The following is a 55,651-nucleotide window of genomic DNA, read 5'->3' on the forward strand; positions in this document are numbered from 1 at the left end:
CGGTCCTCCCGGCAAACGAGAAAACTGTCACCCATCTAATCAGTCCATTCTGTTACCTATCTATCCGGTTCGGACACCGGGCATTTCTCCCCGTATAGGGACGGGGAGAAAGGGCTGGTTCGCAGCTTTCGCCAAACAAAAAGGCGGCGCCGAAGCGCCGCCTTTTTCATTTTCTGCCTTGAGCTTGTTAAGCCGCCGGCTGCGCCTCGATGGTGCGCAGCGCCTGCATCTGGCGCTTGGCGGCGGCCTTGACCGCGTCCTGCACCTTCTCGAAGGCGCGCACCTCGATCTGGCGCACGCGCTCGCGGCTGATGTCAAACTCGGCCGACAGCTCTTCCAGCGTCAGCGGCTCGTCGGCCAGGCGGCGCGCCTCGAAGATGCGGCGCTCGCGGTCGTTGAGCACGGACAGAGCGCCCGACAGCATGGAGCGCCGGTTTTCCAGCTCGTCCTGCTCGATCAGCATCTCTTCCTGGCTCTCGTGGTCGTCGACCAGCCAGTCCTGCCATTCGCCGGACTCGCCTTCGCTCGCCCGGATCGGGGCGTTGAGTGAAGCGTCGCCCGACAGGCGGCGGTTCATCGACACCACTTCCGCCTCGGAAACGTTGAGGCGGGTGGCGATCTCGGCGATCTGGTCAGGCTTCAAGTCGCCATCGTCAAGCGCCTGGATTTTGCCCTTCACCTTGCGCAGGTTGAAGAACAGACGCTTCTGGTTGGCGGTGGTGCCCATCTTGACCAGGCTCCACGAGCGCAGGATGTATTCCTGGATCGAGGCCTTGATCCACCACATGGCATAGGTGGCAAGCCGGAAACCACGTTCCGGTTCGAATTTCTTCACGGCCTGCATGAGGCCGACATTGCCTTCCGAGATCACCTCGCCGATCGGCAGGCCGTAGCCGCGATAGCCCATGGCGATCTTGGCGACGAGCCGCAAATGGCTGGTGACGAGCTTGTGCGCAGCCGAAGTGTCCTCATGCTCGGCATAACGCTTGGCGAGCATGTACTCTTCCTGCGGCTGAAGCATCGGAAAGCGGCGGATTTCTTCCAGGTAACGGGCGAGACCGCCTTCACCGGAAACGATACTGGGTAATGATTGGGCCATGATAGCGCCCCCTCTCTCTTTGGAGTGGATGCCCCCGAAACGCGGCGGGCATACGCCGCAGATGCCAAAGGCTCATCCGCGACAACTTGTGTATATAGGAACAAAACCAGAAAAGACAGGCATTTGTTCAACGCTAAACAGTCTGTCACGCTAAAGTGAACAACGACGGTCAGGTTTTTTGATGGCTGGTTTGCAGCTTGTTCGTGGCGGGTCGGTTCAGAGTTTCCGGAAGCCGCCGACGAGTTCCTCCATGTCTTCCGGTATCGGCGCTTCGAACCTCATCGTTAGATGGGTGGCCGGGTGCCGGAATTCAAGGAGCCAGGCATGCAGGGCCTGCCGGGGAAAGGCGTTGACCACGGCTTTCAAGGGTTCGGGCAGCCGGTTGGCCTTGGTGCGAAAGGCCTGCCCGTAATCCGGGTCGCCGATCACGGGGTGGCCGATATGGGCCATGTGGACGCGGATCTGGTGGGTGCGGCCGGTCTCCAGCCGGCATTCGACAAGGCTTGCGGTGGCGAAAGCCTGCTGTGCTTCGCCGAAGCGCTCGACGACGCTGAAATGGGTGACGGCGTGGCGGGCGTCGTCGCGGCCCTGTGGAACGACGGCGCGGCGGACGCGGTCGGCGGCGCGGCCCAAGGCAGCATCGACGGTGCCGGTCGGCCGCTGCGGAATGCCCCAGACCAGCGCCAGGTAGGCGCGCTTCAGATCGCCGGTGCGGCCGTGGTCGGCAAAGGCTTCCGACAGCGCCTTGTGGGCGCGGTCGGTCTTGGCCACGACCATGACGCCGCTGGTTTCCTTGTCGAGCCGGTGCACGATGCCAGGCCGCCTGACGCCGCCGATGCCCGACAGGCTGTCGCCGCAATGATGGATCAGCGCGTTGACCAGCGTGCCGGTCCAGTTGCCGGCGCCGGGGTGGACGACCAGTCCCGCCGGCTTGTTGATGACGATCAGCTCGTCGTCCTCGTAAAGGACGTCGAGGGCAATGTCCTCGCCCTGCGGTTCGGCCGGCTCCGGTTCGGGCATGACGACCGAGACACGCTCGCCGGCCGCCATCTTGCGCTTGGCTTCCTCGACCGGCCTGCCGGCGATCGAGACCGCGCCCTGTTTGATCAGAGCCTTGACCCGGCTGCGCGACATGTCCGGGCCGAGTTGGGCCGCCAGCCACTGGTCAAGGCGCTGGCCGGCGGCGTCGGCGCTGGCTTGCAGCTCCACCGCTCCATCCCCGGTCGATTCATCCTCTATCAATATCGGGGTCTCTTCGTTATGAGCGCTCATCGAAACCCGCTGCGGATTGTTTAGCCATGGCCCGGCCGATCGCCGAAGAAGATGAGGAAAAGCCGCTCGACCCAGCGGCCGAAAACGTGCGCCGGAAGCTCGTTCGCTTCATGATCGTCAATCTCGGCCTTCTGTTCCTCGCCCTTATGGTGGTGATCGGGGCGCTTGTCTACAAAGCCCGCAACGCGCCGGTGGCCGGCTCGGCGCCTGCCGGTGATGTCCAGGCGCCCGCCGGCGCGCCGCTGTCGGGCGATATCGTGCTCCCCGTGGGCGCCAAGGTGGTCAGCCAGTCCTTGTCCGGCAACCGCCTGTCGATCGACGCCGAGCTTGCCGACGGCAATCGCTCGATCTTCGTTTACGACATCGCCGAGCGCCGCATCATCGGCCAGTTCCCAATCCGTAACAAATGAGACCGCACCAAATGGGCGGTTTGGCCGGACATCGCAGCATTGCCACCGTCGCGCTCGTCGTTGGCAATTATGACGAGGCGATTGCCTGGTATGTCGATCGGCTGGGTTTCGTCCTCACCGACGATGTCGATCTCGGCGGTGGCAAGCGCTGGGTAACTGTCGCGCCGCCAGACGGCAATGGCGCGCGGCTGCTGCTGGCGGAGGCATCGGGCGAAGAGCAGGCAAGCCGCATCGGCAACCAGACCGGCGGCCGGGTCTTTCTCTTCCTTGAGACCGACGATTTTTCCCGCGACCATCAGGCCATGCTCAGCAGGGGCGTCGAATTCCGCGAGACGCCGCGCCATGAGGCCTATGGCACGGTGGCCGTCTTCGCCGATCTCTACGGCAATCTTTGGGACCTGATCGAGCCGAAGCGGCAGGGCTGACCGGGGCGGTTCGGCAAAGCGTGCGAAGCGGCCGAAAGCCCAGTTGCTTTTTCGCAGCCGCCAGCCTATGTAGCCGGTTCTTGAGCGCGCCCATCGTCTAGCGGTCAGGACACCGCCCTCTCACGGCGGGAACAGGGGTTCGATTCCCCTTGGGCGTACCAAGCAATCTCAGGCGCTTCGCCTAAGCTCCCCGCCTCATCAAACAAATGTTCATACAGACACCTGTGCCGGTCGCGTTTGGCCGGCTTGATTGACGACACCGGCGAAAACCCGTGGGTTCGTATGCCACGAATGCCCCCAATTTAAGTCATCTCACGGCGCTTGAAAGCGCAACAATCTCTGTTACTTGCGGTGTGGGAGCCGCATCTGCGGCGGGCAGAGTTGGGATGACTTCAGTGAAGATTATTTGCCTGCGCTGCCATGGCGGCGGCAAGGTTTTCGATTGCTCCAGATGGAGTTCGTCGAAAGGGTATTGCTGCCCGCACGGGACGCATCAGACCGGCTGCCCGGGGAAGACCCATACGTGCACCGACTGTGGCGGCATGGGGATGCTTGGGGAAACGGAGATCAAGGCCGTCGCGTAGTCGTGGCTTCGGCCAGGACGCGATCAGGGTGGCTTTCGTGTCGCGATCGTGCCCGCACCGCTTGAAAAAGTCCTGCAATCTGTCGCGGCCAAGAGCCGATCACTGTCGTGCGCCGATGAGGCTCACCGCTTCTGGCGTAACATCCCGGATTGAATTAGCATCCTCTCATCAGCGCTCCGGCCGCAAACCAACACGATGTCGAGCGCGGGGAAGCGAAGCGGGTGGCGGTCGCGTGTCAAGCGCTGATCCAAGGGCGGCTGGGCATCTAAAACGCGCCAGCCGGCAAGGCGCAAATGCAGGCAGGAGGAACCGATGCGGAAGCTGCAGTCGCAAGGCGTTCATCACATCACGCTGGTCGGTGCCGGGCGCCAGACCTCGATCGACTTCTGGGAGGGCGTGCTCGGCATGCCTTTCATCTTCGAGCAGCCCAATCTCGACAAGGCGAGCGAAAGCCATCTCTATTTCGATCCGGGCGACGGGCGGCTGATCACGGTCTTCACCGACGAAAGCCGGAGCCCGGTCAAGCGGCGGACACCGACCGATATCGGCTGCGTCCACCACATCGCGTTCTCGGTGTCGCGGGTCACCTTCCTGCAGGCGGTCGCGCGGCTCGACGAGCGCGGCATCAAGCACAGCGGCGTCAAGGATCGCGGCTTCATGGACTCGATCTATTTCGAGGATCCGCTGGGACTGTTGATAGAGCTCGCTTCCTACCGCTTCGAGCCGCCGGCCGGCTTCACCCATGCCGACGTGCTGATGGAAGCGCACAAGATCCGCGTGGCGCGTAGCGACTACAATATCGCCGAAGCGCACCTTGCCGACGCCATCCAGGCGCTGGTGGAGCGGTCGCGCGAAACCCTGTCGGAAAACAGGGCGGCAAAAAATCCATACTAACCAGGTCGGAGGGAGGACCAAGATGGCAAAGACAGCAACGAAGAGCATGAAGAAACCCGCGGCCAAGGCCGCGGCAAAGCCCGCGGCGAAAGCGGCCGCGAAGGCGAAAGCCGCACCCAAAGTGACGGCAAAAGCCGCACCCAAAGCTACGGCAAAAGCCGCACCCAAGGCCAAAGCGAAGCCGGCCAAGAAGCCTGGCGTAAAACTCAGCATGCTGAGGCCAAGCGTCAACAACATGACGGTGCGGGTGTTCGCGCGCGCGGCCGGGCTCGATCCCGCGGAGACCGATGCCTGGGGCCATACGCGCTCGCCCGAGTTCCTCGCGCGCAATCCGGCGCATCTGACGCCGATGATCGAGGACAAGGGCCTGCCGCGCGGCGTGCTGTGGGAAAGCTGCGCCATCATGCAGTATCTCGCCAACAAGCATGGGCTGGAGAAGTTCTATCCGAAGGCGCCGGCCAAGCGGGCTATGGTGGACAGCGCCATGTTCTACCTCGTCGGCACGCTTTATCCCTATGTCGCCAGAGCCACCTACCCGGCGCTCGGCTTCCCGCAATATGCGGGCGAGGTCGGCCACAGCGATGCCCACCCGGAGAAGAAATCGGAAGCGCAGAAGGCCGCGATGGCCGCGATCGCCGAACCGCTCGAGGTGTTCCACTCTTTCTTCCGCGACGGCAAACCGTTCATCGGCGGCAACAACCCGTCGATCGCCGATATAAGGCTGGCGGCAACGCTCGAATTCCTGGCGGTCATCGACTACACGCTGCCCAGCTGGGCGAAGGAGTACATGGCGGCGCTGGAGAAGAAGCTCGGCAAGGCCTATGCGGAGCCGGCCGGCGACGTGCGCGGCTACATCGCGCATGTGAAATCGCAGGCCAGGGCGTAGCAGTTCCTTGGGGTTAAGGTTTCGTTAACCCAAGGCCTGTCTACTGGTCACAGTCCTCGCCGCGACCACGGATGTACTGGCGCCATGACGAGGCAAGGGGAAGGTCGGCTCCGTGCCGGCCTTTTGCTTTTTTGCGCCATCGCGCGGCAATCACGACAGTATGATTCCGCCGGCGCCGACCCCGGCGAATTCCTATTGTCATCCTCGAAAGCAGTCCTACCATTGTCTCTTAGGGGGTGCATGAACGCGACGAGGATCGCGATGACGAAGGCAATGAGATTTTCGGTGATCGCGGCTGCCTTGCTTTTGGCATCTTCTCCTGTCGGCGCGGCACAGCTCAACAGCATGAACGAGGTTGGCGCCGCCATACTGGCCTGCTGGACGCCGCCGGCCGATTCCGGGAACGCCTCGGTCACGCTCAGCTTCAGCTTCAAGCGCGACGGCACGCTGATCGGTCCGCCCAAACCAACTGCCATCAAGATCGGCGGCGATGACAAGGCGCGTCAGGTCTATGTCGACGCGGCGACGGCCGCCTTGCGCAATTGCCTGCCGCTCAGTTTCTCGCCGACGCTCGCGCAAGGAATGCCGGGAAAGGTCTTTACGCTTCAGTTCAATTCGCCAAAAGATAACGCAAAGCCAATTCAGCAATAAAGCGCGTCAGCGCTGAAACGGATTCAGGCGACGCGCTTTAAAGTCTTTGCTTTGATGCATGTCGTTGTCCCAGAACCGCTGCACACTTCTGGGCGACATGCATTAGAACTGGGCTGCTCGAATTGCCTTTGCGCAGTTCCAATCCAAAGGTCACCAAGCCCGGATCGCACTACGCCGCATTGCGCCGGCGCCGGGCGTTTGCGTGCTTTTCCAGTTCCGGCATCTCAAAGACATAGTCATTCCAGGCCGATTCCGGAATTTGTCCGGCCAGATAGCATTCCAGCAACAGATTTTGCTCAGCTGTCAAATGCCTCGGCGCCCGTTCGTGATCCAGCCCGAGCGAATGGATCAGGTTCCTGGTCAGGCCAGAGACGGTGAAGTGAATGGACATCTTCAGTCTCCTCTGCACTGCGCGGATCACATCAGAGTCAACAACATCCATGACGGCCAAAGGTTTCATCAGCGATCCGTGATCGCGCCGCGGGCCCGGTCAAGGCGGCCCTGAAAATGGTTTTTTCGACTACTGTCTCGATCTTGAGATGAAATGGTAATATTCGTTTCACCAGATTGAGCGTAACACTTAAATCGTATAGGAGAATTTGCGGTTAATCTTCCGGTTCATGAGTACTAACTCAATTAGCCGGCGTTGATTAAGTCAATCTCTTGTTTCGAGCAGGGGTGGCGCCCGATGGTGGCTTTACAGCTTCTTAAGATCACCCTCCTGGTGACCATGGTGACTTTGACGCTGACGCAGGTTTCTTATGCCGATCCTTGCTCGGCGTTGAGAAGCCAGATGCAGTCCGGCGGTCGTGGCGCGGTGAGCCCAGAGCTCGCGCAACTGCGGCGCCAGCTTGCCGCGATCCAGGGGGTGGAGAGGCAGCGCCGCTGCACCGCCGGCAGCGCCGTCGGCGGTTTCTTCAATGCCTGCGCGGATCTTGCCCGCAACCGCGCCGAAGTGATGCGCAAGATCGCCAGCATCGGCAATTCCCGCCGCGACTCCTCCGGATTGCAGGCGAGATACGTCGCCCTAGGCTGTCAAGCGGCAGCCAAGCGGCAGAAGACGCAACAGACGCCCCAGACCGAAGCTTCCGGTCCGGCCTATGGCGGGAACGCGATGCTGTTTTGCGTTCGCCTTTCGGACGGTTATTTCTTCCCTGCGCCGAACTCGCAATTCGCGCGGTCCGGCGACCTCAAGGATACGGCCGACCAGTGCCGCTACATCTGCGACGATCCCGGCGTTGATCTCTACACGCTCAGCGACCCGAGCCTCGAGACCGACCAGATGGTCGCCGTCGATACGCGCAAGCCCTATACCGAGCTCCCAACCGCCTTCCGCTATCGCGATGCGGCCGCGTTCAAGGCCTGCGACCTCAAGCGCTATTCCCAGCGTGTGGCCGAACTCAGGGCCCGCACGGTGACGCCGCGCAATATGGAAAACGCCATCATCCCCCTGCCGACAACAAGGCCCGACCTCGGCGCGGTCTCGGCCATTCCTTCGAGCGGCGCCGATGGTGGCGGAGCGAGCGAGGCCAGCGCGACAGCGCAGTCCGAAGCCGCCGTCGCGGTAAGCGCAAAGCCGGTACGTGTTGTTGGGCCTACCTTTTTCCCCGCGAATTAACCAGGCCACGTGCGGCCACTGCTTTCAAACGAACGCGTCCCTCCGGCACTGCCAGAGGGGCGACGCGAGATCATTCGCAGACGACGCGATAGCGCTTGCCGGTTTCACCGACGTTCCTGCATGTGAGGGGGCTCTGCCCGCTGGAAGACGTATCGGGCAGATCCTGGCCCAGGGATGGCGTCGTCGAAGAGGGCCTGGAATAGCGCCGGACAGCGGGGCTTGCCGGCGCGCTCGGCGGCAGAGGAAACAGGTCCGACGCGATCTGCCTCGACGCCGTCGTTCCCGGCGGCGCCCTATCCCAGACACGCCTGACGTCCATCCGGCTTGGAACGATCACCGTGCCGTCGTCGCTGCGCGCGCAACCGCTCGCTGCAAGCAGCGCCGGGCACAGGACGAAAGCCGCGATTCGACCAAACATTAGCAACACCTCAGGCATCTTATAATCCGTCATTGCCTTGTTCGCCAACCGGCGGATTACCGCAACCGCATTTGAGAATCCGCCTCCTCTCAACGAGACCCGCTTTGCCTGGTTGCAAATCATCATGGTTAGCGGATCGTTAATGCTTGTCGGGCACATTTCCGCCGGCGAACCGGCGCGGTTCGGCCCTGGGGGTGGCAATGGCGGATATGGACGGGACTGTCGGGTCGGACAGCGCGCGCGATTTCGACAAGGCGGATATGCGCGGCAACGGGGTCTCCCCCGGGGAGGGCCAGCATGTGGCCGGGGCTTCGGAGGCGCTCGCCAATCTCAGCCTGATGGTCGATTCGATGCCGATCGGCGTCATCGTTCTCGACGCGGAATTGCGGGCCGAGGTGATCAACCGGGCATTCTACGACTTCTGGAAGATCGATCCGCGGCGCGCTCCGGCCGGCAGTCGTTTTCGCGACCTCATGGAAGCCAGCCGCGACGCCGATCCCTATGGTACCGATGACACCGTCTGGCAGGGCCACATGGCGGAACGCGAGGCCGAGATCCGGTCCGGCGCCGCAGGCTCCAGGCAGTTGCCGCGCAATGACGGCCGCACGCTGATCGCCTCGCTGGCGCCGCTTCCCGGCGGCAAACGGCTGATCTCCTATGTCGACATCACCGACATGAAACAGCGCGAGACCGAAGCCGAGGATGCGCGCAGGAACCTCGCCACAGTGCTGGAGTCGCTGCCGGCCGGCGTCATCATCTACGACCGCGACGACCGCTTCGTCTTCGCCAACCGCAAGCTGCAGGATACGCTGCCCGCGCTGAAGCCAGCCTGGCAGCCGGGCCGCACGTTCCGCGAGGCGTTGGCGCTTGGCCATTCCGTCGGCTATTTCCGCTCGAGCGGCGACGCCGAGATCGACAGCCTTCATGGCGTCGACACCGAGCGCTGGCTTGACGCCATGCTCAGACGGTACCGTTTGCCGAACTCTTCCTACGAACGCCTCAACTCCGACGGGCGCTGGTACCAAGTCTATGACATGCGCACCGACGATGGCACGTTCATCGGCGTGCGCGTCGATATCACCGACATCAAGGTCCGCGAGAAGGCGTTGCGCGACTCCATGCGCCAGATCGACCTCTACCGGCACGTGATGGACGAGCTGCCTGTAGCCGCTTTCATCAAGGCCGACGATCTCAGCATAGAATTCGTCAACAAGGCCTGGTGCGCGCTGACCGGCCTGCCCAAGGAAGAGGTGATCGGGAAGACGGACCGGGTGCTTTTCGCCACGGACGAAGCTGACGGCTTCAGCAGCTACGACGCCGAAGTCGTGAGGACCGGCGCGGGACGCGAGGTAGAGGAAGCCGTCACCCATCGCGACGGCACGGTGCGGCAGCTGATGACGCGCAAGAGCCGGCTGGTGGCGACCGACGGCTCGGTGCATCTGGTCGGCTCCAGCACCGACATCACCGACGTCAAGGCGCGCGAGCAGGCGCTCCGGCAAAGCATGAGCGAGAACGAGGTGTTCCGCAGCCTCATCGACAATGTGCCGGTGTCGATCTACGCCAAGCGTTCGGACCTCAGGCAATTCTACGTCAACAAGGGCTGGTGCGATCTCACCGGCTTCAGCAAGGAAGAAGCGGTCGGCAAGACCGACGTCGAGATTTTCGGCCCGGACGGCGAAGCCTTCGTCGCCAGCGACCTTGCCGTGCTGCGCACCGGCGAGACGCAGGAGATCGAAGAGACGGTGACGATGCCGGACGGCAGCGTCAGGCACCAGTTCGCGCGCAAGGGCGCGATGATCGCCTCGGACGGCTCACTCTATCTCATCGGCTCCACCACCGACATCACCGAGCTCAAGCAGCGCGAGGCCGAGCTCAGCGAGGCGCGCCGGCGCGCCGTGCTCGCCGACCGGGCCAAATCGGAATTCCTCGCCAATATGAGCCACGAGATCCGTACGCCGATGAACGGGGTCCTTGGAATGGCGGAACTGCTGGCAAAGTCGGAGCTCGATCCGAAGCAGAAGACCTTCACCGACATCATCGTCAAATCCGGCAACGCGCTGCTCACCATCATCAACGACATCCTCGACTTCTCCAAGATCGATGCCGGCCAGCTGGTGCTCGACCCGGCGCCGTTCAATCTCGCCGAGGCGATCGAGGATGTGGCGACGCTGGTGTCGACACGCGCCAAGGAGAAGGACCTCGAGCTCATCGTGCGCGTCCAGCCGGGGCTCGACGGACAGTTCGTCGGCGATGTCGGCCGCGTCAGGCAGATCGTCACCAACCTGCTCGGCAACGCGGTGAAGTTCACCGACGAGGGCCATGTGCTGGTCGACGTAACGGGCGAGCGGGTTCCGGCGGGAACGAGGCTCACCATCTCCGTCACCGACACCGGCATCGGCATCCCGGAAGACAAGCTGAAGCTGGTGTTCGAGAAATTCAGCCAGGTCGACACCTCCTCGACCAGGCGGCACGAGGGCACCGGGCTTGGCCTTGCCATCACCTCGCGGCTGGTCGAAATGATGGGCGGCGAGATCGGCGTCGACAGCGCCGAGGGCAAGGGTTCGACATTCTGGTTCAGCGTCACGCTGGCCAGGGCCGAGCAGGGCGGGCAGCGCATCACGCCGGTCGACGTCACCGGCGCACGCGTGCTCATCGTCGACGACAATGCCGTCAACCGCTCGATCCTGAGCGAGCAGATGGCGTCGTGGACGTTCGATTCCTGCGCGGCCGAAAGCGGCGCCGAAGGGTTGAAGGTGCTGATTGCCGCCGCCGCCTATGGCGTGCCGGTCGATTGCGTCGTGCTCGACTATCAGATGCCCGGCATGACCGGCGCCGAGATGGCGCGCATCGTGCGCAACACGGCGGGTCTGGCGCACACGCCGATCATCATGCTGACCTCGGTCGACCAGTCGCTTGCCAACACCGCCTATCGCGACCTCGGCATCGATGCGCAACTGATCAAGCCGGCGCGCTCCTCGATCCTGCTGGAAACGCTCGTAGCGACCATCCAGCGCCATCGCCACAGCAGCACCGCCGCGCAGCCGCAACCGGCCGTCGGCACCGGCGCACAGCAAGCCGTGGCGGCACAGACGGCGGCGTCCGACCGCGCCATGCTGCAGCCACCGTCCGTGCGCGCGCGCCCACGCCCGGCCGATGCCGGGCGCGGGCTCGACATCCTCGTCGCCGAGGACAATGAGGTGAACCAGATGGTATTCACCCAGATCCTTGGCGAAACCAGCTATCGCTTCGAGATCGTCGGCAACGGCCGCAAGGCGCTCGATGCCTTCGGCAGGCTCAATCCGCGCATGATCCTGATGGACGTGTCGATGCCGGAAATGAACGGACTGGAGGCGACCGGCGCCATTCGCCGGCTTGAGGAGGACATGGGCACCCATGTGCCGATCGTCGGCGTCACCGCGCATGCGCTGAAGGGCGATCGCGAACGCTGCCTGGAGGCCGGCATGGACGACTACCTGCCGAAGCCGATCAGTCCGCGCGCGCTGCTCGAGAAGCTCGAACGCTGGCTGGGCACGGACGCCGACACCCGGCGCAACGCCGGGTAGCCGCGCCAAAGTCGCGGGCCAACGGGATGGGACGCTTACGCATGCGTATGGTGCGATCGCACCATACCAAAGCAAACGCCAAGCTCTGACAATCATGGCATCGATTCTGCCCTTCGGTTACGGGCGGGAGCGGCGACCGCCAACAAGAAACAGTGTCGACTCTACCCCAACGGACCCTGTTTTCGGCGATGAGCTAGGCCATGATCCGCTCTGGCATTCAGGCAACGCGCTCTCGTCCGGTTTTTATTTCCCGGCGGCCGTGATCCGGCTGCCGGGATATTTTTTGTTTCAAAAGCCAGACAAGTCGCTGATTCCGGCGGCAAACTGTGGCCGGTCCACCGAGGCCGCCGCGGACCCCTCCAAGCGTCCCCGTTCAGCCGTTACCGGGCTGACATGAAACTGTCATGCGACTGTAATAATCGAGGGCTATTGCCCTCACCGGGCGCCAATACAACGGGTGCCGAAAGACCATCTTCCGAACAGGAGCAGGCCACATGAGACATTTCATCCGCTCGGCGGCCGTTGCGATTGCAATGGCTGCGGCATCAACCCTTAGCATCTCCGCCGCGATGGCAGCCGACATTTCCGGCGCCGGCGCAACCTTCCCCTACCCGATCTACGCGAAGTGGGCCGACACCTACAAGAAGGAGACCGGCATCGGTCTCAACTATCAGTCGATCGGCTCCGGCGGCGGCATCAAGCAGATCAAGGCCAAGACCGTGACCTTCGGCGCTTCCGATGCGCCGCTGAAGGGCGAAGAGCTCGACTCCACCGGGCTCGCGCAGTTCCCGATGGTGATGGGTGGTATCGTTCCGGTCGTCAATCTCGAAGGTGTCAAGCCGGGCGAGCTGGTTCTCGACGGCCCGACGCTGGCCGATATCTTCCTCGGCAAGATCACGAGCTGGGATGACGCAGCGATCAAGAAGCTCAACCCCGACGTCAAGCTGCCTTCGCAGGCGATCGCGGTCGTTCACCGTTCCGACGGTTCGGGCACTACCTTCAACTTCACATACTATCTCGGCGATGTCAGCGCGGACTGGAAGGAAAAGGTCGGCGTCGACAAGGCAGTGGAATGGCCTGTCGGCATCGGTGCCAAGGGCAATGAGGGCGTTGCAAACAACGTTGCCCAGACCGGCGGTGCGATTGGGTATGTCGAGTATGCCTATGCCAAGCAGAACAAGCTGACCCACACCGATCTGGTGAACAAGGACGGGAAGAAGGTCGAGCCGACGGCGGCAGCGTTTTCGGCTGCGGCGGCCAACGCCGACTGGAACTCGCAGCCGGGCTACGGCGTGATCCTTGCCAACCAGCCGGGCGCCGAATCGTGGCCGATGACGGCGGCTACCTGGATTCTTGTCTACAAGAAGCCCGACGACGCGGCGGCCACGACCGAAGCGCTCAAGTTCTTCGCCTGGTCCTACGCCAAGGGCGACGAGCAGGCCGCTGGCCTGGACTACGTACCGATGCCCGACGCGGTCGTGAAGAGCGTCGAGGAAATGTGGGGCAAGGACATCGTCGATGCGAGCGGCAAGCCGCTCTACTCCGGCATGTAATTCCACGGAATAAGGGGGCGCCTCCCGGCGCCCTCTTGTCTGTTTCGAAATGCGAGGGGCCAGATGAGTGCCGTTTCCGAAGCCGTGACATCGTCCGCCATGCGGAGCAGGGAAGCGACAGTGCGCCGCTTCGCCCTCACAGACACGATCTTCCGGACGGCCACGCGCCTTTCCGCCATCCTCGTTCTGGTTATTCTCGGCGGTGTCGCCATCTCGCTGTTCGCCGGCTCGTGGGAGGCGCTGTCGAAGTTCGGCTTCTCCTTCCTGACCACCGAATCCTGGAACCCCGTCACCGAGAATTTCGGCGCTTTGGCGCCCATCTACGGCACTGTCGTCACCTCGGCCATCGCCATCATCATCGCCGTGCCGATCGGCATCGGCATCGCCATCTTCCTGACCGAGCTTTGCCCGCGACCGCTCCGGCGCCCTATCGGCATCGCCGTCGAGCTGCTGGCCGGCATCCCCTCGATCATCTACGGCATCTGGGGCCTGTTCGTCTTCGCGCCATTCCTGCAGACGACGATCCAGCCCTTCGTCATCTGGCTCTTCAAAGGCATCCCCGGCCTCAACAGCCTGTTTGCCGGCCCGCCCTACGGCATCGGCCTGCTGACCTCGTCGCTGATCCTCGCCATCATGGTGCTGCCGTTCATCACCTCGATCACCAAGGACGTGTTCGACACCGTGCCGGCGGTGCTGAAGGAATCGGCATATGGCATCGGCTGCACGACCTGGGAGGTGACCCGGCGCGTGACGATCCCCTATACCCGCATCGGCATCATGGGCGGCGTCATGCTCGGCCTCGGCCGTGCGCTCGGCGAGACGATGGCCGTCACCTTCGTCATCGGCAATGCGCACCGCATCAGCGCCTCGCTGTTCGCGCCGGGCACGACGATCTCGGCAACGATCGCCAATGAATTCACCGAGGCCGACGGCGACCTCTACACATCCTCGCTGGTGTCGCTTGGTCTGATCCTCTTCATCATCACCTTCATCATCCTTGCCATCGCGCGCTACATGCTGATGCGCATCGACGCCCGCACGGGAGCCTGACCGATGTCGACGTCCCTTGCACTCCACAACAGCCGCAAGCGAAAGAACGGCGTGATGATGACGCTTTGCGTCATCGCCGCCGGCATCGGCCTCGCCTGGCTGGCGCTGATCCTCGGCGCCCTGCTCTACAAAGGACTCTCGGGGTTGTCGCTGTCGGTGTTCACGCAAATGACACCGCCGCCCGGCGATGCCGGCGGCCTGCTCAACGCCATCTACGGCAGCATCGTGATGACCATCATCGGCATCGTCGTCGGCACGCCGATCGGCGTGCTGGCCGGCACCTACATGGCCGAGTATGGTCGCTTCTCGAAGCTCACCACGGTGGTGCGCTTCATCAACGACATCCTGTTGTCGGCCCCCTCGATCATCATCGGCCTGTTCGTCTATGAGCTGCTGGTGCGGCCGATGGGGCACTTCTCGGCGATTGCCGGCGCCGTAGCGCTGTCCATCCTGGTGATCCCCGTCGTGGTGCGCACCACCGAGGACATGCTCAACCTTGTGCCCAACGCACTGCGCGAAGCGGGCGCCGCCATCGGCGCGCCGCGCTGGGTGGTGATCCGCTCCGTCGCCTATCGCGCGGCCCTGTCCGGTATCGTCACCGGCATCCTTTTGGCGATCGCCCGTATTTCCGGCGAGACGGCGCCGCTTCTCTTCACCGCGCTCAACAACCAGTTCTGGTCGAGCAATCTCAATGCCCCGATGGCCAGCCTGCCGGTGACCATCTTCCAGTTCGCTCTCAGCCCCTACGAGGAATGGCAGCAGCTGGCCTGGACGGGCGCACTCATAATCACCCTGACGGTTCTCGGCCTGAGCGTCATCGCCCGCAGCCTGACCGGACGCAGAGAGGACAGATGAAACCGATGTTGTCCACCGACCTGAACGCACCCGACACGACCGTCGAGAAGGCCAAGATCGAGGTCAAGAACCTCAACTTCTACTATGGTCAGTCGAAGGCGCTGAAGGACATCAACCTGTCCCTGCCCGAGCGCAGCGTGACCGCCTTCATCGGGCCGTCGGGCTGCGGGAAGTCGACGCTGCTGCGCGTGCTCAACCGCATCTACGAACTCTACCCGAAGCAGAGCGCGGAAGGGCAGGTGCTGCTTGACGGCAAGAACATCCTCGACCGCTCGCAGGACCTCAACCTGCTGCGCACCAAGATCGGCATGGTGTTCCAGAAACCGACGCCGTTCCCGATGTCGATCTACGAGAACATCGCCTTCGGCGTCAGGCTCTACGAGAAGATCGGCAAGGCCGAGATGGACAGCCGCGTCGAGCAGGCGCTGAAGCGCGCGGCGTTGTGGAACGAGGTCAAGGACAAGCTGAACGCCAGCGGCCTCAGCCTCTCCGGCGGCCAGCAGCAGCGTCTGTGCATCGCCCGCACCGTGGCGGTGAAGCCCGAGGTCATCCTGCTCGACGAGCCGGCCTCGGCGCTCGATCCGCTGTCGACCGCCAAGATCGAGGAACTGATCGACGAGCTGCAGGCCGACTACACGATCGTCATCGTCACCCACAACATGCAGCAGGCGGCACGTGTGTCGCGGCAGACGGCGTTCATGTATCTCGGCGAGCTGGTGGAGTTCGACCGGACCGAGAAGATCTTCACCTCGCCCCGCGAGAAGCGCACGCAGGACTACATCACCGGCCGCTTCGGCTGAGTTCATACGAGGACATCATCATGGCCGAACATACCGTCGCTTCCTTCGACGAGGATCTGAGGCAGATCAGCCGGCTTATCAACGACATGGGCGACCTTGCGGCCTCCATGGTCGGCGCATCGGCCAGGGCCCTGCTCGAGACCGACAATGCGCTGGCGCAGCGCGTCGTCTCCGACGACGCCATCATGGACGCGCGCCAGCGCGAACTTGACGACCGCGCCATCACGCTGATCGCCAAGCGCCAGCCGATGGCGGACGATCTTCGCCATGTGGTCGGCTCGATCCGCATGGCGGGCGACCTCGAACGCATCGGCGATCTCGCCAAGAACATCGCCAAGCGCGTCGGTTCGGTGGGCGTCAGCGCCGCGCCACGCGATCTCACGCATTCGATCGATTCCATGGCGCAGCTGGTGCTGATCCAGGTCCAGGCCGTGATCCAGGAATACACGGTGGGCGACGCCACGGCGCTGGCCAAGCTTCGCAACGACGACGAACGCATCGACGTCAAATACACGTCCGTCTTCCGCGAGCTCCTGACCTACATGATGGAAGACCCGCGCAACATCACCGCTTGCACGCATCTTCTGTTCTGCGCCAAGAACCTCGAGCGCATCGGCGATCATGTGACCAACATCGCCGAGAACGCCTATTATGTGCTGACCGGCACGCAATTGCCCGCGAATCGTCCGAAGCAGGACGAGATGTCGGCGCCGGCGGCCTGAAGGGTAACTGGCAATGATCGCGCCACGCATCATGGTGGTGGAGGACGAGGAGCCGCTAGGAGTGCTGCTCCGCTACAACCTCGAATCCGAGGGTTACCAGGTCGAAGTGGTGACCCGCGGCGACGAGGCCGAAATCCGCCTTCAGGAAAACGTTCCCGACCTGCTCGTGCTCGACTGGATGGTGCCGGCGGTTTCCGGCATCGAGCTTTGCCGACGCCTCAGGATGCGGCCCGAGACCGAGCGGCTGCCGATCATCATGCTGACCGCGCGAGGCGAAGAAAGCGATCGGGTTCGAGGTTTGTCCACCGGCGCCGACGATTATCTGGTCAAGCCGTTCTCGACGCCGGAGTTCATGGCGCGCGTCAAGGCGCTGCTGCGCCGCGCCAAGCCAGAGGTGCTGTCCAGTGTGCTCAAGGTCGGCGACATCGTGCTCGACCGGGAATCGCATCGCGTCTACCGCAAGAAGAGCGAGATCAGGCTCGGCCCGACCGAGTTCCGCCTGCTCGAATTCATGATGCGTCACCCCGGCCGGGTGTTCTCGCGCAGCCAGTTGCTCGACAATGTCTGGGGCGAGACGATCTACATCGACGAGCGCACCGTGGACGTCCATGTCGGCCGCCTACGCAAGGCGGTCAACAACGGCCGCATGCCGGACGTCATCCGCACCATCCGCGGGGCGGGCTACGCGATCCGCGAGGATTAATGCATGTCGCGCAAAAGTGTGCAGCGGTGTTTTGCCAAAACGACATGCATAAAAACAAAGACTTAAAGCGCGCGCCTGAATCCGTTTCAGCGACGCGCTTTAGAGCCCTTCGATCCGATTAATAGCCTGAATCTCGCGAGAGGAAGAAGCCGCCTCCGGATGATATTCGCTTCGAGTCGGCATCACTGAATCGGGACGTCAGAGGCAGCTGCTAAACGACGCTGGATATCTTCGACCAACCGGCCTGCTTCCTCCGCGATTGCCAATATTGTGCCCGACCGTCGCGAGATCGCGAAAGGCAGGCCGGCAAAATACACGCCGGGAGCGCCTGCGAACCCGTTCTCGTGCAACGGTTGGCCGTGTGCATCGAGCACCTCGGGAACGCGCACCCACCCGAAATCCCCCCTGAACCCAGTGCACCAGATCACCGTTGTGATCCCCCTGGCGTCGAGATCGATTGATCGGACCGGTGGATTGGGCAGCAGCGCGGCAATCACCTCGGCCGGGTCCGGCTCAGCCCGCGGGGCATCGATACCGTTGCGCTCGATATACTCGTCGATCTGGCTTCGAATTCTTGCGGAGCCCTCGTCTGCATGGCGGACATGCGCTTCTGCCTCGTCGCTGAACGAGAGGTGTCCGGCGTCGACGCCCGTGAGCCGGCCCAGAAGGACAACGCCTTGCGCGCTGAGGGACTGCAGGCTGATCGTATGGAGCGCTCCTGTCAGCGGCCTTCCGGGAATGGGTCCCTGCTGAAGCATTTCCCTGCGCGTCACATCTATCAATCCGGAAAGAACCATCCAGACACTGATGTGGCGACCCCGATACATGCGGGGCAGTCGGCCGACCCGGCTGCTTGCAAGAAATACGGTTCGCCCCGCCTGGACCAAGTCCTCGGCGATTTGGCCGCCCGACTGGGCGCTGCCGATCACCAGGACGGCCCCATGGTCGAGACCGGATGCGTTGCGGTAGGCCGATGCATCGATCTGTCGGATGTTGAGCGGCAGCAAAGCAGAGAAAGGTGGGCGCGCCGGACAATTCTGGTTGCTGCTGGCGATCACCACGTTCCTCGCCCACAGGGAGCCGTTCGGAAGGGTCAGCCGGTAGAGGCCGCCGCTGGCAACAAGGTCGGTCACCGGCGTACCGGTTTCCACCGGAAGGCCATACCGCCCGGCATAGTCCTCCAACAGCGCGACAAACTCGCCGCTTGTCATCGCACCGTCGGGATCTGGGCCGACATAGGTATCCCCGGGCATGACTGTTTGGCTGTTGGGTGTGTTAATCCGAAAGGAGTCCCAGCGCTGGGTTCGCCAGGTCTCGCCGATGCGACCTCGCTCAAATACTCTATGGCGCAAGCCGCGCTGCTTCAGCGCATGACTGACGCCTAGCCCCGCCCAACCGGCACCGATGACGGCGGCATCAAGAACGTCCGTTCCGCTCGTCATTACGCTCCCCTCTGATTGTCAACCTATTGTATTTTGCGCAATCAGCAATGGCGGGCCTTCTGGTACCGCGGCGTCTGCTTCACAACCCGTCGGACTTCTTCAACTCTTTCGACCCGTTGCGGACATTCTCAGCGAACGTTTGCCGCCTGGAGCGCTTCAGCTTTTGACGGAATCGCCGACCCCGATGGTGCTCGCGCGTATCCACAGCAATCCGGCCAGCCAGGCGATGGCTGTCGCAAGAACCACTAAGCCCAGGTCAAGAGCCCACTCCGGCACGAACGCACGGAGCGCGATCGGCACCGCGCCGATGACGTAGAGAGCCAGTGGAATGCGCGGCATATCTCGTCCAACGGCAAGAGAGATCGCAAATGCCAGCGTTCCAAGCAGGAAAAGCAACGAACTGGCGACTAGAGCCAGTCCGAGCGGCCCGGCTCGCAGGTCCATGATGATCGTCGGCGGAAGTTTCGAAAATACGAGATTGATCACCACCTCCACACCTTCCAAACTTGCCAGCGCAATGAAGTTGATGACAAACGCGATGGTGCCGAATAGGCCCGTGCGCCTGCCAAACGCGAGAAACAAGCCCACGACGAGACCGAGCGCCAAAATCTCGGCGAGCGGCGCGAGGAGTTGCGTTAGATCGGTGGTCGAGATCAGCGAACTGCGTTTAGCCGCGTTGACCAAAAGAATGAGCGCACTTCCCACCCCGGCGACGGCGGCAAGCCGATAAAGCGTGGCGCCGGACACGGCCGCACTCGGCTGAGCAGTCCGGAGATTCTGCTTGTGCTGCGGTTCTTCGGCTGGGTCCTGGGATGATGTGAACGATTGCGAACGGCGAGTTTCGGCGTCTCTGGCGAGCATGTTCGGGTCCTCCGTCTGGGCATTTGGCAGCCGCGAAGACCGCAGGCCTGTTCCGATCCCATCGGTAATCATTGCTTACATTCGCAAACGCGAATTGTAAACAGTGATTACATTTTGGAGGTTTCTTGATATAGAGGCGAGATGCAGCTCGATGGAACGAGGGACGAAATGCCAAAAGCCAAGACGCCTCATCGCACCAGTTACCACCATGGCAATTTGCGGGAGGTCCTGATCGATGCCGCGGTTCAACTTGTCGAGGAGGGCGGTCCCGACAATGTGAGCGTGCGCGAAGTCGCAAAGCGGGCGGGCGTTTCTCCTGGCGCGCCCTTCCGTCATTTCACTAATAAGACCGCATTGATGACGGCTGTCGCAGAGCAGGCAATGAGCCGATTCCGCTCGGAGATAACGAATGCTATCGAGAACTTACCTACGGACGACCCGGTTGAGCGCTTCGCCGCTGTTGGGATCGCCTATTTGCGCTGGGCTATTCGAAACCCCACTCATTTCCAGATCATCTCGACGCGGAGTCTTATCGATTGGGACAGTTCGGAGTCGTTGCGTCGCGATAACGAAGCGGTGCGTGTGTTGGTAGAAGGGTCGATGGTGGAGGCGCAGCGACGAAACATGCTCCGGTCAAACGATATCTCGGAGACCCAAATAGCCGCGAGGGCCCTCGTCTACGGGCTCGCACGCATGTGCATTGATGGGCACTTTGCGCAATGGGCAGTGGCTGGACATACTGCGGAGCAAACTGCGCAGAGCGTATTAAAACACTTCGTGACACTCATTGGAAACGACGGGCCTAAAGGGGATTAAACGCCGCTGGCCAATGTCCGGAAATGGCGCAGGGCTGTCGGAGGCCGGGGTCCTCATTGGGTCGGAATTCGGTCGTCAAGAATGAAGTTAGTTTCAACCCTGATCCTCAGGCCACGTTCTTCCCCGCACTCGTCCTTGCCTGCACGCCCGGCGCGAAAATCTCCTGGTCGACGAAGGTCAGCGCGCGCATGGCGCAGCCTTCGCGGATCAGCGGCAGTTCGTTCGGCTCGGTGTCGAAGGAAATCGATTTCGAGTGCTGGCCGCCGGCGGTCTGGGCGATCGCCTCGCGCAGCGCCGGCTCGATCAGGTCGAAAGCCGCCGCGCTGACGCCCACCATGGCCACCGGCGCCGGGTCGATCAGCGCGAACAGGCTGCCAAGGCCGAAGCCCAGCGCCTCGCCGGCGCGGCGATAGGCCTCGCGCTCAGGACCGTCCGTCTCGCGCGCCTTTGCGGCAAGCGCCCGCATGTCGGCGTCGCCGACGTCGACCGGCTCGGCGTCCTCGCTCATCTTCTTGGCGCTGCGCCAGATGGCATAGTTGCCGGCATAGGCCTCGACGCAGCCGCGCCGGCCGCAGCGGCAGAGCGCCCCGCCCGGACGATGGATCATGTGGCCGAACTCGCCTCCGGAAGAATGCGTGCCGGTGAACAGCTCGCCCTTCAGCACCAGGCCCATGCCGATGCCGTGCGAGAGCAGGATGGCGATGAAATTGTCGCGATAGCGGTCCGGGTCGCGCCATTGCAGCGCCACCGCCATCATGTTGCAGTCGTTCTCCATGGTGGCGGGAATGCCGAACTCCGCCTCGAGCATGTCGGCGAAAGGAATGTCGGTCAGCGGCGTGATCGGCGACCACAGCATGGCGCGCGCCTGGGAATCGGTGATGCCCTGGATGCCCATGGCGATGCGGGCGACGCTGCCCAGGTCGAGGTCGGGATCCTGCAGCCGGCGCCGGACGATTGCCATGCATTCGCCAATCAGCTCGTCGCGCGGCATGCCAAGCGTGTCCAGGCGCTGCTGTTCCTCGGCGATCACCTGGCCGGCATAATCGATCACGGCGACCGACAGGAAGTTCAGCGACAGCACCACGGTCAGGACCGCGGCGGCTTCAGGGTTCAGCGCCAGGCCGATCTGCGGCCGACCGCGTTTCAACGCCGTCGGCTCGTTGGCTTTGCTCTCGGTGAGAATCCCCTCCTGGATCAGATCGGCGGAAATCGCCGAAATGGTCGAGTGGCTGAGCCCGGTGGTCGCGGCAATCTCCGTGCGCGATGGCTGGCCGGCGCGGCGCACGGCCGAAATCACCATGGCGCGATTGCGCCGGCGCAAATCGTCGTGGCGGATTCCGACCGACATCGTCTCGCACGTCCTCCCGGGTCATCGCGGCCCGGTGATGATGCCCTGGCCTGTCGCTGACACGCCAGGGATAGTGGCAGAAGCCAAAGCGCATGTCATTATTTATTGCGGACGTCGAAAAAAATGCCGAGACCCCTCAAAAGCCATCAGAATCGCAGTTGACAGCGTCGTTTCGCTGGATCACTATTTTTTTGAGGCTCGAAAAAAAGCCTCTGTACCGGCCTTCGGGCCAGTCTGGGTCGCGCCGCACAGGGCGCAGGGAGGATATCATGAAGAAATTCGCAGCCGCCATTCTGGCGGGTGTTGCCATGTCACTGACGCTGGCGTCGGTCGCCGAGGCAAAGGACAAGGTGATCGGCGTCTCGTGGTCGAATTTCCAGGAAGAGCGCTGGAAGACGGACGAAGCGGCGATGAAGGCGGCCATCGAAGCCGCCGGCGACAAGTATATTTCGGCCGACGCGCAGTCCAATCCGGGCAAGCAGCTGACCGACGTCGAAAGCCTGATCTCGCAAGGCGCGAACGCGCTGATCATCTTGGCGCAGGACGCGTCGGCCATCGGCCCGGCGGTGCAGAAGGCGCTCGACGAAGGCATCCCGGTCGTCGGCTACGACCGCCTGATCGAGAACAAGGACGTGTTCTACCTGACCTTCGACAACAAGGAAGTCGGCCGCATGCAGGCCCGCGGGGTGTTCAAGGCCAAGCCGGAAGGCAACTACGTCTTCATCAAGGGCTCGGGCGCCGATCCGAATGCCGACTTCCTGTTCTCGGGCTCGATGGAAGTGCTCAAGGAGGCGATCGACAGCGGCAAGATCAAGAATGTCGGCGAGGCCTATACCGACGGCTGGCTGCCCGCCAACGCGCAGAAGAACATGGAGCAGTTCCTGACCGCCAACGACAACAAGGTCGATGCGGTCGTGGCGGCCAATGACGGCACCGCCGGCGGCGTCGTCGCGGCGCTGACGGCGCAAGGTCTTGCCGGCACCGTTCCGGTTTCCGGCCAGGACGGCGACCATGCGGCGCTCAACCGCATCGCGCTCGGCACGCAGACCGTGTCGGTGTGGAAGGACGCGCGCGAGCTCGGCAAGAACGCCGCCGAGATCGCCTCGCAGTTGGCCGAAGGTAAGAAGATGGGCGACATCGCCGGCGCCAAGGATTTCACGACGCCCGGCGGCAACACCGTCAAGTCGCTGTTCCTGACGCCGATCGCGATCACCAAGGACAATCTCAACGTCGTCATCGACGCCGGCTGGATCAAGAAGGACGAAGTCTGCGCGGGCGTTGCCGCCGGCAGCGTCGCGGTCTGCAACTGATCTCGAAGACGTCAGACAATGAAGCGCCGCGGCTGTCAGGCCGCGGCGTTTTTTCAAGAAGATTTGTGTTTCCGCCCCTGGCGGCTAACTTCTAGGCTGCATTCCGGCATCCGCGTCAGACGGCAGCCCGGCGGGAGGATTTCATGACCGACACGACCTCAAATGCACCGGCCGACACCGCGCGCGCGTCGGAGCTTGGCGCTGTCGCCCGGTTCCTGAAGGCAACCGAGCTCGACACCCGCATGCTCGGCATGATCGGCGCGCTGCTGGTCATCTGGATCGGCATTCACATCCTGTCGGGCGGACTTTTCCTGACGCCGCGCAATCTCTGGAACCTGTCGGTGCAGACTTCCTCGGTCGCGATCATGGCGACCGGCATGGTGCTGGTCATCGTCATGCGTAACATCGACCTTTCGGTTGGTTCCGTCGAAGGTGTGATCGGCATGATCATGGGTGTGGCGCAAGCCGAATTCCTCATTCGCGTCATCGGCTTCCAGCTTGGGAATCCTTGGCTCTGGATCATTGCGCTGGCCGCCGGCGTGGTGCTCGGTCTCCTGATCGGTGCATTCCAGGGCTTCATCATCGCCTACCTCGAAGTTCCGGCCTTCATCGTGACACTGGGCGGCCTGCTGGTCTGGCGCGGCATGGCATGGCTCATCACCAACGGGCGCACGGTCGCGCCGCTCGACGCTACATTCCAGCTGATGGGGGGCGGACCTAGGGGCTCGATCGGCGCCACCGCCAGCTGGATCATCGGCGCAGTCGCGTGCGCGGCTGTCGCTTTCGCGCTGCTCAACGGTCGATCGCAGCGCAAACGGTTCAACTTTCCGCTGCGTCCCGTCTGGGCGGAAACCTTTCTCGGCGTCGTCGCCTGCGCTGCCATCCTTTGCGCGGTGTGGATCGCCAATTCCTATCCGTGGCCAATCGGCATCGTGCGCCAATACGCACAGCAGAACGGCATCGCCATTCCCGAAAATGGACTGTTCATCGCCCACGGCATTGCCATACCGGTGCTGATGGCAGTCGCGGTCGGCATCGTCATGACGTTCATCACCAAACGAACCCGTTTCGGCCGCTACGTCTTTGCCATCGGCGGCAATCCGGAGGCTGCCAATCTTGCCGGCATCAACACGCGCTGGGTGACCATGAAGGTGTTCATGATCATGGGTGTGCTGGCCGCGATCAGCGCGGCGATCTCGTCGGCCCGCCTCAACGCGTCGACCAATGCGCTGGGCACGCTGGACGAGCTTTTGGTGATTGCCGCCGCCGTTATCGGCGGCACCTCGCTTGCCGGCGGCTCCGGGACGGTGCTCGGCGCCATGCTCGGCGCGCTGCTGATGCAGTCGTTACAGTCCGGCATGGTGCTGCTCGGCATCGACTCACCGCTGCAGAGCATCGTCGTCGGCGCCGTACTCGTCGTCGCGGTCTGGCTCGATACCGTCTACCGCAAGCGGGTCTAGGGAAGGAGAACCATCATGGCTGACAACACCGCTCCCGCACCTGCTCCCGCCGGCGTTCCGCTGGTCGACATGCGCAACGTCTCGATCGCCTTCGGCGGCATCCGCGCCGTCGACGACGCGTCGGTCGATCTTTTTCCCGGTGAAGTGATGGCGCTGCTCGGCCACAACGGCGCCGGCAAGTCGACGCTGATCAAGATCCTGTCCGGCGCCTACAAGCGCGACAGCGGACAGATATTCATCAACGGGGAGGAGGCTTCGATCTCCAATCCGCGCGATGCCAAGAAATACGGCGTCGAGACGATCTACCAGACGCTGGCGCTGGCCGACAATGTCGATGCCGCGGCCAATCTCTTCCTCGGCCGCGAGCTGATGACGGGCTGGGGCACGCTCGACGACGCCGCCATGGAGGCCAAGGCGCGCAAGGTGATGGGCCGGCTCAATCCGCGCTTCCAGCGCTTCAAGGAGCCGGTCATCAAGCTGTCGGGCGGACAGCGGCAGTCAGTGGCGATCGCCCGCGCCATCCTGTTCAACGCCCGCATCCTGATCATGGACGAGCCGACGGCGGCGCTCGGTCCGCAGGAGACGGCCCAGGTCGGCGAACTGGTCAGGCAGCTCAAGGCCGACGGCATCGGCATCTTCCTGATCAGCCACGACATCCATGACGTGTTCGAGCTTGCCGACCGGGTCTGCGTGATGAAGAACGGCCAGGTCGTCGGCACCGCCCGCACGACCGATGTCACCCAGGACGAGGTGCTCGGCATGATCATCCTGGGCAAGTGCCCACCGGGCGCCATTCCGGGTCCCGGAGCGCTGAAAATCGCGGCCTAAAGCGCGTCGCGCTGAAACGGATTCAGGCGACGCGCTTTAGGGTCATTGTCTTGATGCATGTCGTTGTCCCAGAACCGCTGCACACTTCTGGGCGACATGCATTAAGGCCGTAATTTAGCTGGCTAATTCACGATCGGCTAATTTGACGACCGACGCGAGATTCGGCGTCGCCATTGTCTTGGAACGCAGACTTGCCCATAAAGGCGGTCAACCACCATGGGCCGCACCCTGCGTTGAAGAAGCTCTTTCCGATCGTCGCATTCATTGCCGTCGCGCTGATCAGCCTGACGATGGCGGGGTTCGCCTATTTCGCGACCCAGGAGGCAGCACGCATCAAGTTCGAAGGCACCGCCGACGATGCGCTCAGCCGCATCGAAAGCCGCATCGACCTGCATCTGTCGCTGCTGCGCTCGACGCAGGCCCTGTTCGATGCGCGCAACGGCGACATCACGCGCGGCGAATTCAATGCCTTCTTCACCGCGTTGAACATCGACGACAACTTTGCCGGCCTGCGCGGTATCGGCTTCCTCAGGCTCGCCAAGACCGGCGACGAGCCCGCGGTCGAGCGCGACATCCTGCACGACTACGGTTCGACGCATCCGATCTACCCGGCCACCACGCAGCAAGAGTGGCGCACGCCCATAGTGCTTTTCGAGCCGCTCGATACATCCAGTCAGTCGGCCATCGGTTTTGATATGTTCAGCGACCCCGCGCGGCGGCTGGCGATCGAGAAGGCCATGGCCGACGACCAGCAGCATGCCAGCGGCCTTATCCAGCTCGGCCAGGCCACCGGCGCGGCGCAGACCTTCCCCGGATTCCTGGTGTTCGTGCGGCTGAACGTGGAGACGGCCCAGGATGTCATCAATGCCAGCCGTTCCTCGACCTCCGGCTTTCTCTACGCCGCCTTCCGCGCGCGCGATCTGTTCCAGGTGGCGCTCAGCAAAGCTCCGCTGCTGCCGGTCAATGTCGAGGTCTATGACGGCAAGCCGGAGGCCGGCAAACTGCTTTTCCGCTCGGAAGCGCCGCCGGCGGAGCGTATCGGCGCGAAGCTTTTGGCGCGTCGCGATATTGTCGTCGCGGGCCGGCCCTGGACCATGCTGTTCAGGCCGACAAGTGCCTTCGAGCCACCGTCCTCACGCGCCATTCCGGTGATGCTCGGGCTGTTCGGCCTGCTGCTTGCCGGGGCTATCGCCCTGGTGGCGCGCTATCAGGAGCGTGCCTATGACGCGAAATCGGCGCTGCACGAGGCGACCGAAAAGAGCCTGCTGGAGAAGGACCTGATCCTGCAGGAGATGAAGCATCGCATCAAGAATTCGATCACCCGCGTGCTGGCGATCGCGCGGCAGACGGCCTCGCAAGCCACCGACGTCAAGGAGTTTTCGGCATCGTTCTCGGCACGCCTCCAGGCCATGGCCGCATCGCAGGACATGCTTACGCGTTCGCGCTGGCAAAAGGCGGATCTTGGTGACCTCCTGCGCATCGAGCTCGGGCAGGTTTTCGGCAAGGACCTGCCCGACGGCGTGCTGTCCGGGCCGCAAGTGCTGCTCGACGAGACGACGACGCAGGCCCTCGGGCTGACCTTCCACGAACTCGCCACCAATGCGCTGAAATATGGCGAAGCCGGCAACTCGGCCAATTCCGTCAAGGGAAGCTGGGCCCTCAAGGTCGATTGGAGCGTCGAAGGGCGCGGCCGCGAGCGGGAGCTGGTCCTGAACTGGCGCGAAGCGGGTCAGAAGAACCTGGAAGCGCCGGAAAAGACCGGCTTCGGCACCAAGCTGATAGATCTCAACGTCACGCGCGAGTTGGGCGGCACGATCGCGCGCGACTACCACGCAGACGGATTAACGGTGGAAATCAAAATCCCGTTGGCCGTGTGAGCGGCGCAAGACTCGCTGATGGCGGGGAACAGCGATCCAACTCAAGAGAAACCGGAGGCCGGCAGCCGGCCTCCGGTTCTTTTCCGCTATTAGTTGCAGCGAGCCGTGTAGATCCGGCCGCGATGATCGCGATACTGGCAGTAGCCGTTGCGCAGGTTGCGGACCAGGAGGCCCGACCCGGCTCCGACAGCCGCGCCGATCAGGGCACCCTTGCCGCCACCGACCAGGCCGCCCACACCGGCGCCGATCAGGCCGCCGCCGACGACATCCTGCTCGGTCGTGGTGCAGCCGCTGACTGCGACCACGGCAACCATGGCAATGATCATCTTCCGCATAGAATTGCTCCTCACTTTTGTCCTCACTTTTGGCAGCGCCAACAGCCATTTAGCATGAAAAAACCTGTTTTGCCTGCCCGATCTTACTGTTGTTTAAGATAGTCTTTTTGGAGCGCTTGCCGCTCGACGCGACAAGCATGCCCGAAACCTCCAAAGATGCGACCAAAGGGCCGTGGGGCCGCGCGTTCCAGGCGATCTGGGCCAGACGATCCGGGGCTGGAGCTGAAGCGCGTCGAAATGGATTCGTGCGGCGCGCTTCAAGTCTCGTTTTGACGTCGTTCTTCTGTGCACTTTTGGCCAAAGCCGCATGCAGGGGATCAGAACAATTGCCAGACCGCGGTCAGGGCAACGGCGGCAAGAAGCGCGATCGCGCCGAGGCGTAGCACAAGATCGGATGATCGCGGCGCGGGCGGCGGCTCGGCATCCTGGAAGCCGCTCATCGAGACGCGGGCGGCCTGCTCCAGCCGGTTCATGTCGGCAACCATCATTTCAATCTCCCAGGTCGCGCGGCGGGCGCGGATGGGTTTCCAGCGCATCCGTTGGCCGGGAGCATAGGATCGGACTTTATGGTGAACAGCCGGTTAAGCCTTCGCCGGCAAAGCGCCGCGCCAACGGCGGCGCAATCAATCCGTCTCGAAATTCCCGTGCGGGACGGTGAGGCGGTATTCCATCCGGTCCTTGCCGATTTCGAGCGTCGCGGAGCCATTCAGCGACATCGGCACCACGCGCTCCAGCGCGACGCTGCCGAAGCGCTTCTCATTGCGCGGCGCGTCGCCGACCGCCTCCGTCCAGGTCAGCAAAAGGTTGGGCGAGGTTCCGTCTTCAGCCTCGAGCCTGGCGCGCACCTCGACGTGGCCGTCCGGCCGCGACAGCGCGCCGTAGCTCACGGAGTTCACGGCCAATTCGTGCATCGCCAAGCCGATGTGCAGGGCGGCGTTGGGATTGAGATAAGGATTTTCGCCCGCGAACCGCAGGCTTTGCGCCAAATCGCTGCTGTAGCGGCCGACCTGGCCGGATATGAGTTCCTGCAGTGCCGCCCCTCGCCAGTTGGAGGATGTGACCAGGTCCTGCGAGGAAGCGAGCGATTGCAGCCGGCCGCGAAACCGCGCCAGGAACTCACCCAGCGTCTCGGTATAGCGCCCGGTCTGGGTGGCGATGCTCTGGATGATGGCCAGGAGATTCTTCGATCGATGGCTGACTTCGCGCAACAATGTCTTCAGCGTCTGCTCACGGCGTTTCTGCTCCGTCGTCTCCACCATGGTGGTGACGACGCCGAGGACTTCGTTGCCGTCGCCGCGGTCGGCGTCGATCCAAAGCTGGAACCAGCGGACGCCCTGGCTTCCCGGAATGCCGAGCTCAAACTGGTCCGCGTTGCCGGATTCGATGACCTTGAGTTTGGCGGCTCTTATGCGTTCGGCCTGCGCCGGCGAAAGCATATCCTTGCCGTCGGCGGTTTCGGACGCCCACGGCGCGCTCATATTGCGCGCCCAGACCGTTTTCATCTGCCGATCCTGGTAGAGAACCGAAATTCCCGCATTGTGCAGGGCATGGAGCAATGCGCGCCCCAGCTGCATCCCGCTTTCGGCTGGATGGATCGCGATCACTTCGCCGTCCTGTTTTTCAACCCTGTCCTTCGTGGGATCCTCGGAAGACATTGGAACATCCCGCGCTCGGTCCTTGAACGGCTCAATCCGCAACTGGTTCCGCACGGTATCGAGGCCTAGAAATTGCGGGCTCTCCAAAAACGGTCCGCCGGACGGTGCTCTTTCGAGGCGCCGTCCGGCGGTGGCTGGAAACCGTTTGAGGGGTGCGGCTTCCAGTGTTGCGGTCAGGCTCTCCTGAAGAGACCTGCGATGAGCGAAATCACCAGGAAGGCGAGGAAGATGAAGAACAGGATCTGCGCAATGCCTGCCGATGTGCCGGCGATGCCGCCGAACCCAAGCGCGCCGGCGATAATCGCAACTACGAGGAACACGAGCGCCCAATACAGCATAATGCGTCTCCTTCTTATGTCGGGAAAAGAACGTGGCTCGGTGTCGTTTGTTCCACCATTTGCTGAAAAAGACGATCCCCTTGAAAGGGCTTTTCAGGCCGCAAACAGACAAGCGTCACACGGAGCGCGAAGGCCTCGCGTGACGCCCAAGGTCTGGGCTGCGGAAGGGATCAGGCGGCGGCTTTGGCCTGCCGGTCGAAGAACAGGGCCTGGCTGATCAACGCCTTGACCATGTCGGGATTGAAGGGCTTGGTGACCAGGAAGGCCGGCTCGGGGCGCTCGCCGGTCAGCAGACGCTCGGGGAAGGCAGTGATGAAAATCACTGGCACCGGCGTCGAGGACAAAATCTCGTTGACGGCTTCGATGCCCGAGCTGCCGTCGGCGAGCTGGATGTCGGCCAGAACCATTTTCGGCCGTGTCTTGCCGAACATAGCCACCGCTTCGGCATGCGTGCGCGCCGTGCCAACGACGCGGTGGCCGAGGCTTTCGACCATCTCCTCAATGTCCATGGCAATCAGCGGCTCGTCCTCGATGATCAGCACGTCGGTCGCGATCTGCCGGGAAATCTCGTTGCTTGCCTGGGCAAGCAACTGCGAGAACTCATCCTCGTCGACATCGAGAATTTCCGCCGCCTCGTCCTCGCTGAAGCCCTCGACGGCAACGAGAAGGAAAGCCTGCCTCGGCAGGGGCGCGATCGCGTTCAGGTTGGCCGCGGCCCGCTGTTCCCAAGCGGTCTGTGCCTGTTCCTGCGGCACGCGGATGGCCACGGACGTGAACAGCCTGGCGAAAACCTTGTATAGCGCTATACGGTCGCTGGAGGCTTCGGGGAAGATGTTGGTATCGGCTATGATGGCTTCCAGCATCGCGGCGACCAGCGCATCACCGCTCTCCTGCGATCCCGATACAGCGCGCGAGAAGCGGCGCAGGAACGGAAGATGCGGGGCGATGGTTGCGGACAAACTCATTGTTACGTCTCCCTCAGATGACGTTGAACATTCAAGGCCACACTGATTGCCAGCCCCAAAAAATCAAACGCCGGCTTTCAGAAAAAGTTCCGCAGGCTCTGGAACTAAATTAGCACGCCGGCGTTTGGGGGTCTCGGGATGGGCAACCAGACGAGGGTTCCGCTTGCGTTGGGGTTTGCAGTCGAAGAGCGGTTTCGGGTGCTGGAAACTAGGGCTAGTATGAAAGAAATGTCAAAGAAACGGATGGCTGATGCCGCAAGCAGGCATCGGAACGGGGATGGCAACCCGCTTGGAGCAAACTCCGAAATCGCCCGCAAGCTCAAGCAATATTATGACGAGTTGGTCTCGGACCGTGTGCCGGACCGCTTCGCTCAGTTGCTCAGCCAACTGGAACAAACCGAACCTGCCCAGAAAAAGGACTGAGGCATGGCGGCGGTATCCCAAAGCTTCAAGACCGAGCTGCTCGGTGCGATCCCGAGCCTGCGTGCTTTCGCCGTGTCGCTGACGCAGAATGCCGACCGGGCCGACGACCTCGTCCAGGAAACGCTGGTCAAGGCTTGGGACAAGCATGAGAGTTTCCAGCCGGGCACCAACCTCAAGGCCTGGCTGTTCACCATACTGCGCAACGAATTCTATTCGCAGATGCGCAAGCGCGGCCGCGAAGTGCAAGACAGCGACGGCATCATGACAGCCAGGCTCGCCGTTCACCCGGCCCAGCACGGCCAGCTCGACCTCAAGGATTTCCGCGGCGCGCTCGAGCAACTGCCCGAGGACCAGCGCGAAGCCATCATCCTGATCGGCGCTTCTGGCTTTTCCTACGAGGAAGCCGCCGAAATCTGCGGCTGCGCGGTCGGCACGATCAAGAGCCGTGTCAGTCGGGCACGCACAAGGCTGCAGGAGATCCTCAAGATTTCCGGCGAGGACGAATTCGGGCCCGACGCGATCTCGGCGCAGGTGACGGGTTCCAACGCGGCGTGAGCCGAATCATCACCCTTGGTGCTTGCTGGGGCGATTGTCGTCAGGTTGGGGCAACCCGGCCGCATGCCGCCGCGACGGCCTCGATCAGATCCTCGCCTGAATATGGCTTGGTCAACAGCCGAATGTCCGGGAACGAACTCCTCAATTCGTCTGGATCCGAATAGCCGGAGGCGAATACGAACGGCACACCCTCGTTGCGCAACCCCGCGGCGAAATCCAGGGTCGAGACTGCGCCGAGCATCAGATCGACAATAGCTGCGTCGAAGCGGGAAGGCAGCGCCTGCTCGTCGATCTCCGCCAGCTCGCGCGCGATCGTCACATCCGCGGCGCCGTGGTCCCGGCAAAGCTGCTCGAGATCCATCGCGATCAGGATCTCGTCTTCCAGGACGAGGATACGGAGTCCGTCAAGCAATGCTGGCACTTATGGGTGTCTCCTCGGCAGGGCCGCACTCATGCGCGGAATCTGCCAACGTGTCATTTAAAAAAGACATGGGCGTGACGCCCGGTAAAAAGACATGGGCGTGACGCCCGGCGGAACCCGTACCGGTCTCAAGCGTTCCTATGCGCCCATCAGGGCAGGGATTTCGAAGAGGGGTCGAAATGTCCGGCCAAAGCACACATTCCGTCGCCAGTCGTCAATACTCTTGCGAAAAGTGCCCACTGCGACCGTTGCCCGCCTTTCGCGAATTCGACAAGCAGGAATTGTCATTTATAAGCACCTTCAAGCGTGGTGAATTGGCAGTCGACAAGGGGGCGACCGCGCCGCTCGAACGTGCCGCCTATCTCGTCGCCTTCTTCGCCAGCCGGGCTCGCCGCGCCGGCGCAGGCCGCTGAACCAGGGCATTTGACCGAGCCCGGAACCTTGGCCCCGGACGCACGTTGAAACCGAAGCAAACCCAAGGAGTTAGAGAATGGCAACCGCTGCCGGCAAATCCGCGACGAACGAAGCAACCACCGCCGAACTCGAGGCCGATATCGAGCAGCTGAAAGCGGATATCCAGAAACTCACCGAGCAACTCGCCAAGACGGGTCAACACGGCTATGGAGCGGCTCGTCGCGCCGCTGCGGATGGCGTCGAACAATTGCGCGCGCAGGGCGAAGCTGCATTCGAGAGCGTGCGGGGAAGCGCCGAGGATATAGAAGCGCAGCTGATCGCCAAGGTGCGCGAGAAGCCGGTGACGTCGCTGGCGATCGCGGCAGGCGTCGGCTTCCTCTTCGCCCTTCTTTCCCGCCGCTAGCCTCAGATGGGGGCGCTTGTCTCGTTGATCTCGGCCCTTGCCTCGGGCGAGGCCATGGCGGCTCTGCAAAGAGCGCGGATGGCGGCAATCCTTTACGGGCTTGCCGCCATTTTTGCCCTGTGCGGCGTCGGCTTCCTCATCGGCGCAGCCTATATCTGGCTGGCGGCGCGCTACGGGCCGCTGGCGACCAGTCTCGGCTTCGGCATCGGGTTCCTGGTGGTTGCCGGGCTCATTCTTGTCGTTCACAAGCTGACGGCCAGTATGCGCAGCAGGCGGCGGGCCAGACGGCGCCAGGCCGACATGACGGCGGTGGGCATCGCCGCGGCGCTTGCCCTGCTTCCGGCGCTTGCCAAGAGCAAGGGCGGATTGGGAGCCGTTGTCGCGCCCGCCCTGGCGGTCGTCGCCTATGCCATCTATCGGGAGAACGCCAAACCCACGCCACCCAGGCCGGACCCGGAAGAGATGTCTTAGGCTCAAATTTTCGGGATCGCTGATCCCCTCCACCGGGTTCGGAACCTTCCGAAACAGAACCCGTTACCCGCCTGAGGCGCCCGCCGCAGCGCGATATGGAGGCCGATGGTGACCAAGATCGTACCAGAAGACAAAGCGCGCCAAGGACATTGGGGCTGGCATGCCCTCAGAATCCTCGTCGCCGGGCTGCTGCTCGCCTTCATCGCGTGGGGGGCAGTCGAGATTTATGGAGAGCTGATCAAGTCGCCGGCGACGCAGCAGGCGGTGCCCGAAGCGCCGCCCGCGGCTCAGAAACCCGTCCAGGGCGGCTGACCTCATCATGCCGCTTGCGCCTGCGCATTGCTTGCCGGAACGAGCACCTTTAGCGCACCGGGGTGAATTTCAATCGTCGTTTCGCGCTCGAGCCTGATCAATTCGCCATCCAGGACAGCGCTGAACTTCCTGATCGGCGAGTGGATTTTCAGCACAGCCTTGCCAGCCTGATGAACTTCGACATGCGCGCTCTGGCGCAGCCTGCCGCGCAGCATGTCCAGCAGCAGCTTGGCGAGGTGGTGACGCCGGCGCGCGACGCTGACATAGATGCCGAGCACGCCGCCGGCCGGGTTGTCTGCATAGGGCAGATGGCCTTCGCCGAACAGATTGTTGGAGATGCCGATGCCGGACGTGCGGGTGACGATCTCGGCCTTGCCGACAGTCAGGCTCACCTTGAGCGCGGGCGGGTTCTTGATCGTTGCCCATGCGGCACGAATGGAAGCCCGCATTTTTCCAAGGCGCGAACCGAAATCCATGGCCTCGCGAAGCTGAACCATCTTGGCATGCATGCCGACCGAGAACTGATGCACGAAAGGCCGGCCGTTGGCGCTCGCCATATCGACGGCGATCACCTCGCCATCGGCGAAAGACTTCAACGCAGCCTCCAGGGTTTGCGGAATGCCGAGGCCGCGCGCGAAGAGGTTCATCGTACCGGCCGGCAGAATGGCCAAGGCTTTTTTCTTGTTCATGAGAAGAGAGGCGGCCGTGGAAATCGTGCCGTCGCCGCCGCCGGCGAGGATGACGTCGACGCGCCGCTTCGCAATGGCCTTTTCCAACGCCGCGGCGATGTCACGACCGGCGACGATTTCGATCTGAACGGAATGTCCGGCAGCTTCGAGTATCTGACGCAGCTGATCGGAAAAAGCCTGGATGTCGATGGTGCGGAGCATGCCGCTGTCCTGGTTCAGCACCGCAGCAAACCGCATACACGCTCCGTGTCGTTTTCGGCACCTAGGGCTGAATGACGCCTCAGCCGAAGGCTGAAACGAAAGTGCCGGCGCAAAGGTTCCCCGGGAGCCGGGATCAGAGCGGCGGGGCCGGCGGGGCGTTTGGGAACAACGTCAACGGTCACAACGTTGTGAAGCTGTCGACAATGGCGCTTCCGACCGGCCGATCCGAGGCCTGGGCGGCAGGCGTCATGCACGAAATCAGGCACGAGGAGAGACCGTCATGATCCGCACTCTTTTTGCGACAACAGCGCTTGCAACGCTGCTTGCAACCGGCGCTTTTGCGCAGACGACAACGCCCGCCCCCGCGCAGGCCCCCGCAGCCGAAAACCCGGCCCCGGTCATGCGCGCCGATGGCGCGCTGATGACCAACATTATCGGCGAGTCCGTCTATAACGGCACCGGCGACGATGCCCAGGACATCGGCAAGGTCGACGATGTCGTCTTCGATTCCGCCGGCAAGGCGAAGTCCGCCATTATCGGGGTCGGAGGCTTTCTTGGCGTCGGCACGAAGGACGTCGCCTTCGACTACAGCAAGCTGGAGTGGGCCGAGAAGAACGGCGACCGCTGGCTGGTGGCGAAGACCACCAAGGATGAGCTGAACGCTTCGCCGGCGTTCGATCGCAGGCCTTACGATCCGCCGCCGGCGCAGTCGGCCGACGCTACACAGCCCGCCGGCAACACGACTGCAACTCAGGCCCCGGCGGCCGCACCGGCCGAACCGGTGAAGAAGGCGGAAGGCAACCTCGCCACCAACATCATGGGCGAGTCGGTCTATAACGGCACCGCGGACGATGCCCAGAAGATCGGCGACGTGAAGGACATCGTGCTTGCCAAGGACGGCAAGGCCGACTCGCTGGTGATCGGCGTCGGCGGTTTCCTCGGCATCGGCACGAAGAATGTCACTTACGACTTCGCCAAAGCACAATGGGCGGAGAAGAACGGTGACCGCTGGCTGGTGGCCGAGACGACGAAGGAGGCGCTGCAGGCGCAGCCCGACTTCAACCGCAAGGCCTATGATCCGGCTCCCGGGTCGACGGCGGCCGCGAACAATGCGCCGGTCAAGACCACGCCCGCGGTGGCCTCTTCGGACACGACCTCCGACAAGGGCGCCAAGCCGGCTCAGCCAGCCCAATCGACGGCTGAGAACAAGCCTGCGACGCCGCCCGCTTCGAGCACGGCTGAGAACAAGCCTGCCGACAACGGCACCGCCGCCACCGACCAGACCAAGACCGCGTCCATCGACAAGTCGACGCTGACCGAAATGCCGATGGGCAACATCCGCGGCGACGATCTCAAGGGCACGACGGTTTATGGGGCGAACGACGCCGAAATCGGCTCGATCGGCGACGTCGTGCTGACGCCCGACAACAAGCCCGACGCGGTGATCGTCGATGTTGGCGGCTTCCTCGGCGTTGGCGCCAAGGAAGTGGCGCTCGGCATGGACAAGCTCAAATTCATGACCGACAAGAACGGCAAGAAATATCTCTACACCAACTTCACCAAGGAACAGCTGCAGGCGCAGACGGCCTATGACAAGAGCAGTTATGCCGCGAAGCGGGATCAGCAGCGGATGGTGTTGAAGTAAGGGAATAGGGCAGTAGGGCAGTAGGGCAGTAGGGCAGTAGCAGGGCTCTGAGCATACTGCCTTACTGCCCTACTCCCTTACTGCCCTACTCACATATCCCACCACGCCATCATCCGTCAGTTCCGCCAGCGCCAGCGACTGGTCCAGATGAGCGGCGCGCCAGGCGAGCATCCTCTCGGCGAGTTCCAGCCGCATCGGCAGATAGGCCGGATCGTCAGCCGCATTGTTCAGCTCGCCCGGGTCTTTCGACAGGTCGAAGAGAAGCGGCGGCAGGCGGCCGCCGAAATGCACGTATTTGAAGTCCGCCGTGCGGATGACGGCGAGGTTGCAGGCGCGCGATCCGATGCCGAAATGGCGCTCGGCTTCGCCATCGGCGATTGAGCGGAAATCGAATTCCCAATGCGCTGCATCACGCCAGGTTTCCGGCTGGTTGCCGTCGATCCATGGCGCCAGCGACCTGCCGTCGAGATGCGGCTCCGGCGCGGCGCCGATCAGATCGAGCAAGGTCGGGAAGATGTCGACGGCCTCGGTGAAGCGGTCAACGGATGCGCCGGCGGCGGCGCTTCGGCGCGGATCGCGAATGATCAGCGGAATATGGTAGCTGGCATCGAAGAAGCCGCCTTTGCCGAGCATGAAATGGTCGCCCATCATCTCGGCATGGTCTGAGGTGAGCACGATGACGGTGTCGTCCCAGGCGCCGGCTGATTTGATCGCTTGCCAGACGCGGCCGAGTTGCGCGTCGACCTCGGAGATCATGCCATAATAGATCGCGCGGATGCGGCGGAAGTTCTCCTCGCTCCAATCCGGCACTTTGCCCTCGATGCCGGGGACGAATTTTCTCCTCTTCTGCCTGGCGAGATCGTAGGCGAGGTAGGGGTGGCTCCCGGCTTCGGCCTGCCAGCTTGCCGCGCGCTTGAAAGCGGGACCTTCAGCCGGGTCGTACATGGAGTTGTAGGGTTCCGGCACGATGAAGGGCGGGTGCGGGCTGATGAGCGAGATGTGCGCGAACCATGACGCGCTTTTCTCCTGCTCGCCAAGCCAGCGGATGAATTCGCCGGTCAAGAACGCGGTCGGCGTCTGGTCTTTTGAATAGACCGGCGGCCCGTTGGTCAGGTCGCCTTTGGCCTGCCCGCCTGCGGGACGATGGATATCCGGGCTGCCGCCGCTTGTATCGATGCCTTGCGCTCGCAGCCATGACAGCCATTGCGTCTGGTGCTCCGGCAAGGACTGGCGCACGGTGAAGCCGGGCAGCACGCCTTCATAGCTGCGCAGACGCGGATCCCCGGCCGCAAGCTGGCGCGGATCGAGCGAGACATCGGTGTAGCCGAACAAGGTCGGGTCGTAGCCCGCCGCGCGCGCCGAAAGCGCAATGTTGCCGTGGCGAGCATCGAGCGGCGTGCCGTTGCGGCAGACGCGATTGTTCATCTGGTAGAGCCCGGTGTAAAGGCAGGCGCGGGCCGGCGAGCAAGGCGCGGCTCCGCCATAGTGGCGCCGGAAGAGCACGCCTTCGGCGGCGAGCGCATCCACATTCGGCGTCTTTACCACCGGATGGCCGGCGGCCGACAGGCAATCGCCACGCCACTGGTCGCAAGTGATGAGGAGAACATTCGGGCGGCTCGGCGAATCGTCCAAGATTGTCTCCCTGCGAAAGCGCCCAGATGGAACGGAAAATCACTGCGTTGCAAGCCGACGCTGGTGATAGTTCGGTGAACATATTTAGGCGGTCGTTCACTTTTATAAAACAGTCCATTCTGTGTTTGCCCGCTTTGCCGTTGGCCGGGCTATCCTCATATTGGGGTGGAGAGCGGCGAGGGCCGCATAAAGAACAAGGGAAGGGGCATAATCATGCTCAATCAGATCAAGGGGCTGCATCACGTCACTTCGATGGCCAGCGACGCACGCCGCAACAATGAGTTCTTCACGAAAAAGCTCGGCCTGCGCCGGGTCAAGAAGACGGTCAATTTCGACGCGCCGGATGTCTACCATCTCTATTATGCCGACGAGATCGGCACGCCGGGCTCGGTGATGACTTATTTCCCGTTTCCCGATATCGCCCGGGGCCGGCATGGCGTCGGCGAAGTCGGCGCCACGGTCTTCTCGGTGCCGGAAGGCACGCTCGCCTATTGGGAAAAGCGCTTCACCGACGAGGGCGTGGGCAATGCTGCCCGCGGCGAAAGTTTTGGCGAACAGCGGCTCACCTTCACCGGTCCCGATGGCGACAGCTTTGCGCTCGTCGAGGACAAGGCCGACAGCAGGGCGCCCTGGGTCAAGGGCGGAGTTCCCGGCGACGAGGCGATCCGCGGCTTTCATTCGGTTTCGCTGCGCCTGAAGGATGGCGGCGCCACCGAGGAGCTCTTGAAGTTCATGGGCTATGAGGAAGTCGACAAATCCGGCAATATCCGCCGGCTTGCGATCAAGAACGGCAACGGCGCCGATGTCGTCGACATCGAATCGCTGCCGGGCGCCGGCTTTGCCAATCTCGGCGCCGGCTCGGTGCATCACGTCGCCTTCGCGGTCGAGGACCGCGCCAGGCAGCTCGAGGTGCGCAAGGCGCTGGTCGACACGGGTTATGGCGTGACGCCGGTCATCGATCGCGACTACTTCTGGGCGATCTATTTCCGCACGCCGGGAGGCGTTCTGTTCGAGGTGTCGACCAACGAGCCGGGCTTCGACCGCGACGAGGACACTGCGCATCTCGGCGAGGCGCTGAAGCTGCCGACGCAGCACCAGCATCTGAGGCCCTATCTCGAACAGCACCTGCAGAAGCTGGAGGACTAAGGCCATGAGCAAGGACGCTTACATCCACAAGGTGCTGCCCGGTTCGCCGGGCAGTCCGCTGCTCTTCGTCTTCCACGGCACCGGCGCGGACGAGAATCAGCTTCTTGGTTTCGGCCGTGAGCTTCTCCCTTCGGCGACGATCATCTCGCCGCGCGGCGACGTGTCGGAGCAAGGCGCTGCCCGCTTCTTCCGCCGCACCGGCGAGGGCGTCTACGACATGGACGACCTGGCGCGCGCGACATCGAAGATGGCGGGCTTCGTCAAGGCGCATGTCGAGGCGGCAAAACCGCCGGCGGTGTTCGGCCTCGGCTACTCCAACGGCGCCAACATCCTGGCGTCGGTGGTGTTCGCCGAGCCCGGCCTGTTCGATGCCACGGCGCTGATGCATCCGCTGATCCCGTTCGAGCCTCAAGTGCAGGGAAGCCTTGCCGGCCGCCACATCCTGATCACGGCAGGCAGGCGCGATCCGATCTGCCCGCCCAATCTGACGTCGCGGCTCGAGGCCTATTTGCGCGCCGACGGCGCCGATGTCACAGTGGAATGGCACGACGGCGGGCATGAGGTTCGGCCAAACGAAATCGCGGCGGCGCAGCGGCTCTTTGCTCCGGCGCCCGCTGCCGAAGGAGGCAAGATCAATGGCTGACCAGCTGCCCGAGATCGAACTGGAGGACCGCGGCTCCAAGGGGCGCTACGTGCTGCGCGGACCCGGCGGCGCCGAGGCCGAGATGACCTTCACCAAGATCGGCGAGCATCAGCTGATCATCGACCACACCGAGGTGCCGGACGTCTTTCGCGGCCAAGGCGCCGGGCTTCGGCTCGTCACCCGCGCGGTCGAGGATGCGCGCGCCGCCGGCAAGAAGATCATCCCGCTCTGCCCCTTCGCCAACGCCCAGTTCCGTCGCCATCCGGAATGGGCGGATGTGCTGAAGCAGTGAGTTCTTTCCTTCTCCCCTTGTGGGAGAAGGAAAAGCGCTGGCCTGGCATTTGCGCCGCCCGGCCATCTTGCCTAAGTTGACGGTTCGCTCGGACGAAACTTGTTGTCCCGCCCGTCACCGATTTGAATGGCTCCCCCGATGACCGATACCGATTTGATCCCCGTTTTCGACGGACATAACGACACGCTGCTTCGGCTCTACCAGTCGAAGGGAGCGGACGTTGAAAAGCTGTTCATCGAGGGAACGCCGGGCGGCCATATCGACCTGCCGCGCGCCAGGAAGGGCGGCTTTGCCGGCGGCATGTTCGCGATCTTTCCGCCGCCGGTCGAAAAGAGCAAACGCAGCGCGGTACCGCCGGCGCCGAGCGACAATGAGCCCCTGCCGCCGGAATTGCCGCAGGCCGAGGCGATCACCTCGACCATCGGCATGGCCTCGATCCTGTTCCGGCTGGAGCGCGCCGGGGCGCTGACCGTCTGCCGCAGCGCCGGCGATGTGCGCGACGCGATGGCGAAGGGCTCGATCGCGGCGGTGTTCCATATCGAAGGCGTCGAGGCGATCGATCCCGAGCTTGCCATGCTCGACGTGCTGCACGCCGCCGGCCTGCGTTCGCTGGGCATTGTCTGGAGCCGCCCGAATGCTTTCGGCAGCGGCGTGCCGTTCCGCTTTCCCTCGTCGCCGGACACCGGTCCCGGCCTCACCGATGCCGGCAAGGCGCTGGTCAAGGCCTGCAACAAGCTCAGGATCATGATCGACCTCTCGCATCTCAACGAGAAGGGGTTTCGCGACGTGGCCGATCTTAGCGATGCGCCGCTGGTCGCCACCCATTCCAACGTGCATGCGATCTGCGGCCATTCGCGCAATTTGACCGACTGGCAGCTTGGCGCGATCCGCGAGACCGGCGGCATGGTCGGCCTGAATTTCGCCACCGGCTTCCTGCGCGAGGACGGCCGCATGAACGCCGACACCAGTATCGATATCATGGTGCGCCACATCGACTCGCTGTTGCAGGCGCTGGGCGAAGACGGCGTCGGGCTAGGCTCGGATTTCGACGGCGCCATGATCCCGGCCCCTATCGGCGACGTCGCCGGCCTGCCCAAGCTCATCGACGCGCTCGCCGCGCGCGGTTTCGGCCGCGCGCTGATCGAGAAGATCGCTTATCGGAACTGGCTGAGTGTGCTTGAGCGGACGATCGGATAGGCACCCGTGTGAAGGGACGAGCTCGCGCTTTTCGCTTCGTCATTCTAGGGCGAAGCAGGAGCGAAGCTCCGTCGCGAAGACCCTAGAATCCATGCCGTTACCTCGGTCGAAGGACGCGGCGGAGCAGATTCTGGACCGCGGCAACGCGTTGAAGTCACGGCATGGATTCTAGGGTCTGCGCCGCGTCGCTTCGCTCCTTGCTCCGCCCTAGAATGACGATTGCGCGGTACCCCCTTCGCGGTGCCGCCACCGATGCCCTGCTATCCGCGTACGCCCGTGTGCCTAACCACCCATCCGCCGCAGCCATTCCTTGCCGACGCCGCGGTCGCGGATGATCGGCAGGGGATTTTCCGCATCGAGCCGGGCGCAGATGCGATAGACCTCCAGCGTCTCGGCGTTCATCTCGCCGCGCTTGTAGAAGTACATCGCCGCGGCATAGCGGGTGCGGCCGGACCACATCTCGCCGAGCGGGGTGTTGACCAGCGCCCACTGCTCGGCCGCTTCCGCCTCGGCTTCCAGGTTCTCGGCACCGCTTGCCATGGTCAAAAGTCCGCCGGCGGGTTGGCGGTGCGGCGGTCGAGCTTGACGAAGGGCCGCGGCACGACTTTCGCCCGCTTCATCAGCTTCTGGTACTGCAACTCGCGCATGGCGTAAATCTCGACCCAGAGGTCGTCGGCGATCGTGTCGCCATAGGGTCGCTGCAGCGAGGCAAGCGCGATGTTGCGCTTGGCCATGGGCGACCACATCGCCGCGCTCACCAGCCCGACCTCCTGACTCCGGCGGTAGTAGACGATGGCGTGCTCGGCCGGAATGTTGCCTTCGATCTCCAGCCCGACCAGCACATGGCGGAGCTTTTTCTTCGCCCGGGCTTCGAGGATGGCGCGGCGGCCGTTGAAGTGTCCTTTTTCCGGATCGATCATGAAGCCGAGGCCGATCTCGTCGGGCATGCGCAGCCGATCGGTGCGGATGGCATGCTCGGAAGTGGTGAAGTCGGCATTGGCGACGATCAGTCCGGCTTCCAGACGGGCGCGGTTCAGCGCCGTGTAGCCGATGGCTCGGATGCCGCGCGGCTCGCCCGCCGCCATCAGCCGGTCCCATAGGCTCAGCGCCTTGTCGGTCGGCGCGAACAGTTCGTAACCGAGATCGCCGGTGAAGCCGGTGCGCGAGATGGTGACCGAAGCGCCGTCATGCGGGAACTCGGCAAGGTCGAACACCTTCAGCCGCTCGATGCCTGCGAAACCGGCGTCGCGCAGGATGGCGAAGGATGTCGGGCCTTGCAGCGCCAGCCCAGCGACGGCTTCGGTTTCTTCCTTGACGCTCACCTCATACCGAAAGGCACTGTCAAGCAGCCAGGGCAGATGCCGTTCCTGCGAGCACAGCCGGAAGCGTGTCGGCGAGAGACGAAACAGGGTGCCGTCATCGAGCACGAAACCGTCGTCGTCGCACCATGCGGTGTAGTGGACCCGGCCGGGCTTGAGCCTGGTCACGTCGCGCAAGGTGACGCGGTCGAGATAGGCTTCGGCGTCTGGACCCTCAATCCGGTATTTGGTCATCGGCGAGATGTCGAACAGCGCCGCCTGGCTGCGGATGGCGAAATATTCGAGTTCCTCGTCCCATAGCGAATGGGGCGCGCGATAGCCGGCCCAGCTGTACCAGTCCTGCTTGAACCCCAGCGCGTCGATGCGCGGCTGGAACGGTGTGCCGAGCCGCAGCGTGCGGAAGTGGGATTGCGCGAGAGTGCGGGCGTCGGTTGACGACTTGATGGTGGGGTGATGGTTCACGACGGCGTTCCTTCGCCGTAGAGCGCGGTTTTAGCGATTTGCAAAAACATATCTATGCCCTCATCGCAATAATACGCCGCGCGGCGTTGAGGCCGGGCGCGCCTGAGATGCCGCCGCCCGGATGCGAGCCCGCGCCGGCAAGGAACAGTCCTTCGAGCGGCGTGTCGTAGCCCGACCAGCAGGAGACCGGCCGCGACATCAGCATCTGGTCGGCCTGCAACTCGCCATGGTGCCAGTGGCCGCCGGGGATACGGTAGCGTGTCTCGATATCGGCCGGCGTCAGAAGCTCTGCGTGGCGCACCGTCACGCCGATGCCCGGCGCGTAGGCTTCGAGCTGCGCCATGATCGCCTTGAGGAATTGCGGCTTGCCGGCGCTCCAGCCTTCTTTCAGCGCATAGGGCGCGTATTGCACCACCGCGGAGAGCACGCAGGCGCCGGACGGTGCGAGCGAGGCATCGATCAGGCTGGGCAGCGTGATCTCCATCATCGGCTCGGGCGAGAACTCGCCATATTTCGACGGGTTGAAGGCGCGCTCGACATGGTCGGGCGAAGGCGCAATGACGAGGCGGCCCTTGTGGCCGGCGGCGTCGACGCCGGTGAATTGCGGCGGCCGGTCGAGCGCCAGATGCAGTTTCGCCGCATCGCCCTTCATGCGGATGTTCTTGACCTTGCGGACGAAGCCAATATCGACCTCGCGCGGACCGACCAGATCGAGGATCGTCGTTGCAGGATTGATCGCGGAGACGACGGTCTTTGCCCGTAACATTTCGCCGCTTTGCGTGACGACGCCGACGGCGCGGCCTTTTTCGACGATGACCTTGGCGACCGGCGATGCCTGGCGAATAGAAACGCCGGCCTTTTCGGCTGCCGCGCGGATGGCGGCGACGATGGTGCCCATGCCGCCTTTCGGCTGCATCTGCGCGCCGGCGAGGCCGCCGATCTCGCCGGCCAGCCGGTAGTAGAGACCGAGCAGCGACGTCGGCGAGCGCGGGCCGAGATGCGAACCGAGCGTGGCGTCGAAAGCGAGCAGGCCCTTCAGCCGGTCGTCGGAGAGCTGCTCGTCGAGCAGGTCATAGACGTTCATCAGAAGCACACGCAGGAAGTCGCGCATGTCTTCCTTGCCGAGCTTCTTCAGCGCCAGCGCCGTCTGGCCGAGGCCCGTCATTTCAGCGAGCGACATGCCGGCAAGGTCGGGCGGCTGGCGCGACAGGAACGGCTTCAGGATACCGGCGTAACGCAGCAGCTGCGCGCGCAACTCCTTCCAGGCGGATTGTTCCGAAGGGCTGGCGCCGGCCAGCACCTCGCCATAGGCGCCGTGCAGCACCAGCGGACCGTCCTTCGACAGCGCCACCGAGGGCACGAAATCGCCACGCTCGACCTTAAGCCCGTGGCGCTCCAGCTCCAGCGTCTTCGTGACATCGGGATGCAGGCGATTGAGCAGATGCGCGACCGTGGAAACGCGAAAACCGGGCGCGAATTCCTCGGTGCGCGCCGCGCCGCCGACCTCGTTGCCGGCCTCGAGCAGCAGCACCTTGCGGCCGGATTTGGCCAGCGTGGCGGCGGCGACCAGGCCGTTATGGCCGCCGCCGATGACGATGGCGTCCCAGTTCAAATCAGATGACGTCATGGGCCGGGCTCATATGCAGGGTTGGCTTGGCGAGATCGCGCAGGATCTCGGCGGCGGCGTTGCGTCCGGGCGCGCCCATCACGCCGCCGCCCGGATGGGTGGAGGAGCCGCACATATAGAGCCCGCCAACCGGCGAGCGGTATTGCGCGTAGCCCGGCACCGGGCGGTTGAACAGCAGCTGGTCGAAGGTGAGCTCGCCTTGGAAGATGTTGCCCTCGGTGAGACCGACCTCGGCCTCGATCTCGCGCGGCGTGCGCACTTCCATATGAACGATGCGGTCGCGAAAGCCCGGCGAATATCCGGCGATCTGGGAGATCACGCTTTCGGCGAAGCCGTCGCGGTCGGCATCAGTCCAGTCGCGCCCGTCGATCTTGGGCGGCGCGTACTGCACGAAGCAGCTCATGAAATGCTTGCCGGGCGGCGCCATAGTCGGGTCGAGCGTGGTCGGGATCATCATGTCGAGGAAGGGATCGGCCGACCAGCGCCCGGCCTTCCAGTCGTCATAGGCGCGCTCCATGCGCTCGATGGAATCGGTGAAATGCATGTCGGCGCGGTAGACCGGCGAATCCTTCGGCAGGGCCGGGAACTCGGGCAGCGAATCCAGCGCGATGTTGACCTTGCCGGACGAGCCGCGGATCTTGAAGTTCCTGACACGGCGCAGGAAGATGTCGGGCAGTTCCTTCTCCTCGACCAGCTTGAGGAAGGTGCGCTTGACGTCGGCATTGGAGATGACGAGCTTGCCATGGATCTCCTCGCCGCCGGCCAGCACGACGCCCCTGGCCTTGCCGTTCCTGACCAGCACATGGTCGACCTCGGCGCCGGTGCGGATGGTGCCGCCGGAGGCCTTGAAGGAGGCGGCCAGCGCCTTGGTGACGGCGCCCATGCCGCCGCGCGCATAGCCCCAGGCGCCGACCGAGCCATCGACCTCGCCCATATAGTGGTGGAGGAGCACATAGGCCGTGCCGGGCGACATGGGCCCAAGCGCCGTGCCGATGATGCCGGAAAGCGCGAAGTTCGCCTTGATGACGTCGGTCTCGAAATATTCGTCGAGGAAGTCCGAAATCGACATCGTCCAGAAGCGCAGGGTCAGCGCCATCTCCTCGGCCGAGAGCCCGGCGAACTTCTTGCCGAGATAGAGCAGTTCGCCGAGGTCGCGCGGCCTGAAGCTGGTCGGGTCGGGCGCGGTGCGCATCAGCAGCGGCTGGATGAAGCGGCACTGTCTTGTGACGTCGCGCGAATAGCGGTCATAGGCCTCGGCGTCGCGTTTGGAAAAGCGCGCGAACTCGCGTCGATGCGCGTCGTGATCGCGGTAGTTTGCAAGGTAGTCGCCGTCGCGCGTGAACACCGCGCCGCCTTCATAGGAGATCACCTGCAGGCCGAAGCGCGGCAGCTCCAGGTCGCGCATGATCTCGGGCCGGAACAGCGAGCAGACATAGGAGCAGTTGGAATAAAGGAAGCCCGGCGTCAGCTCGCGGCTGGTGGCCGCGCCGCCGACCCAGTCGTTCTTCTCGACCACCAGCACATCCAAGCCGGCGCGTTGCAGGTAGCAGGCGTTGACCAGCCCGTTGTGGCCACCACCGATGACAATCGCGTCCCATGCCTTCATACGCGCTGAACCTCCATTCGGGCTGCCTATCTTCTTGTTTTCACGCAATTCCGGACGGCAACCGCTTCACACTTTCCTGGAATTGCTCGGTGCGTTTTGTTCCCCGATTGCCGGAATTTGGCACGGATCACAGTTTTTTGTCCAGCCATATTGAATGAATGTTCAACAAATGGTGTTGCGTTTTCCCGTTGATGCGGTAGGCTTTGCACACATTTCTGGCCTGAATCACCAAACGGGCCCACATCGGCATTGGGGCTAGGATCCGATGATCGAAACGGCTGACGCCGAGCCGGAATATGATGACACCGCCATCCGCTTCCTCGAAGCGCTCTGGGGCGACGGCTACCTGTCGCCGGGCGGTCCCGACGAGGTCGACCGCGTGGTCGAAGGCCTTTCGCTCAAGGGCAAGACGATCCTCGATATCGGCTGCGGCGCCGGCGGCATCACGCTGCATCTGGTTGCCCGGCACAATGCGGCTCGGGCCACCGGCTTCGACGTCGAAAAACCGGTGATCGAGACGGCGCGGCGAGGGGCGGCAAGGCAAGGCCTCGAGGATCGCGTCAGCTTCGTCCAGGCGCCGCCTGGACCGCTGCCTTTCGCCGCCGCTTCCTTCGATGTCGTCTTCTCCAAGGACGCGCTGCTGCATGTGCCCGACAAGGACGCGCTGTTTGCCGAGATCTTCCGTGTGCTGAAGCCGGGCGGCGTCTTTGCCGCGTCCAACTGGATGATCTCGCATGATGGCGAGCCGTCGCCTGAGATGAAGGCCTATATCGCGGCCGAGGGGCTGTCCTTCGCCATGGCCTCGCCGGAGCGCTACGCCGAAGCAATGCGGCGCGCCGGCTTTGCCGACATCACGGTCCGCGACCGCAATCAATGGTACCGCGAGGTCGCGCGCGAAGAGCTGTCGCGGCTCAAGGGGCCGCTCTACCGCGGAGCCGCCGCGGCGGTCGGCGTGGCCTATGTCGACAAGAACATCAAGACCTGGGAGGCGATGCAGAAGGTTCTTGACAGTGGCGAGCACCGTCCCACTCATCTGCGCGGTTGGAAGCCGGTTGGATAGCCGGCGATGCTGGAGACCGTCACGCCCATGAAGACTGCAGAGGCCACCGACAACGCCGCTGAATCGGCGCAGAAAGGCGACGCCGAAAAGCGCGGCCGCAAGGCCTCGAAAGAGGTCAGGCAGCTGCAGCTGATCGAGGCGACGATCGATTCACTGGCCAAGCGCGGCTATGCCGAAACGACGATGGCGGATGTCGCCGACGGCGCGGGTCTGTCGCGCGGCATCGTCAACTTCCATTTCGAGAGCAAGGAAAAGCTGCTGATCGCTACGCTGCAGCACATGTATGACGAGTATTCGGCGCATTGGCGCACCGCCTTGCAAAAGGCCGGCGACGATCCGGCGAGACAGCTGCAGCAACTGGTGTGGGCCGATTTCGACCGTTCGATCTGCAACAAGCGCAAGCTCGCCGCCTGGCTCGCCTTCTGGGGCGAGGCCAAGTCGCGGCCGACCTACCAGGCGCTGAGCAGCTCGCGCGACGCCTATTACCAGCAGGTCTTCATCGACCTTTGCACGACGCTCAAGCAAAGCGGCTCCTACGCCTTTGACCCGCAGGTCATGGCGCTGGCGCTCAGCGCAATGCTCGAGGGCTTGTGGCTGCGGCTGATGATGGGGACCGAGGACACCACGCGAGAGACCGCATTCCAGGCGGCGAACGCGTTTTTGGCCGCCGCCTTCCCGAAACACTATGGCTAGCAACAGCCGGGTTTAGCAACAGCCGGCCAAACAAGACCGGCAAGACCAAAAGAGGATGGAACAGCATGAAAAAACTCAGCCGACGCCTGACTTTGACTTTGGCGCTTGGCGGCGCGCTCGCGGCCTCGGCGGCAGCGTTCGCCGTCGCCGCCGACAAGGACCTGGTCGTGTTCGACTGGTCCGGCTACGAGGATCCGAGCTTCCATGGCAAATATGTCGAGAAGAACGGCGACTCGCCGACCTTCGCCTTCTTCGGCGACGAGGACGAGGCCTTCGAAAAGATCCGCTCCGGCTTCAAGTCCGATCTCGGCCATCCCTGCTCGCAGAGCGTGGTGAAGTGGCGCGAGGCGGGCTTGCTGCAGCCGCTCGACACCTCCAAGATCTCCGGGTGGAAGGACCTCAATCCCGGCATCATGGCGATGAAGGACCTCGCCACGACCCCCGACGGCAAGGCGTGGTTCATGCCGTGGGATTGGGGCGATACCCAGCTCACCTACAACTCCGACAAGATCGCCGAAAAGGACGTGCAGTCGCTGAAGGTGTTCGCCGATCCGAAATACAAGGGCAGGGTCTCGATCGGCGATAATGTCGACGACGCCTACGCGCTGGCCAGCCTCGCCATCGGGCTCAAGGACTGGACCAAGATGACGGACGAGCAATTCAAGCAGGCGTCCGACTTCCTGCGCCAGGTGCACAAGAATGTGCGTTCCTACTGGACCGACACCACCGACATCGTCCAGCTGCTCTCCGGCGGCGAAGTCGACCTCGCCTGGGCCTGGAACGACGCCACTGTGCAGTCGGTCGCCGCGGGCGTGCCGATCAAGTCCAGGAAGGACACCGACGAGGGCATCTCGACCTGGGTGTGCGGCTACGTGCTGTTCAAGGACGCGCCCGGCAATGTCGACAAGGCCTATGACTACCTCAACGCCGTCAACGATCCCGAAGTCGCCAAGACGCTGGTCAAGGACTGGGGCTACGGCCAGGCCAATGCCAAGGGCATGGCCGGCGTCGACCCAGCGATGCTGAAGGAAAAGGGCTATGACAACGTGGAAAAATGGGTGGACAAGACGCTGTTCCAGCAGCCGCTGCCCTCGGAGCTCAAGCTCAAGATGATCGCCGAATTCGAGAAGATCAAAGCCGGCTATTGAGCTTTGCCCCAAGACCCGCCTGCTTCCCCTTCGAACGAAGCAGGCGGGCTCGCCAAAGCTCCTGAATTCTCCTAACTTCGCTTCAACCGTTTGCGATGGGGGAGTTCTCGCGTCATGAAATCCATGCTTCGCCGCCTTGCCCTGGCCGCCGTCGTCACCGTCGGCGCGGGTAGCGCCTATGCGCTTGCCGAAGGTGGCGGCGACCTCGTCGTCTTCGACTGGTCCGGTTACGAGGACCCGCTGCTGCATCCGGCCTATGCCGCCAAACACGGCGCCGAGCCGACCTTCTCCTTCTTCGGCGATGAGGACGAGGCCTTCGAGAAGATGCGCGCCGGCTTCAAGGCCGACATCGCGCATCCCTGCTCGCAAAGCGTGGTGAAATGGCGCGAGGCCGGGTTGCTGCAGCCGCTCGATACCTCGAAGATCGCGGGCTGGAAGGATCTCAATCCGGGCATCATGGCGATGAAGGATCTTGCCACCACCGCCGACGGCAAGGCGTGGTTCATGCCTTTCGACTGGGGCAACACCTCGCTGCTCTATCGCACCGACAAGGTGACGGCGCAGGAGGCGCAGTCGCTGAAGATTTTCGCCGATCCGAAGTTCAAGGGCCGCGTCACCATCGGCGACAATGTCGATGACGCCTATGCGCTGGCAAGCCTGGTCATCGGCCTGAAGGACTGGACAAAGATGACGGACGAACAGTTCAGTCAAGCTTCCGCCTTCCTGCGCGACGTACACAAGAATGTCCGCTTCTACTGGACCGATGACACCGATCTCAACCAGGCTTTCACCGGCAACGAGGTCGACCTGGTCTGGGGCTGGAACGAGACCTATGTGACGCTGAAGGGGCAAGGCATGCCGATCGCCATGAACCGCGACACCAAGGAAGGCATCTCGACCTGGGTGTGCGGCTACGTGCTGATGAAGGACGCGCCGGGCAAGCTCGACCAGGCCTATGATTTCCTCAGCGCCGTCAACGCGCCGGATGTTTCGGAGTATATGGTGAAGACCTTCGGCTACGGTCACGGCAACAGTGCCGGCATGGCGGCGATGGACCAGAAGCTGCTCACCGAGCGCGGCTTCGACAACCTCGACAAGTTCCTCGACAAGACGCTGTTCCAGCAGCCGGTGGCGCCGGACCTCAAGCAGCGGATGGTCGCCGAATTCGAGAAGATCAAGGCCGGCTATTGAGCAGTATCATTGCAAGGACCGACGTCGTCATCGTCGGCGCCGGCTTCACCGGCCTGTCCGCCGCGCTCGAACTGAAGCGCGCCGGCATCGATTTCCTTGTCCTGGAGGCACGCGACCGCGTCGGCGGGCGCGTCGAAGCCATCCGAAACGGGCTCGGCGAAATGATCGACAGCGGCGGCCAGTTTTTCTGCGAGGACATGCCTGAAGTAACGGCGCTGGCTGCGGCGCGCGGCAAGACATTCGTCGAAACCTATGTCGACGGCGAATTCATCACCTATCCGTCGATGTCGGCCGCGAAGGCCGAGCGCATGTATCGCGCCGCCATGGCGATCCGCGAGCGCATGAACAGGATCGAGCCGGACGATCCGGCAATCACCGGCTTGAGCGTTGCCGACTGGCTTGAACGCCAGCAGGATGACGCCGATGCCAAGGCCGGCTTTCGGTCGATGATCGAGGGCCTGTGGTGCCTGCCGCTGCACAAGGTGCCGCTGTGGTATCTCATCGATAATGACCGCCGCATCACCAATGAGGTGCCGGAGCTGCAATATTCCTTGGGCGAGACCATGCAGTCGCTCGCCGACGATCTGGCGAGCGATCTCGGCGATCGGCTGCGGCCGAATGAGCCGGTCATGCGGATCGAGCATGGGGTGCAAAGCGTTCGCGTAGCCACCCCCAGCGGCCTGATCAACGCGCAGGCGGTGCTCGTTGCGGTTCCGCCGGCAACGGCCGCGAAGCTCGCTTTCGCGCCCGCCTTGCCGCCGGCCTTATCGAAGGCGCTCGGTGTCTGGGAAAGCGGCGCCGTGATCAAGATGCTGGTGCGCTATGCCAGGCCGTTCTGGCGCGAACGGGATTTGAGCGGCATGGTGATGTGGCGCGACCTGCCCGGCCTGTTTGCCTGCGATGCCAGCAAAGATGCCGGGCATGCCGCGCTCACCGTCTTCGTCGGCGGGCCGCGCGCTTTGCGCTGGCGCCAACTGGGCGAGGCGGCGCTGCGCGCGGAGGTGACGGCAAAGCTTGTCGATGCGCTCGGCCCGCAGGCCGCCGAGATCATCGATTTCAGCTCGCGCGATTGGACAAACGACCCCTGGAGCGGCGGCGCCTATAGCGACCTCATCGTCGACGTGACGGCGCGCGATGCCGAGCGCATCATCCTTGCCGGCGCGCCGCCGGTCTATTTCGCCGCTTCGGAAGTCTCGCCATCTTTCCCGGGCTATGTCGAGGGGGCGATCGTCGCGGGACGCATCGCGGCGGCCAAGATTCAGTCGGCCATCGCCACCAGCGCCTCGGGGTCGTAGGCGAGACGGATCGGCGCGCCGACCGGAATGTCGTCGGCGCCGAAATCGTTGGTCTCGGTCACCGAAAGCGGCTTTTCCAGCCCCGGTATCTCGACGATCAGATGCGTGATCTCGCCGAAATAGTGGCGCTCGACGACCTTGCCGGCGACTTCGAATTTCGCCGTCGTGTTATCCCATAGCACGCGCAGCCGCTCCGGCCGGATGCCAAGCGTGGCGGCGCCACCGTTGCGCACGAAAGCCCTCGGCTTGTCGGTCCTGACGCGGCCGAAACCCAGCGTGTTGAGCAGCAGCGAAGCGCCGTTTTCCTCGACGATCTCGGCCTTGACGAAGTTCATGCCGCCGAGGAAATCGGCCACCTGCCGATTGACGGGGCGCTGGTAGATTTCCTTCGGCGAGGCGACCTGCGCGATGCGGCCGCCGAACATCACGGCGATGCGGTCCGACATCGCCAGGGCCTCATACTGGTCGTGCGTGACCAGCACGAAGGTGATGCCGACCGCCTGCTGCAGCCGGCGCAACTCGACCTGCATCTGCTCGCGCAGCTTCTTGTCCAGTGCTGAAAGCGGCTCATCCAGCAGCAGCACCTTGGGCCGCATCACCAGCGCGCGGGCGAGCGCGACGCGCTGGCGCTGGCCGCCGGAGAGCTCGGTGGCGTGGCGCTTGCCGAGACCGGTCAGCGACACCTGCGCCAGCGCTTCCTCGACACGGCGCTTCTCCTCGCCGGCGCCGAGCCTCAGCCGCTTCAGCCCATAGGCGACATTCTGCTCGACATCGAGATGCGGGAAAATCGCATAGCTCTGGAAGACCATGTTGGTCGGCCGCCGGTTGGCCGGAATGCCGTCCATCGGCTGGCCGTCGACGGCGATGGAGCCGCTTGTCGGCGTGTCGAAGCCGGCGATCATGCGCAGCAGCGTGGTCTTGCCGCAGCCGGAGGGCCCGAGCAGCGAGAAGAACTCGCCCTCCCGGATCGCCAGCGAGGCATTGTCCAGCGCCTTGAACGATCCGTAGCTGCGCGTGACGTCGCGGATTTCGATCATGGTGCGGTCTGATTGGGACTGGACCCGCTCAAGCATAGAGGCCTCCCTCGTTGTGGGTGCGTCTGGCCGCGCGGCGGCGCAGGATCTCGGCAATTGTCATCAGCACGAAGGACGCCAAGAGCAGCAATGTGCCAAGCGCCAGCACGCCAGGAAGCTTGGCCGCAAAACGCAGCTGGCCCCAGATGTAGATCGGCAGCGTCGCCTCGGTGCCGGTGAGGAAGAAGGCGATGATGAATTCGTCCAGCGAGATGGTGAAGCAGACGAGCAGGCTGGAGATGATCGCCGGCGCGACCATCGGCAGCGTCACGCGCCGGAAGGTGCCGAAGGCGCTTTCGCCGAGATCGGCGGAGGCTTCCTCGAGGCTTCGGTCGAAGCCTTCGAAGCCGGAGGTCAGCACCGTCATCGAGTAGGGGATGCAGACCAGCACGTGGCCGAGCACGACGGTGAACAGCGACAGGCTCAAGCCGAGCTGAAGCATGACCAGCAGCATCGAGATGGCGACGATCACCTCGGGGAGCACCAGCGGCGCCATGATCAGGCCGTTGATGGCGCGGCGGCCGGGATAGCGGTAACGGGTGATCGAGCGGGCGGCGAGGATGCCGAGCACCGTCGACAGGATCGAGGCCGAGACGCCGACGATGAGGCTGTTCCAGGTGGCGTCGATCAACGCCGGCGTGCGCGGCAGATCCTCATACCAATGAAGGGTGACACCCGAGAGCGGGAACTTCGGCGTCGCTGCCGTGTTGATCGAAAAGATCGGCAGGAAGATCACCGGCAGATAAAGGAAAAGCAAATAGAGGACGGCGTAACTCGACAGCCAGCCGGGCAGGAAGCGTCTTATCGCCGTCATCGCGCCAGCCTCTGCAGGGCGCGGAAGACCAGCACGGTGGCACCGGCCATCAGCGAGACGATGATCATGGTGGTGACGGAGAGCGCAGCACCCAGCGGCCAGTTCGACGCCTTGCCGAACTGCGCCTGGATGGCATTGGCGATCATGACGCCGTCCTTGCCGCCGACCAGCTTGGGCGTGACATAGTCGCCGACGGTCGGGATCATGACGATCAGCGCGGCCGAGATGACGCCGGGCGCCGACAGCGGCAGGGTCACGCGCAGAAAGGAGCGCAGCGGCCCGTCGCCAAGGTCGGTCGCCGCTTCGACCAGGGTTCGGTCGACCTTCTCCAGCGAAACGAAGATCGGCAGGATGGCGAAGGTCGCCCAGGCATGGGTGAGCGTGATGATGACGGCTGTGGAATTATAAAGCAGCGCGGTCGACGGCTCGTCGATGATGCCAAGGCCCATCAGGCCGGAGTTGAGCACGCCGTTGTAGCCGAGGATCACCTTCCACGACATCACGCGCAGCAGGTAGCTCGTCCAGAACGGGATGGTGATGAGGAACAGCCACAGGCTCTTGTGGCGGCCGCCATGGAAGGAGATGAAGTAGGCGATCGGATAGGCCAGGGCCACGGTGAGTAGGCTGACCGTCAGCGAGATGTAGAGCGAGCGCCAGAGCAGGTCGCGGTAGATCGGCTCTGTCAGCGCGATCCGGTAGTTCTCCAGCGTGAAGGTGTGGTCGATGGTCAGATAGTGCTGCGTCCAGAAGGAATGCGCGATGACGACCAGGATCGGCAGGACGAGAAGAATAAGGGCATAAACGAAGGTCGGGCTGATCAGGGCAAAGCCCTGGACGGCTTCCGATTGCAGAAGGGGGCTTCGTCTCAATCCCGCCATGCGTAACGGGGGCGACCCTTCCGCCGCCGCCGTCATTGCAGCGCTCCGGGCGTGATTTCAGTAGCTGGCTCGGACTGTCCCGCCATGCGGCCTTCCCATTCGTAGCGCCGGCTGCCTGTTCCCGATTTATGCTTGGAGCGTGATCGCTCCCTGGCTTGCCGGCTTTCTTTCATCATGAGCGCATCCGCCGATTGAAATCAAGCGCTATTTCTGTAATATTGATTGAACGGACATTCAAAATCAAGTGAAGAAAGGCCGAATTTCCACGGCTTTCCGCACCCCTTGATGTCCAAGGAAATTCTGCAACCTGATGATGTGAGGCGAAGATGGCGGCTCAAAGCAAGATCAAGGCAAGCGAACTCGTCGAGCCCGGCGATGACGACGCGGTCGCGCTCGCCAAGCGCCATCTCGTGCAGCCCTGGCCCTATGCCGGCTCGGTCGGCAACGAGGCGCGTGCGCTGATCGCCGAGGGCGACGGCATCTACATCACCGATGCCTCCGGCAAGCGGCTGATCGACGGCCCGGCCGGCATGTGGTGCATCAATGTCGGCCATCGCCGAGAGGAGCTGGCGAAGGTCATGTACGACCAGGCGATGGCGCTGTCCTACAACACGCCATGGTATACGATGAATGCGCCGTCGGCCGAGCTTGCGCGGCGTATCGCCGATGCAGCACCTGGCGACCTCAGCCATACCTTCTTCACCACCGGCGGCTCGTCAGCGGTGGAGACGGCGCTGCGCTTCATGCAGTTCTACAACAATGTGCGCGGACGGCCGGAGAAGAAGCTGATCCTCAGCCGCGGCGGCGCCTATCACGGCTCGACCTATCTGTCGGCCTCGCTCAATGGCCGCCCGCGCGACCGCGACTGGATGGACGGCGCCGACGAGCTGGTGGTGAAGCTATCCTCGCCCGATCCGTTCCGGCGGCCGAAGGGCATGAGCATCGCCGCCTTCACCGATTTCCTGGTCGACCAGTTCCGTGACACGATCGCGCGCGTCGGCGCCGATCGGATCGGCACCTTCGTCGGCGAGCCGGTACAGGCTTCCGGGGGCGTCATCGTGCCGCCGGACGGGTATCTCAAACGCATCCGCGACATCTGCCGCGAGAACGACATCCTCTTTGTCTCGGACGAGGTGGTGACGGGCTTCGGGCGGCTCGGCCACGTCTTCGCCTCCGGCGATGTGTTCGGCATCGAGCCTGACATGATCACTTTCGCCAAGGGCGTGACATCGGGCTATTTCCCGCTCGGCGGCGTCATCATCTCCGAGCGGCTGCTTGAAGAACTGCGCCGTTCGAACCATCC

The 55,651-nt window shown here is 63.4% G+C and carries 56 protein-coding genes, 1 tRNA gene and 1 pseudogene (1 of these 58 cut by a window edge); 36 read left to right on the forward strand and 22 right to left on the reverse strand.

Going from position 1 to position 55,651, the window contains the following annotated elements:
- Positions 1-187 precede the first annotated feature (187 nt).
- Together rpoH and AC0L2L_RS13045 are read right to left on the reverse strand one after the other, a co-directional pair.
- Entirely contained in the window at positions 188-1,099 is a 912-nt protein-coding gene (gene rpoH, locus AC0L2L_RS13040; protein WP_027166609.1) for an RNA polymerase sigma factor RpoH, read from the reverse strand.
- A gap of 216 nt (positions 1,100-1,315) precedes the next feature.
- Positions 1,316-2,371 (reverse strand): RluA family pseudouridine synthase, encoded by a 1,056-nt coding sequence (locus tag AC0L2L_RS13045; RefSeq protein ID WP_473578891.1) that lies wholly within the window; start codon positions 2,369-2,371, stop codon positions 1,316-1,318.
- A gap of 26 nt (positions 2,372-2,397) precedes the next feature.
- Between AC0L2L_RS13045 and AC0L2L_RS13050 the strand changes: the two genes are divergently transcribed.
- The 6 genes from AC0L2L_RS13050 to AC0L2L_RS13075 all read left to right on the forward strand — a co-directional run bounded on the left by AC0L2L_RS13050 (position 2,398) and on the right by AC0L2L_RS13075 (position 6,221).
- A complete protein-coding gene (locus AC0L2L_RS13050) occupies positions 2,398-2,781 on the forward strand; it encodes a fimbrial protein (protein WP_473578893.1) in 384 nt (127 codons plus the stop codon).
- A gap of 11 nt (positions 2,782-2,792) precedes the next feature.
- Entirely contained in the window at positions 2,793-3,206 is a 414-nt protein-coding gene (locus AC0L2L_RS13055) for a VOC family protein (protein ID WP_473578894.1), read from the forward strand.
- A gap of 86 nt (positions 3,207-3,292) precedes the next feature.
- Positions 3,293-3,367: transfer RNA gene (locus AC0L2L_RS13060), tRNA-Glu, on the forward strand.
- A gap of 735 nt (positions 3,368-4,102) precedes the next feature.
- Positions 4,103-4,684, forward strand: coding sequence for a VOC family protein (locus AC0L2L_RS13065; RefSeq protein ID WP_473578896.1), 582 nt, complete (start codon positions 4,103-4,105; stop codon positions 4,682-4,684).
- 22 nt (positions 4,685-4,706) lie between these two features.
- Positions 4,707-5,570, forward strand: a complete 864-nt coding sequence (locus AC0L2L_RS13070) for a glutathione S-transferase family protein (RefSeq protein ID WP_473578897.1) — start codon at positions 4,707-4,709, stop codon at positions 5,568-5,570.
- Between the two features lie 273 nt (positions 5,571-5,843).
- Positions 5,844-6,221: a hypothetical protein gene (locus AC0L2L_RS13075; protein ID WP_473579205.1), complete on the forward strand. Its 378-nt coding sequence runs from the start codon at positions 5,844-5,846 to the stop codon at positions 6,219-6,221.
- Between the two features lie 169 nt (positions 6,222-6,390).
- Here the strand turns inward: AC0L2L_RS13075 and AC0L2L_RS13080 are convergent, their stop codons facing one another.
- Positions 6,391-6,612, reverse strand: a complete 222-nt coding sequence (locus AC0L2L_RS13080) for a hypothetical protein (RefSeq protein ID WP_473579206.1) — start codon at positions 6,610-6,612, stop codon at positions 6,391-6,393.
- A gap of 297 nt (positions 6,613-6,909) precedes the next feature.
- On the opposite strand from AC0L2L_RS13080, the gene AC0L2L_RS13085 reads away from it, so the two are divergent.
- Entirely contained in the window at positions 6,910-7,839 is a 930-nt protein-coding gene (locus AC0L2L_RS13085; protein ID WP_473578898.1) for a DUF2865 domain-containing protein, read from the forward strand.
- Positions 7,840-7,909: 70 nt separating this feature from the next.
- Here the strand turns inward: AC0L2L_RS13085 and AC0L2L_RS13090 are convergent, their stop codons facing one another.
- Positions 7,910-8,257, reverse strand: a complete 348-nt coding sequence (locus AC0L2L_RS13090; RefSeq protein WP_473578900.1) for a hypothetical protein — start codon at positions 8,255-8,257, stop codon at positions 7,910-7,912.
- Positions 8,258-8,457: 200 nt separating this feature from the next.
- On the opposite strand from AC0L2L_RS13090, the gene AC0L2L_RS13095 reads away from it, so the two are divergent.
- The 7 genes from AC0L2L_RS13095 (at position 8,458) to phoB (ending at position 17,503) form a co-directional block, all read left to right on the forward strand.
- Positions 8,458-11,820 carry a response regulator gene (locus AC0L2L_RS13095; RefSeq protein ID WP_473578902.1) on the forward strand — a complete coding sequence of 1,121 codons (3,363 nt, stop codon included), beginning with the start codon at positions 8,458-8,460 and terminating at the stop codon, positions 11,818-11,820.
- Positions 11,821-12,314: 494 nt separating this feature from the next.
- On the forward strand, positions 12,315-13,373 hold the full coding sequence (gene pstS / locus AC0L2L_RS13100) for a phosphate ABC transporter substrate-binding protein PstS (RefSeq protein WP_473578904.1): 1,059 nt from the start codon (positions 12,315-12,317) through the stop codon (positions 13,371-13,373).
- 63 nt (positions 13,374-13,436) lie between these two features.
- Entirely contained in the window at positions 13,437-14,423 is a 987-nt protein-coding gene (pstC, locus tag AC0L2L_RS13105; RefSeq protein WP_473578906.1) for a phosphate ABC transporter permease subunit PstC, read from the forward strand.
- A gap of 3 nt (positions 14,424-14,426) precedes the next feature.
- Positions 14,427-15,278: a phosphate ABC transporter permease PstA gene (gene pstA, locus AC0L2L_RS13110; RefSeq protein WP_473578908.1), complete on the forward strand. Its 852-nt coding sequence runs from the start codon at positions 14,427-14,429 to the stop codon at positions 15,276-15,278.
- Complete coding sequence (pstB, locus tag AC0L2L_RS13115; RefSeq protein ID WP_473578910.1) at positions 15,275-16,078, forward strand: phosphate ABC transporter ATP-binding protein PstB; 804 nt, start codon at positions 15,275-15,277, stop codon at positions 16,076-16,078. Before pstA ends, pstB begins: the two co-directional genes overlap by 4 nt.
- A 20-nt stretch (positions 16,079-16,098) precedes the next feature.
- On the forward strand, positions 16,099-16,800 hold the full coding sequence (gene phoU / locus AC0L2L_RS13120; protein ID WP_027166595.1) for a phosphate signaling complex protein PhoU: 702 nt from the start codon (positions 16,099-16,101) through the stop codon (positions 16,798-16,800).
- A 13-nt stretch (positions 16,801-16,813) separates the two neighbouring features.
- Entirely contained in the window at positions 16,814-17,503 is a 690-nt protein-coding gene (gene phoB, locus AC0L2L_RS13125; protein WP_010911896.1) for a phosphate regulon transcriptional regulator PhoB, read from the forward strand.
- A gap of 182 nt (positions 17,504-17,685) precedes the next feature.
- On the opposite strand, the gene AC0L2L_RS13130 is transcribed toward phoB, so the two are convergent.
- The gene (locus AC0L2L_RS13130) at positions 17,686-18,945 is read right to left on the reverse strand and encodes a flavin-containing monooxygenase (protein ID WP_473578912.1); all 1,260 of its coding nucleotides are present in this window, start codon (positions 18,943-18,945) and stop codon (positions 17,686-17,688) included.
- Positions 18,946-19,101: 156 nt separating this feature from the next.
- Positions 19,102-19,806, reverse strand: coding sequence for a hypothetical protein (locus AC0L2L_RS13135; RefSeq protein WP_473578914.1), 705 nt, complete (start codon positions 19,804-19,806; stop codon positions 19,102-19,104).
- A gap of 168 nt (positions 19,807-19,974) precedes the next feature.
- Between AC0L2L_RS13135 and AC0L2L_RS13140 the strand changes: the two genes are divergently transcribed.
- Positions 19,975-20,622: a TetR/AcrR family transcriptional regulator gene (locus AC0L2L_RS13140; RefSeq protein WP_473578916.1), complete on the forward strand. Its 648-nt coding sequence runs from the start codon at positions 19,975-19,977 to the stop codon at positions 20,620-20,622.
- A 106-nt stretch (positions 20,623-20,728) separates the two neighbouring features.
- Here the strand turns inward: AC0L2L_RS13140 and AC0L2L_RS13145 are convergent, their stop codons facing one another.
- Positions 20,729-21,970, reverse strand: coding sequence for an ROK family protein (locus AC0L2L_RS13145; protein ID WP_473578918.1), 1,242 nt, complete (start codon positions 21,968-21,970; stop codon positions 20,729-20,731).
- A 269-nt stretch (positions 21,971-22,239) separates the two neighbouring features.
- Here AC0L2L_RS13145 and xylF point away from each other — a divergent pair, with 269 nt between their 5' ends.
- From xylF to AC0L2L_RS13165, 4 genes are all read left to right on the forward strand, one after another.
- Positions 22,240-23,280: a D-xylose ABC transporter substrate-binding protein gene (gene xylF, locus AC0L2L_RS13150; RefSeq protein WP_027166593.1), complete on the forward strand. Its 1,041-nt coding sequence runs from the start codon at positions 22,240-22,242 to the stop codon at positions 23,278-23,280.
- Between the two features lie 143 nt (positions 23,281-23,423).
- A complete protein-coding gene (locus AC0L2L_RS13155; RefSeq protein ID WP_473578919.1) occupies positions 23,424-24,740 on the forward strand; it encodes a sugar ABC transporter permease in 1,317 nt (438 codons plus the stop codon).
- 15 nt (positions 24,741-24,755) lie between these two features.
- Positions 24,756-25,568 (forward strand): ATP-binding cassette domain-containing protein, encoded by an 813-nt coding sequence (locus AC0L2L_RS13160; protein WP_473578921.1) that lies wholly within the window; start codon positions 24,756-24,758, stop codon positions 25,566-25,568.
- Positions 25,569-25,801: 233 nt separating this feature from the next.
- Positions 25,802-27,445: a CHASE domain-containing protein gene (locus tag AC0L2L_RS13165; RefSeq protein ID WP_473579207.1), complete on the forward strand. Its 1,644-nt coding sequence runs from the start codon at positions 25,802-25,804 to the stop codon at positions 27,443-27,445.
- Positions 27,446-27,534: 89 nt separating this feature from the next.
- Here the strand turns inward: AC0L2L_RS13165 and AC0L2L_RS13170 are convergent, their stop codons facing one another.
- The 5 genes from AC0L2L_RS13170 to AC0L2L_RS13190 all read right to left on the reverse strand — a co-directional run bounded on the left by AC0L2L_RS13170 (position 27,535) and on the right by AC0L2L_RS13190 (position 30,738).
- Positions 27,535-27,780 (reverse strand): YMGG-like glycine zipper-containing protein, encoded by a 246-nt coding sequence (locus tag AC0L2L_RS13170; protein ID WP_027166589.1) that lies wholly within the window; start codon positions 27,778-27,780, stop codon positions 27,535-27,537.
- Between the two features lie 317 nt (positions 27,781-28,097).
- Positions 28,098-28,268, reverse strand: a complete 171-nt coding sequence (locus AC0L2L_RS13175; protein WP_473578922.1) for a hypothetical protein — start codon at positions 28,266-28,268, stop codon at positions 28,098-28,100.
- A 135-nt stretch (positions 28,269-28,403) separates the two neighbouring features.
- Positions 28,404-29,435 (reverse strand): sensor histidine kinase, encoded by a 1,032-nt coding sequence (locus AC0L2L_RS13180; RefSeq protein WP_473578923.1) that lies wholly within the window; start codon positions 29,433-29,435, stop codon positions 28,404-28,406.
- A gap of 173 nt (positions 29,436-29,608) precedes the next feature.
- Positions 29,609-29,773, reverse strand: a complete 165-nt coding sequence (locus AC0L2L_RS13185) for a DUF1328 domain-containing protein (RefSeq protein ID WP_018429836.1) — start codon at positions 29,771-29,773, stop codon at positions 29,609-29,611.
- A 170-nt stretch (positions 29,774-29,943) separates the two neighbouring features.
- Positions 29,944-30,738, reverse strand: coding sequence for a response regulator (locus AC0L2L_RS13190; RefSeq protein ID WP_473578924.1), 795 nt, complete (start codon positions 30,736-30,738; stop codon positions 29,944-29,946).
- A 219-nt stretch (positions 30,739-30,957) separates the two neighbouring features.
- On the opposite strand from AC0L2L_RS13190, the gene AC0L2L_RS13195 reads away from it, so the two are divergent.
- Positions 30,958-31,161, forward strand: a complete 204-nt coding sequence (locus AC0L2L_RS13195; RefSeq protein WP_027166585.1) for a NepR family anti-sigma factor — start codon at positions 30,958-30,960, stop codon at positions 31,159-31,161.
- Between the two features lie 3 nt (positions 31,162-31,164).
- Positions 31,165-31,716, forward strand: coding sequence for an RNA polymerase sigma factor (locus AC0L2L_RS13200; RefSeq protein WP_027166584.1), 552 nt, complete (start codon positions 31,165-31,167; stop codon positions 31,714-31,716).
- Positions 31,717-31,756: 40 nt separating this feature from the next.
- On the opposite strand, the gene AC0L2L_RS13205 is transcribed toward AC0L2L_RS13200, so the two are convergent.
- A complete protein-coding gene (locus AC0L2L_RS13205) occupies positions 31,757-32,137 on the reverse strand; it encodes a response regulator (protein ID WP_473578925.1) in 381 nt (126 codons plus the stop codon).
- A gap of 179 nt (positions 32,138-32,316) precedes the next feature.
- Between AC0L2L_RS13205 and AC0L2L_RS13210 the strand changes: the two are divergent.
- From AC0L2L_RS13210 to AC0L2L_RS13225, 4 genes and pseudogenes are all read left to right on the forward strand, one after another.
- Positions 32,317-32,487, forward strand: a pseudogene (locus AC0L2L_RS13210) (Crp/Fnr family transcriptional regulator); the annotation flags it as partial.
- A gap of 140 nt (positions 32,488-32,627) precedes the next feature.
- Positions 32,628-32,954 (forward strand): ElaB/YgaM/YqjD family protein, encoded by a 327-nt coding sequence (locus tag AC0L2L_RS13215; protein ID WP_473578926.1) that lies wholly within the window; start codon positions 32,628-32,630, stop codon positions 32,952-32,954.
- 6 nt (positions 32,955-32,960) lie between these two features.
- On the forward strand, positions 32,961-33,425 hold the full coding sequence (locus AC0L2L_RS13220; protein ID WP_473578927.1) for a phage holin family protein: 465 nt from the start codon (positions 32,961-32,963) through the stop codon (positions 33,423-33,425).
- A 108-nt stretch (positions 33,426-33,533) separates the two neighbouring features.
- Entirely contained in the window at positions 33,534-33,737 is a 204-nt protein-coding gene (locus AC0L2L_RS13225; protein WP_473579208.1) for a hypothetical protein, read from the forward strand.
- A gap of 5 nt (positions 33,738-33,742) precedes the next feature.
- Here AC0L2L_RS13225 and AC0L2L_RS13230 read toward each other — a convergent pair whose 3' ends face one another.
- On the reverse strand, positions 33,743-34,663 hold the full coding sequence (locus tag AC0L2L_RS13230; protein ID WP_473578929.1) for a diacylglycerol/lipid kinase family protein: 921 nt from the start codon (positions 34,661-34,663) through the stop codon (positions 33,743-33,745).
- 244 nt (positions 34,664-34,907) lie between these two features.
- On the opposite strand from AC0L2L_RS13230, the gene AC0L2L_RS13235 reads away from it, so the two are divergent.
- Complete coding sequence (locus AC0L2L_RS13235) at positions 34,908-36,272, forward strand: PRC-barrel domain-containing protein (RefSeq protein ID WP_473578931.1); 1,365 nt, start codon at positions 34,908-34,910, stop codon at positions 36,270-36,272.
- A 69-nt stretch (positions 36,273-36,341) separates the two neighbouring features.
- Here the strand turns inward: AC0L2L_RS13235 and AC0L2L_RS13240 are convergent, their stop codons facing one another.
- Entirely contained in the window at positions 36,342-37,904 is a 1,563-nt protein-coding gene (locus AC0L2L_RS13240; protein ID WP_473578933.1) for an alkaline phosphatase family protein, read from the reverse strand.
- Between the two features lie 213 nt (positions 37,905-38,117).
- Between AC0L2L_RS13240 and AC0L2L_RS13245 the strand changes: the two genes are divergently transcribed.
- The 4 genes from AC0L2L_RS13245 to AC0L2L_RS13260 all read left to right on the forward strand — a co-directional run bounded on the left by AC0L2L_RS13245 (position 38,118) and on the right by AC0L2L_RS13260 (position 41,182).
- Positions 38,118-39,050, forward strand: coding sequence for a VOC family protein (locus AC0L2L_RS13245; RefSeq protein WP_473578935.1), 933 nt, complete (start codon positions 38,118-38,120; stop codon positions 39,048-39,050).
- A gap of 4 nt (positions 39,051-39,054) precedes the next feature.
- Positions 39,055-39,693: an alpha/beta hydrolase gene (locus tag AC0L2L_RS13250; protein ID WP_473578937.1), complete on the forward strand. Its 639-nt coding sequence runs from the start codon at positions 39,055-39,057 to the stop codon at positions 39,691-39,693.
- Positions 39,686-39,985, forward strand: coding sequence for a GNAT family N-acetyltransferase (locus AC0L2L_RS13255; RefSeq protein ID WP_027166574.1), 300 nt, complete (start codon positions 39,686-39,688; stop codon positions 39,983-39,985). Before AC0L2L_RS13250 ends, AC0L2L_RS13255 begins: the two co-directional genes overlap by 8 nt.
- A 138-nt stretch (positions 39,986-40,123) precedes the next feature.
- A complete protein-coding gene (locus AC0L2L_RS13260) occupies positions 40,124-41,182 on the forward strand; it encodes a dipeptidase (protein ID WP_473578939.1) in 1,059 nt (352 codons plus the stop codon).
- 282 nt (positions 41,183-41,464) lie between these two features.
- Here the strand turns inward: AC0L2L_RS13260 and AC0L2L_RS13265 are convergent, their stop codons facing one another.
- From AC0L2L_RS13265 to AC0L2L_RS13280, 4 genes are read right to left on the reverse strand one after another with little or no spacing between them, the layout of a single operon-like run.
- Complete coding sequence (locus tag AC0L2L_RS13265) at positions 41,465-41,722, reverse strand: hypothetical protein (RefSeq protein ID WP_473578941.1); 258 nt, start codon at positions 41,720-41,722, stop codon at positions 41,465-41,467.
- A 2-nt stretch (positions 41,723-41,724) separates the two neighbouring features.
- Complete coding sequence (locus tag AC0L2L_RS13270) at positions 41,725-42,963, reverse strand: aminomethyl transferase family protein (protein ID WP_473578942.1); 1,239 nt, start codon at positions 42,961-42,963, stop codon at positions 41,725-41,727.
- A gap of 52 nt (positions 42,964-43,015) precedes the next feature.
- On the reverse strand, positions 43,016-44,590 hold the full coding sequence (locus tag AC0L2L_RS13275; RefSeq protein WP_473578944.1) for a phytoene desaturase family protein: 1,575 nt from the start codon (positions 44,588-44,590) through the stop codon (positions 43,016-43,018).
- Complete coding sequence (locus AC0L2L_RS13280) at positions 44,577-46,196, reverse strand: phytoene desaturase family protein (RefSeq protein WP_473578946.1); 1,620 nt, start codon at positions 46,194-46,196, stop codon at positions 44,577-44,579. Before AC0L2L_RS13280 ends, AC0L2L_RS13275 begins: the two co-directional genes overlap by 14 nt.
- Positions 46,197-46,461: 265 nt before the next feature.
- On the opposite strand from AC0L2L_RS13280, the gene AC0L2L_RS13285 reads away from it, so the two are divergent.
- The 5 genes from AC0L2L_RS13285 to AC0L2L_RS13305 all read left to right on the forward strand — a co-directional run bounded on the left by AC0L2L_RS13285 (position 46,462) and on the right by AC0L2L_RS13305 (position 51,583).
- Positions 46,462-47,256, forward strand: coding sequence for a class I SAM-dependent methyltransferase (locus tag AC0L2L_RS13285; protein WP_473578948.1), 795 nt, complete (start codon positions 46,462-46,464; stop codon positions 47,254-47,256).
- A gap of 6 nt (positions 47,257-47,262) precedes the next feature.
- Positions 47,263-47,949 carry a transcriptional regulator BetI gene (betI, locus tag AC0L2L_RS13290; RefSeq protein WP_473578950.1) on the forward strand — a complete coding sequence of 229 codons (687 nt, stop codon included), beginning with the start codon at positions 47,263-47,265 and terminating at the stop codon, positions 47,947-47,949.
- A 65-nt stretch (positions 47,950-48,014) separates the two neighbouring features.
- The gene (locus AC0L2L_RS13295) at positions 48,015-49,097 is read left to right on the forward strand and encodes an ABC transporter substrate-binding protein (RefSeq protein WP_473578951.1); all 1,083 of its coding nucleotides are present in this window, start codon (positions 48,015-48,017) and stop codon (positions 49,095-49,097) included.
- 114 nt (positions 49,098-49,211) lie between these two features.
- Entirely contained in the window at positions 49,212-50,288 is a 1,077-nt protein-coding gene (locus AC0L2L_RS13300; RefSeq protein WP_473578954.1) for an extracellular solute-binding protein, read from the forward strand.
- On the forward strand, positions 50,285-51,583 hold the full coding sequence (locus AC0L2L_RS13305; protein ID WP_473578955.1) for a flavin monoamine oxidase family protein: 1,299 nt from the start codon (positions 50,285-50,287) through the stop codon (positions 51,581-51,583). Before AC0L2L_RS13300 ends, AC0L2L_RS13305 begins: the two co-directional genes overlap by 4 nt.
- Here the strand turns inward: AC0L2L_RS13305 and AC0L2L_RS13310 are convergent.
- The 3 genes from AC0L2L_RS13310 to AC0L2L_RS13320 are packed head-to-tail and all read right to left on the reverse strand — an operon-like array spanning position 51,547 to position 54,384.
- Positions 51,547-52,620, reverse strand: a complete 1,074-nt coding sequence (locus tag AC0L2L_RS13310) for an ABC transporter ATP-binding protein (RefSeq protein WP_473579209.1) — start codon at positions 52,618-52,620, stop codon at positions 51,547-51,549. The genes AC0L2L_RS13305 and AC0L2L_RS13310 overlap by 37 nt on opposite strands.
- Before the next feature lie 28 nt (positions 52,621-52,648).
- Complete coding sequence (locus AC0L2L_RS13315) at positions 52,649-53,470, reverse strand: ABC transporter permease (protein WP_027166562.1); 822 nt, start codon at positions 53,468-53,470, stop codon at positions 52,649-52,651.
- Positions 53,467-54,384 (reverse strand): ABC transporter permease, encoded by a 918-nt coding sequence (locus AC0L2L_RS13320; protein ID WP_473578957.1) that lies wholly within the window; start codon positions 54,382-54,384, stop codon positions 53,467-53,469. The genes AC0L2L_RS13315 and AC0L2L_RS13320 overlap by 4 nt, the downstream gene beginning before the upstream one ends.
- A gap of 290 nt (positions 54,385-54,674) precedes the next feature.
- Between AC0L2L_RS13320 and AC0L2L_RS13325 the strand changes: the two genes are divergently transcribed.
- On the forward strand, positions 54,675-55,651 hold the 5' portion of the coding sequence (locus AC0L2L_RS13325; protein ID WP_473578959.1) for an aminotransferase. 442 nt of this gene lie beyond the right edge of the window; 977 of the gene's 1,419 nt are visible here — the first part of the coding sequence; it begins with the start codon at positions 54,675-54,677; the stop codon falls past the right edge of the window.

This window comes from Mesorhizobium sp. WSM4832 (genome assembly GCF_055811115.1).

Bases quoted from the DNA above. Each gene is read 5' to 3' on its own strand.
- betI (WP_473578950.1), top strand. From the start codon at position 47,263: ATGCTGGAGACCGTCACGCCCATGAAGACTGCAGAGGCCACCGACAAC.
- AC0L2L_RS13250 (WP_473578937.1), top strand. From the start codon at position 39,055: ATGAGCAAGGACGCTTACATCCACAAGGTGCTGCCCGGTTCGCCGGGC.
- AC0L2L_RS13315 (WP_027166562.1), bottom strand. From the start codon at position 53,470: ATGACGGCGATAAGACGCTTCCTGCCCGGCTGGCTGTCGAGTTACGCC.
- pstB (WP_473578910.1), top strand. From the start codon at position 15,275: ATGAAACCGATGTTGTCCACCGACCTGAACGCACCCGACACGACCGTC.
- AC0L2L_RS13215 (WP_473578926.1), top strand. From the start codon at position 32,628: ATGGCAACCGCTGCCGGCAAATCCGCGACGAACGAAGCAACCACCGCC.
- AC0L2L_RS13275 (WP_473578944.1), bottom strand. From the start codon at position 44,590: ATGACGTCATCTGATTTGAACTGGGACGCCATCGTCATCGGCGGCGGC.
- AC0L2L_RS13095 (WP_473578902.1), top strand. From the start codon at position 8,458: ATGGCGGATATGGACGGGACTGTCGGGTCGGACAGCGCGCGCGATTTC.
- AC0L2L_RS13190 (WP_473578924.1), bottom strand. From the start codon at position 30,738: ATGAGTTTGTCCGCAACCATCGCCCCGCATCTTCCGTTCCTGCGCCGC.
- phoU (WP_027166595.1), top strand. From the start codon at position 16,099: ATGGCCGAACATACCGTCGCTTCCTTCGACGAGGATCTGAGGCAGATC.
- AC0L2L_RS13085 (WP_473578898.1), top strand. From the start codon at position 6,910: ATGGTGGCTTTACAGCTTCTTAAGATCACCCTCCTGGTGACCATGGTG.
- AC0L2L_RS13090 (WP_473578900.1), bottom strand. From the start codon at position 8,257: ATGTTTGGTCGAATCGCGGCTTTCGTCCTGTGCCCGGCGCTGCTTGCA.
- AC0L2L_RS13045 (WP_473578891.1), bottom strand. From the start codon at position 2,371: ATGAGCGCTCATAACGAAGAGACCCCGATATTGATAGAGGATGAATCG.
- AC0L2L_RS13265 (WP_473578941.1), bottom strand. From the start codon at position 41,722: ATGGCAAGCGGTGCCGAGAACCTGGAAGCCGAGGCGGAAGCGGCCGAG.
- AC0L2L_RS13070 (WP_473578897.1), top strand. From the start codon at position 4,707: ATGGCAAAGACAGCAACGAAGAGCATGAAGAAACCCGCGGCCAAGGCC.
- AC0L2L_RS13280 (WP_473578946.1), bottom strand. From the start codon at position 46,196: ATGAAGGCATGGGACGCGATTGTCATCGGTGGTGGCCACAACGGGCTG.
- AC0L2L_RS13180 (WP_473578923.1), bottom strand. From the start codon at position 29,435: ATGTCTTCCGAGGATCCCACGAAGGACAGGGTTGAAAAACAGGACGGC.
- AC0L2L_RS13295 (WP_473578951.1), top strand. From the start codon at position 48,015: ATGAAAAAACTCAGCCGACGCCTGACTTTGACTTTGGCGCTTGGCGGC.
- AC0L2L_RS13140 (WP_473578916.1), top strand. From the start codon at position 19,975: ATGCCAAAAGCCAAGACGCCTCATCGCACCAGTTACCACCATGGCAAT.
- AC0L2L_RS13195 (WP_027166585.1), top strand. From the start codon at position 30,958: ATGAAAGAAATGTCAAAGAAACGGATGGCTGATGCCGCAAGCAGGCAT.
- AC0L2L_RS13145 (WP_473578918.1), bottom strand. From the start codon at position 21,970: ATGTCGGTCGGAATCCGCCACGACGATTTGCGCCGGCGCAATCGCGCC.
- xylF (WP_027166593.1), top strand. From the start codon at position 22,240: ATGAAGAAATTCGCAGCCGCCATTCTGGCGGGTGTTGCCATGTCACTG.
- AC0L2L_RS13230 (WP_473578929.1), bottom strand. From the start codon at position 34,663: ATGCGGTTTGCTGCGGTGCTGAACCAGGACAGCGGCATGCTCCGCACC.
- AC0L2L_RS13160 (WP_473578921.1), top strand. From the start codon at position 24,756: ATGGCTGACAACACCGCTCCCGCACCTGCTCCCGCCGGCGTTCCGCTG.
- AC0L2L_RS13130 (WP_473578912.1), bottom strand. From the start codon at position 18,945: ATGACGAGCGGAACGGACGTTCTTGATGCCGCCGTCATCGGTGCCGGT.
- AC0L2L_RS13200 (WP_027166584.1), top strand. From the start codon at position 31,165: ATGGCGGCGGTATCCCAAAGCTTCAAGACCGAGCTGCTCGGTGCGATC.
- pstA (WP_473578908.1), top strand. From the start codon at position 14,427: ATGTCGACGTCCCTTGCACTCCACAACAGCCGCAAGCGAAAGAACGGC.
- AC0L2L_RS13260 (WP_473578939.1), top strand. From the start codon at position 40,124: ATGACCGATACCGATTTGATCCCCGTTTTCGACGGACATAACGACACG.
- AC0L2L_RS13170 (WP_027166589.1), bottom strand. From the start codon at position 27,780: ATGCGGAAGATGATCATTGCCATGGTTGCCGTGGTCGCAGTCAGCGGC.
- AC0L2L_RS13155 (WP_473578919.1), top strand. From the start codon at position 23,424: ATGACCGACACGACCTCAAATGCACCGGCCGACACCGCGCGCGCGTCG.
- phoB (WP_010911896.1), top strand. From the start codon at position 16,814: ATGATCGCGCCACGCATCATGGTGGTGGAGGACGAGGAGCCGCTAGGA.
- AC0L2L_RS13320 (WP_473578957.1), bottom strand. From the start codon at position 54,384: ATGACGGCGGCGGCGGAAGGGTCGCCCCCGTTACGCATGGCGGGATTG.
- AC0L2L_RS13235 (WP_473578931.1), top strand. From the start codon at position 34,908: ATGATCCGCACTCTTTTTGCGACAACAGCGCTTGCAACGCTGCTTGCA.
- pstS (WP_473578904.1), top strand. From the start codon at position 12,315: ATGAGACATTTCATCCGCTCGGCGGCCGTTGCGATTGCAATGGCTGCG.
- AC0L2L_RS13310 (WP_473579209.1), bottom strand. From the start codon at position 52,620: ATGATCGAAATCCGCGACGTCACGCGCAGCTACGGATCGTTCAAGGCG.
- AC0L2L_RS13255 (WP_027166574.1), top strand. From the start codon at position 39,686: ATGGCTGACCAGCTGCCCGAGATCGAACTGGAGGACCGCGGCTCCAAG.
- AC0L2L_RS13175 (WP_473578922.1), bottom strand. From the start codon at position 28,268: ATGATGGTTGCCGACATGAACCGGCTGGAGCAGGCCGCCCGCGTCTCG.
- AC0L2L_RS13185 (WP_018429836.1), bottom strand. From the start codon at position 29,773: ATGCTGTATTGGGCGCTCGTGTTCCTCGTAGTTGCGATTATCGCCGGC.
- AC0L2L_RS13050 (WP_473578893.1), top strand. From the start codon at position 2,398: ATGGCCCGGCCGATCGCCGAAGAAGATGAGGAAAAGCCGCTCGACCCA.
- AC0L2L_RS13245 (WP_473578935.1), top strand. From the start codon at position 38,118: ATGCTCAATCAGATCAAGGGGCTGCATCACGTCACTTCGATGGCCAGC.
- pstC (WP_473578906.1), top strand. From the start codon at position 13,437: ATGAGTGCCGTTTCCGAAGCCGTGACATCGTCCGCCATGCGGAGCAGG.
- AC0L2L_RS13080 (WP_473579206.1), bottom strand. From the start codon at position 6,612: ATGTCCATTCACTTCACCGTCTCTGGCCTGACCAGGAACCTGATCCAT.
- AC0L2L_RS13220 (WP_473578927.1), top strand. From the start codon at position 32,961: ATGGGGGCGCTTGTCTCGTTGATCTCGGCCCTTGCCTCGGGCGAGGCC.
- AC0L2L_RS13055 (WP_473578894.1), top strand. From the start codon at position 2,793: ATGGGCGGTTTGGCCGGACATCGCAGCATTGCCACCGTCGCGCTCGTC.
- AC0L2L_RS13075 (WP_473579205.1), top strand. From the start codon at position 5,844: ATGAGATTTTCGGTGATCGCGGCTGCCTTGCTTTTGGCATCTTCTCCT.
- AC0L2L_RS13300 (WP_473578954.1), top strand. From the start codon at position 49,212: ATGAAATCCATGCTTCGCCGCCTTGCCCTGGCCGCCGTCGTCACCGTC.
- AC0L2L_RS13065 (WP_473578896.1), top strand. From the start codon at position 4,103: ATGCGGAAGCTGCAGTCGCAAGGCGTTCATCACATCACGCTGGTCGGT.
- AC0L2L_RS13285 (WP_473578948.1), top strand. From the start codon at position 46,462: ATGATCGAAACGGCTGACGCCGAGCCGGAATATGATGACACCGCCATC.
- rpoH (WP_027166609.1), bottom strand. From the start codon at position 1,099: ATGGCCCAATCATTACCCAGTATCGTTTCCGGTGAAGGCGGTCTCGCC.
- AC0L2L_RS13135 (WP_473578914.1), bottom strand. From the start codon at position 19,806: ATGCTCGCCAGAGACGCCGAAACTCGCCGTTCGCAATCGTTCACATCA.